General features: G+C 60.2%; 48 protein-coding genes and 1 tRNA gene (1 of these 49 running past the window's edge). 35 read left to right on the top strand and 14 right to left on the bottom strand.

The features are described from left to right. From HX811_RS09225 to HX811_RS09160, 13 genes are all read left to right on the top strand, one after another. A protein-coding gene (locus HX811_RS09225) for a YdgA family protein (protein WP_177045663.1) crosses the window boundary here: on the top strand, nucleotides 1–355 show its 3' portion. Its footprint begins 1142 nt before the window's first position; 355 of the gene's 1497 nt are visible here — the last part of the coding sequence; its start codon lies off the left edge, out of view; its stop codon occupies nucleotides 353–355. A gap of 181 nt (nucleotides 356–536) precedes the next feature. Then, on the top strand, nucleotides 537–2990 hold the full coding sequence (gene pgaA / locus HX811_RS09220) for a poly-beta-1,6 N-acetyl-D-glucosamine export porin PgaA (protein ID WP_177045662.1): 2454 nt from the start codon (nucleotides 537–539) through the stop codon (nucleotides 2988–2990). 12 nt (nucleotides 2991–3002) lie between these two features. After that, the gene (pgaB, locus tag HX811_RS09215) at nucleotides 3003–5000 is read left to right on the top strand and encodes a poly-beta-1,6-N-acetyl-D-glucosamine N-deacetylase PgaB (RefSeq protein WP_177045660.1); all 1998 of its coding nucleotides are present in this window, start codon (nucleotides 3003–3005) and stop codon (nucleotides 4998–5000) included. Nucleotides 5001–5003: 3 nt separating this feature from the next. Then, nucleotides 5004–6350 (top strand): poly-beta-1,6-N-acetyl-D-glucosamine synthase, encoded by a 1347-nt coding sequence (pgaC, locus tag HX811_RS09210; RefSeq protein ID WP_003218180.1) that lies wholly within the window; start codon nucleotides 5004–5006, stop codon nucleotides 6348–6350. Then, nucleotides 6347–6829: a poly-beta-1,6-N-acetyl-D-glucosamine biosynthesis protein PgaD gene (pgaD, locus tag HX811_RS09205; protein WP_008433665.1), complete on the top strand. Its 483-nt coding sequence runs from the start codon at nucleotides 6347–6349 to the stop codon at nucleotides 6827–6829. Before pgaC ends, pgaD begins: the two co-directional genes overlap by 4 nt. A gap of 321 nt (nucleotides 6830–7150) precedes the next feature. Beyond that, on the top strand, nucleotides 7151–8872 hold the full coding sequence (locus tag HX811_RS09200) for a ShlB/FhaC/HecB family hemolysin secretion/activation protein (protein WP_177045659.1): 1722 nt from the start codon (nucleotides 7151–7153) through the stop codon (nucleotides 8870–8872). A gap of 31 nt (nucleotides 8873–8903) precedes the next feature. Then, entirely contained in the window at nucleotides 8904–16877 is a 7974-nt protein-coding gene (locus HX811_RS09195) for a DUF637 domain-containing protein (protein WP_177045658.1), read from the top strand. A gap of 12 nt (nucleotides 16878–16889) precedes the next feature. Next, on the top strand, nucleotides 16890–17264 hold the full coding sequence (locus HX811_RS09190) for a barstar family protein (protein WP_087693608.1): 375 nt from the start codon (nucleotides 16890–16892) through the stop codon (nucleotides 17262–17264). A 374-nt stretch (nucleotides 17265–17638) separates the two neighbouring features. Then, complete coding sequence (locus HX811_RS09180) at nucleotides 17639–18274, top strand: SMI1/KNR4 family protein (RefSeq protein WP_256344403.1); 636 nt, start codon at nucleotides 17639–17641, stop codon at nucleotides 18272–18274. A 389-nt stretch (nucleotides 18275–18663) separates the two neighbouring features. Beyond that, the gene (locus HX811_RS09175; RefSeq protein WP_023659327.1) at nucleotides 18664–19260 is read left to right on the top strand and encodes a hypothetical protein; all 597 of its coding nucleotides are present in this window, start codon (nucleotides 18664–18666) and stop codon (nucleotides 19258–19260) included. Nucleotides 19261–19353: 93 nt separating this feature from the next. Then, complete coding sequence (locus tag HX811_RS09170) at nucleotides 19354–20079, top strand: hypothetical protein (RefSeq protein WP_177045656.1); 726 nt, start codon at nucleotides 19354–19356, stop codon at nucleotides 20077–20079. A gap of 358 nt (nucleotides 20080–20437) precedes the next feature. Next, a complete protein-coding gene (locus HX811_RS09165) occupies nucleotides 20438–20926 on the top strand; it encodes an Imm6 family immunity protein (protein WP_003218174.1) in 489 nt (162 codons plus the stop codon). A gap of 144 nt (nucleotides 20927–21070) precedes the next feature. After that, nucleotides 21071–21460 carry a hypothetical protein gene (locus tag HX811_RS09160; protein ID WP_177045654.1) on the top strand — a complete coding sequence of 130 codons (390 nt, stop codon included), beginning with the start codon at nucleotides 21071–21073 and terminating at the stop codon, nucleotides 21458–21460. Nucleotides 21461–21510: 50 nt separating this feature from the next. Here the strand turns inward: HX811_RS09160 and HX811_RS09155 are convergent, their stop codons facing one another. Beyond that, nucleotides 21511–21768, bottom strand: a complete 258-nt coding sequence (locus HX811_RS09155; RefSeq protein WP_177045652.1) for a hypothetical protein — start codon at nucleotides 21766–21768, stop codon at nucleotides 21511–21513. A gap of 390 nt (nucleotides 21769–22158) precedes the next feature. Here HX811_RS09155 and HX811_RS09150 point away from each other — a divergent pair, with 390 nt between their 5' ends. The 6 genes from HX811_RS09150 to HX811_RS09125 all read left to right on the top strand — a co-directional run bounded on the left by HX811_RS09150 (nucleotide 22159) and on the right by HX811_RS09125 (nucleotide 29390). Beyond that, nucleotides 22159–22851: a hypothetical protein gene (locus HX811_RS09150; RefSeq protein WP_003218168.1), complete on the top strand. Its 693-nt coding sequence runs from the start codon at nucleotides 22159–22161 to the stop codon at nucleotides 22849–22851. Nucleotides 22852–23200: 349 nt separating this feature from the next. Next, nucleotides 23201–25789, top strand: coding sequence for an autotransporter domain-containing protein (locus HX811_RS09145; protein WP_177045650.1), 2589 nt, complete (start codon nucleotides 23201–23203; stop codon nucleotides 25787–25789). A gap of 88 nt (nucleotides 25790–25877) precedes the next feature. Next, the gene (locus HX811_RS09140) at nucleotides 25878–26471 is read left to right on the top strand and encodes a hypothetical protein (RefSeq protein ID WP_003218164.1); all 594 of its coding nucleotides are present in this window, start codon (nucleotides 25878–25880) and stop codon (nucleotides 26469–26471) included. Nucleotides 26472–26545: 74 nt separating this feature from the next. Beyond that, the gene (locus HX811_RS09135; RefSeq protein WP_177045640.1) at nucleotides 26546–28207 is read left to right on the top strand and encodes a VWA domain-containing protein; all 1662 of its coding nucleotides are present in this window, start codon (nucleotides 26546–26548) and stop codon (nucleotides 28205–28207) included. A gap of 26 nt (nucleotides 28208–28233) precedes the next feature. After that, complete coding sequence (locus tag HX811_RS09130) at nucleotides 28234–28794, top strand: RNA polymerase sigma factor (protein WP_003218160.1); 561 nt, start codon at nucleotides 28234–28236, stop codon at nucleotides 28792–28794. Next, nucleotides 28791–29390 (top strand): hypothetical protein, encoded by a 600-nt coding sequence (locus HX811_RS09125; RefSeq protein ID WP_177045638.1) that lies wholly within the window; start codon nucleotides 28791–28793, stop codon nucleotides 29388–29390. The genes HX811_RS09130 and HX811_RS09125 overlap by 4 nt, the downstream gene beginning before the upstream one ends. A 132-nt stretch (nucleotides 29391–29522) precedes the next feature. Here the strand turns inward: HX811_RS09125 and HX811_RS09120 are convergent, their stop codons facing one another. After that, nucleotides 29523–30530 (bottom strand): Abi family protein, encoded by a 1008-nt coding sequence (locus tag HX811_RS09120; RefSeq protein ID WP_177045623.1) that lies wholly within the window; start codon nucleotides 30528–30530, stop codon nucleotides 29523–29525. Nucleotides 30531–30743: 213 nt separating this feature from the next. Continuing rightward, nucleotides 30744–30820, bottom strand: a tRNA-Arg gene (locus HX811_RS09115). A gap of 395 nt (nucleotides 30821–31215) precedes the next feature. Here HX811_RS09115 and gabD point away from each other — a divergent pair. The 3 genes from gabD (at nucleotide 31216) to HX811_RS09100 (ending at nucleotide 35464) form a co-directional block, all read left to right on the top strand. Beyond that, nucleotides 31216–32658: an NADP-dependent succinate-semialdehyde dehydrogenase gene (gabD, locus tag HX811_RS09110; RefSeq protein ID WP_003218155.1), complete on the top strand. Its 1443-nt coding sequence runs from the start codon at nucleotides 31216–31218 to the stop codon at nucleotides 32656–32658. Between the two features lie 182 nt (nucleotides 32659–32840). After that, nucleotides 32841–34118, top strand: a complete 1278-nt coding sequence (gene gabT, locus HX811_RS09105; protein ID WP_087693631.1) for a 4-aminobutyrate--2-oxoglutarate transaminase — start codon at nucleotides 32841–32843, stop codon at nucleotides 34116–34118. 137 nt (nucleotides 34119–34255) lie between these two features. Then, nucleotides 34256–35464 carry an HDOD domain-containing protein gene (locus HX811_RS09100; protein WP_003218151.1) on the top strand — a complete coding sequence of 403 codons (1209 nt, stop codon included), beginning with the start codon at nucleotides 34256–34258 and terminating at the stop codon, nucleotides 35462–35464. A gap of 120 nt (nucleotides 35465–35584) precedes the next feature. Here the strand turns inward: HX811_RS09100 and HX811_RS09095 are convergent, their stop codons facing one another. Further along, nucleotides 35585–36583 carry a sensor domain-containing diguanylate cyclase gene (locus tag HX811_RS09095; protein ID WP_177045621.1) on the bottom strand — a complete coding sequence of 333 codons (999 nt, stop codon included), beginning with the start codon at nucleotides 36581–36583 and terminating at the stop codon, nucleotides 35585–35587. A gap of 427 nt (nucleotides 36584–37010) precedes the next feature. Further along, nucleotides 37011–38195, bottom strand: a complete 1185-nt coding sequence (desA, locus tag HX811_RS09090) for a delta-9 fatty acid desaturase DesA (RefSeq protein ID WP_003218147.1) — start codon at nucleotides 38193–38195, stop codon at nucleotides 37011–37013. 166 nt (nucleotides 38196–38361) lie between these two features. On the opposite strand from desA, the gene dibA reads away from it, so the two are divergent. The 6 genes from dibA to HX811_RS09060 all read left to right on the top strand — a co-directional run bounded on the left by dibA (nucleotide 38362) and on the right by HX811_RS09060 (nucleotide 44716). After that, on the top strand, nucleotides 38362–40272 hold the full coding sequence (dibA, locus tag HX811_RS09085) for a phosphodiesterase DibA (RefSeq protein WP_177045619.1): 1911 nt from the start codon (nucleotides 38362–38364) through the stop codon (nucleotides 40270–40272). A gap of 322 nt (nucleotides 40273–40594) precedes the next feature. Continuing rightward, nucleotides 40595–40777: a sulfur starvation response protein OscA gene (oscA, locus tag HX811_RS09080; protein ID WP_003170956.1), complete on the top strand. Its 183-nt coding sequence runs from the start codon at nucleotides 40595–40597 to the stop codon at nucleotides 40775–40777. Between the two features lie 76 nt (nucleotides 40778–40853). Beyond that, nucleotides 40854–41864, top strand: coding sequence for a sulfate ABC transporter substrate-binding protein (locus tag HX811_RS09075; protein ID WP_003218143.1), 1011 nt, complete (start codon nucleotides 40854–40856; stop codon nucleotides 41862–41864). Nucleotides 41865–42027: 163 nt separating this feature from the next. Then, on the top strand, nucleotides 42028–42846 hold the full coding sequence (gene cysT / locus HX811_RS09070) for a sulfate ABC transporter permease subunit CysT (protein WP_003218141.1): 819 nt from the start codon (nucleotides 42028–42030) through the stop codon (nucleotides 42844–42846). A gap of 13 nt (nucleotides 42847–42859) precedes the next feature. Then, complete coding sequence (cysW, locus tag HX811_RS09065) at nucleotides 42860–43732, top strand: sulfate ABC transporter permease subunit CysW (RefSeq protein WP_177045617.1); 873 nt, start codon at nucleotides 42860–42862, stop codon at nucleotides 43730–43732. Between the two features lie 3 nt (nucleotides 43733–43735). Continuing rightward, nucleotides 43736–44716, top strand: coding sequence for a sulfate/molybdate ABC transporter ATP-binding protein (locus HX811_RS09060; protein ID WP_003218138.1), 981 nt, complete (start codon nucleotides 43736–43738; stop codon nucleotides 44714–44716). Nucleotides 44717–44838: 122 nt separating this feature from the next. On the opposite strand, the gene HX811_RS09055 is transcribed toward HX811_RS09060, so the two are convergent. After that, entirely contained in the window at nucleotides 44839–45363 is a 525-nt protein-coding gene (locus HX811_RS09055) for a DUF962 domain-containing protein (protein WP_177045615.1), read from the bottom strand. An 83-nt stretch (nucleotides 45364–45446) separates the two neighbouring features. On the opposite strand from HX811_RS09055, the gene HX811_RS09050 reads away from it, so the two are divergent. Beyond that, on the top strand, nucleotides 45447–46133 hold the full coding sequence (locus tag HX811_RS09050; protein WP_177045613.1) for a Crp/Fnr family transcriptional regulator: 687 nt from the start codon (nucleotides 45447–45449) through the stop codon (nucleotides 46131–46133). A 38-nt stretch (nucleotides 46134–46171) separates the two neighbouring features. After that, nucleotides 46172–46537, top strand: a complete 366-nt coding sequence (locus tag HX811_RS09045; protein WP_003218132.1) for a response regulator — start codon at nucleotides 46172–46174, stop codon at nucleotides 46535–46537. A 145-nt stretch (nucleotides 46538–46682) separates the two neighbouring features. Here the strand turns inward: HX811_RS09045 and HX811_RS09040 are convergent, their stop codons facing one another. After that, a complete protein-coding gene (locus HX811_RS09040; protein WP_003218131.1) occupies nucleotides 46683–47687 on the bottom strand; it encodes an AraC family transcriptional regulator in 1005 nt (334 codons plus the stop codon). A 101-nt stretch (nucleotides 47688–47788) separates the two neighbouring features. On the opposite strand from HX811_RS09040, the gene HX811_RS09035 reads away from it, so the two are divergent. Then, nucleotides 47789–48868 carry a fatty acid desaturase gene (locus HX811_RS09035; RefSeq protein WP_177045610.1) on the top strand — a complete coding sequence of 360 codons (1080 nt, stop codon included), beginning with the start codon at nucleotides 47789–47791 and terminating at the stop codon, nucleotides 48866–48868. A gap of 38 nt (nucleotides 48869–48906) precedes the next feature. On the opposite strand, the gene HX811_RS09030 is transcribed toward HX811_RS09035, so the two are convergent. The 7 genes from HX811_RS09030 to HX811_RS09000 all read right to left on the bottom strand — a co-directional run bounded on the left by HX811_RS09030 (nucleotide 48907) and on the right by HX811_RS09000 (nucleotide 54361). After that, entirely contained in the window at nucleotides 48907–49218 is a 312-nt protein-coding gene (locus tag HX811_RS09030) for a putative quinol monooxygenase (RefSeq protein WP_003218128.1), read from the bottom strand. Nucleotides 49219–49309: 91 nt separating this feature from the next. After that, the gene (locus HX811_RS09025) at nucleotides 49310–49495 is read right to left on the bottom strand and encodes a hypothetical protein (protein WP_177045516.1); all 186 of its coding nucleotides are present in this window, start codon (nucleotides 49493–49495) and stop codon (nucleotides 49310–49312) included. A 14-nt stretch (nucleotides 49496–49509) separates the two neighbouring features. Then, the gene (locus tag HX811_RS09020; RefSeq protein ID WP_177045609.1) at nucleotides 49510–50391 is read right to left on the bottom strand and encodes a LysR family transcriptional regulator; all 882 of its coding nucleotides are present in this window, start codon (nucleotides 50389–50391) and stop codon (nucleotides 49510–49512) included. A 12-nt stretch (nucleotides 50392–50403) separates the two neighbouring features. After that, on the bottom strand, nucleotides 50404–51576 hold the full coding sequence (locus tag HX811_RS09015) for an L-dopachrome tautomerase-related protein (protein ID WP_003218125.1): 1173 nt from the start codon (nucleotides 51574–51576) through the stop codon (nucleotides 50404–50406). Nucleotides 51577–51706: 130 nt separating this feature from the next. Then, entirely contained in the window at nucleotides 51707–52639 is a 933-nt protein-coding gene (locus HX811_RS09010) for a LysR family transcriptional regulator (protein WP_003218124.1), read from the bottom strand. A 74-nt stretch (nucleotides 52640–52713) separates the two neighbouring features. Continuing rightward, the gene (locus HX811_RS09005) at nucleotides 52714–53913 is read right to left on the bottom strand and encodes a CynX/NimT family MFS transporter (protein WP_177045607.1); all 1200 of its coding nucleotides are present in this window, start codon (nucleotides 53911–53913) and stop codon (nucleotides 52714–52716) included. Continuing rightward, entirely contained in the window at nucleotides 53900–54361 is a 462-nt protein-coding gene (locus tag HX811_RS09000) for a nucleoside deaminase (RefSeq protein WP_102606281.1), read from the bottom strand. The genes HX811_RS09005 and HX811_RS09000 overlap by 14 nt, the downstream gene beginning before the upstream one ends. A gap of 105 nt (nucleotides 54362–54466) precedes the next feature. On the opposite strand from HX811_RS09000, the gene HX811_RS08995 reads away from it, so the two are divergent. The 4 genes from HX811_RS08995 to HX811_RS08980 all read left to right on the top strand — a co-directional run bounded on the left by HX811_RS08995 (nucleotide 54467) and on the right by HX811_RS08980 (nucleotide 57550). After that, nucleotides 54467–55318 (top strand): LysR family transcriptional regulator, encoded by an 852-nt coding sequence (locus HX811_RS08995; RefSeq protein ID WP_177045605.1) that lies wholly within the window; start codon nucleotides 54467–54469, stop codon nucleotides 55316–55318. 240 nt (nucleotides 55319–55558) lie between these two features. Next, entirely contained in the window at nucleotides 55559–56371 is an 813-nt protein-coding gene (locus HX811_RS08990) for an energy transducer TonB (protein ID WP_003218120.1), read from the top strand. Nucleotides 56372–56421: 50 nt separating this feature from the next. Continuing rightward, nucleotides 56422–57147: a MotA/TolQ/ExbB proton channel family protein gene (locus tag HX811_RS08985; protein ID WP_085984637.1), complete on the top strand. Its 726-nt coding sequence runs from the start codon at nucleotides 56422–56424 to the stop codon at nucleotides 57145–57147. Between the two features lies 1 nt (nucleotide 57148). Further along, nucleotides 57149–57550, top strand: coding sequence for a biopolymer transporter ExbD (locus HX811_RS08980; RefSeq protein WP_003218118.1), 402 nt, complete (start codon nucleotides 57149–57151; stop codon nucleotides 57548–57550). The last annotated feature ends 121 nt before the right edge of the window (nucleotides 57551–57671 follow it).

Here is a 57671-nt window from a genome sequence, read left to right as displayed (position 1 = left end):
CGCCAAGCCGTCGAGCATGGACCTGCCGCCGGTTGAACTGGGCAAGCAAATCGTTGCGCTGCTGGACGCCAACCTGACCCTGTCCAAGCCGATGATCCAGGACGTTGCCGGCCTGCAGGCGCAGATCGGTGGTGTGACCGACCCGAAAGCCATCGAGCAGCAATCCCAGATGGCCAGCGAGATGATCAGCGGCATGGCCGTGGGTACTCAACTGGCGACCCTGGTGGGTACCGATATCGTGTCCAAGCTGCACTACGCCAACAATGAAGTGACCTTCAACGGCCAGAAAATGACCGTCGAGCAATTCATTGGTTTTGTGCTGGGCAAGTTCGGCGCGGTCAGCGGCGCTCAATAAGACTCGGCTCAAAATGATGTAGGCCAATTCTGAACAATTGTTCTGAATTGGCCTTTTTTGTACCCCCCTCAAGGATATTGCGCCCCGGGAAAGCTTGGCCGCGTCATCAGATGCCGGCCGCCTGGAGTGTCGTGCAGGTGAACTTATCGCTACAGCTTTCCCTGGTGAGGAAGCTGACGACATGTCGCGTAATATTCATCCGTTTATCCGCCTGGCCCTGTGCAGCCAACTGCTCTGGCCCGTCGTGGCATCGGCCGATGCGGCCTATGATTCGCTGATCAACCAGGCCCGCAGTGGCAACTATGGTCCGGCCCTCAACCTGTTGCGCCAAATGCCCGCCGAGCGCCAGACGCCGGGGCAGGTCAGCGATCACCTGTTGATTGCCAGCTGGGCGCGCCAGGACGCCGAGGTGCTGACGGTCTACGAGGCCCAGGGCCGCTCACGCACCCTCACCACCCAGGCGCTGGCCACCGTCGCCCGCACCTATCGCAACCAGCAGCGTTGGGAACCGGCGATTGCCGTGTATCGCCAGGCGTTGCTGCGCGAGCCGAATAACCCGGACCTGCAACTCGGCCTGGCCCTGACCCAGGCGGACGCCGGCCAGACCGCTGAAGCGGTGCAGCGCACCCGCGCCCTGGTGGCCGCCAAGCCCGACGACGCCGACCGCCGCATGGCCCTGGGTTACGCACTGACCCGTGCCGGCTCTACCTATGACGCGCTGTTCGAATTCGACCAGGCGTTCATGCGTGCCGGCAACAAACCTGAAGTCGCCCGCGAATACATCGTCGCCCTGCAACGTGCGCGCCTGCCGGAACCGGCCCTGCGCCTCGCTGCCCGGCGCCCTGGCCTATTGGACCCGGTCACCCAACGCCGCCTCGAAGGCGACCTGGCCGCCGAGCGCGTGCGCATGGCCGAGTTCGCGACCCGCAGTGAAAAAGAGCGCTACGTCATCGCCGACCGTGCCCTCAAGGATTACGACCAACTGCTCACCACTTGGACACCGGATGCCAACGCCCATGATGACGTGGTGCGCTGGCGCATCGACCGTCTGGGCGCGCTGAAAGCCCGGGCGCGCACCGCCGAGGTGATCCGCGATTACCAAGTCTTGAAGGGCGAAGGCGTGCAACTGCCGACCTACGCCCTGCGCTGGGTCGCTGCCGCCTACCTCGACCAGCGCCAGCCGGAAAAGGCCGCGCCGCTGTATCGCCAGGCCCTGGCGGCAAGCGATGCGGACGCCGGCGATCACGTCGAAGACAGCACCGCGCTGTTCTACGCCCTGCTCGAAAACGATCAAGTGGTGGAAGCCCGCGAAGTCGCCGACAACCTGGCGAGCACCCAGAAACCCCGGGTCGAGCTCAAGGGCTTGCCCATCGGCAACCCCAACGACGCCTGGATGGACGCCCAACAATTGGCCGCCCAGGCCGGCACCTATGGCGCCGACCTGCCCGCCAGCGAAAAAGGCCTGGAAGCCCTGGTGCAACAGGCCCCCGGCAATATTGGCCTGCGCCTGGCCCAGGCCGATATGTACCGTGCCCGCGACTGGCCACGGCGCGCCGAAAACACCCTCAAGGAAACCGAAGCCCAGGCCCCGCGCGACATCGGCCTGGAGGTTTCCCAAGGCCACACTGCCCTCGATCTGCAGGAGTGGCGCCAGCTCGATGCACTCACCGACGACGTGGTCGACCGCGCCCCGGACAACCGCCAGGTACAGCGCCTCAGCCGCCTGCGGGATGTGCACGACATGGCCGAATTGCGCGTCGAGGCCTACACCGGCAAAAGCAACGGCGGCGGCGATGACGGCGCGGGCGCGGTGTCCGGCAGCCGCGATTTCGGCATCGAAACCTTGCTCTACAGCCCGCCCATCGATGAAGACTGGCGCGTGTTCGGCGGGGCCGGCTACGCCACCGCCGATTTCGAAGAAGGCACCGGCCAACACCGTTGGCAGCGCCTCGGTGTAGAGCGGCGCACCCGCGACATGACCCTCGAAGCCGAGGTCTCCAACCACTCCTACGGCTTTGGCGACAAGCAGGGCGCACGCATCGCGATTGCCCGCGACATCAATGACCAATGGCAGTACGGCGGCAGTCTCGATTACCTCTCCGCGAGCACCCCGCTGCGGGCACTGAATGCCGACATTACTGCCAACGGCGGCAGCGGGTTTATCCGCTGGCGCGCCAACGAAAGCCGCGAATGGAAACTGGCCCTGAGCCCGTCCCACTTCAGCGACGGCAACAACCGCCTTGAAGCGCTGCTCACCGGTCGCCAGGGCGTGTACAGCTCGCCGGGGGTGCAAGTCGACCTGGGCCTGGAAGTCGGCACCAGCCGCAACACCAAGGAAGACACGCCGTACTTCAACCCGCGCTCGGACTTCAGCGTGCTGCCCACGGCCACCGTCAACCACGTGCTCTACCACCGCTACGAAACCCAGTGGAGCCAGCAGTTCCAGGTGGGGGCGGGCACCTACAGCCAGCGCGACTACGGTACCGGCGGCGTTGCACTGGTGGGCTACGGCCAGCGGTTTCGCTGGAACGACGTGCTCGAAACCGGCGCCAACCTCAGCTGGATCAGCCGACCTTATGACGGTGAGCGCGAAAGCGACCTGCGCCTGATCGTCGACCTCACCTACCGCTTCTAGAAGAGTCCGATCATGCCCGTCTTGTCCCGTTGCCTGTTGGCCCTGGGGTTAATGCTGAGCAGCGCTTGCGCCCAGCAACCCGCACCTTTCACTCCACCCGCCGAGCGGCTCAAGCCTGCCAGCGAAGCGGCGTGGCCGAAGAACCATTTCCTCGGTATCGCCTACCACGACATCGAGGACCGCGACCCCGATCAGGCCGTCGTGGCCGTGCGCACCGAACGTTTGATCGAGCAGTTGGCGTGGCTGCGGGAAAACGGCTACCAGCCCGTCACCGTCGACCAGATCTTGGCGGCCCGCAACGGCGGCCCGGAGTTGCCGGCGAAGGCGATCATGCTCAGCTTCGATGACGGCTACGCGAGCTTCTACACCCGTGTGATGCCGATCCTGCGCAGCTACAACTGGCACGCGCTGCTGGCGCCGGTGGGCTCGTGGGTGGATACGCCGCTGAACCAGCCGGTGGACTTCGCCGGTACACCACGGCCGCGTTCGGACTTCCTGACCTGGCAGCAGGTGCGCGAAATCGCCCAGTCCGGCCTGGTGGAAATCGCCGCGCACACCGACGCCAATCACAAGGGCGTGCTGGCCAACCCACAGGGCAACCTGCAACCGGCCGCCACCACCCGACGCTTTGACCCGGCGACCCATCGCTACGAAACCGAAGCCCAGTTCCAGGCGCGGATGCGCACCGACGTGACGGCGATCTCCAACAAGATCCGCGCCGTCACCGGCAAGGCGCCGCGCGTGTGGGTGTGGCCTTACGGCGCTGCCGATGGCACCTCGCTGGCGGTGGTGGGCGAGCAGGGTTACCAGATGGCCCTGACCCTGGAAGACGGTCTCGACAGCCTCGGCAACCTGATGAGCAGCCCGCGCTTCCTGGTGGCCTCCGACCCGGACGGCGAACACTACGCCAACGCCATCGTCGCGACCCAGACTGAAGCCCCGCTGCGGGTGCTGCATGTGGACCTGGACAACGTCTACGACCCGGACCCGGAACAGCAGGTGCGCAACCTCGACAAACTGATCCAGCGCGTGGTCGACATGGGCGCCAGCACCGTGTTCCTGCAGGCTTTCGCCGACCCCAAGGGCGATGGCCTGGTGCGTTCGCTGTACTTCCCCAACCGCCATTTGCCGGTGCGCGCCGACCTGTTCAACCGCGTCACCTGGCAACTGCGCACCCGGGCCCACGTGAGCGTATTTGCCTGGATGCCGGTGCTCAGTTTCGCCCTCGATTCGAAGCTGCCCCGCGTTACCCGTTGGGACCCGCAAACCGGCAAGGTCGCCATCGACCCGGACCAGTACCAGCGCCTGTCGCCGTTCGATCCGAAAGTGCGGCAGGTCATCGGTGAGATCTACGAAGACCTGGCGCGCACCAGTGCCATCGACGGCTTGCTGTTCCACGACGACGCGGTGCTGTCGGACTTCGAAGACGCCAGCCCGCTGGCGCTCAAGGCCTACGCCGCCAATGGCCTGCCGGACACCATCGAAGCCCTGCGCGCCGACCCTGCGGTGATGCAGCGCTGGACGCGTTTCAAGAGCCGCTACCTGATCGACTTCACACATGAGCTGACGGCCAAGGTCCGCACGCTGCGCGGCCCGCAGGTGCAGACCGCACGCAACATCTTCGCCGAACCGATGCTCAACCCGGGCAGCGAAGCCTGGTTCGCGCAGAACCTCGACGACTTCCTCACCAGCTACGACTGGACTGCGCCGATGGCCATGCCGCTGATGGAAGGCCAGGACCTCAAGGGCTCCAACGCCTGGCTGGAAAAGCTCGTGGCCACCGTCAAGGCCCGCCCCGGCGCTCTGCAACGCACGGTCTTCGAGTTGCAAGCCAAGGACTGGCGCACCTCGGCCGCTCCCGATCTGGACGGTGCACAAATGGCCGAGTGGATGGGCGTGCTCAAGCGTCAGGGCGTGACCAGTTTTGGCTACTACCCCGACAACTTCCTGGAGAATTCGCCGGATCTGAAAACCGTGCGTCCGGCCCTTTCCAACCAGTGGAATCCTTGACTCATGTTCGACAGAATCCTCGCGCTTATCGTCTTGTCATTGGTATTGGGTGTGCCCCTTGGGCTGATCTTTTTGGTCACCGGGCAGTTCCTGATGGACTTCGTCTTCTTCTATCCGCTGTTCATGTCCGGCTTGTGGATCGCTGGCGGCCTGTACTTCTGGCTGCACTGGGAGCGCCATTGGCCGTGGGCGGATGACACGCCGGCGCCGGTGCTGGCCGGTGAGCCGCTGATCTCGATCCTGATCCCTTGCTACAACGAAGGCGACAACGCCGCCGAGACCATCGGTGCCGCGTTGGCCCAGCAATACCGCAACATCGAAGTGATCGCGATCAACGACGGCTCCAGCGACAACACCGCCGCCGTGCTCGATGCGCTGGCGCTGAAAGAGCCGCGCCTGCGGGTGCTGCACCTGGCGCAAAACCAGGGCAAGGCTGTGGCCTTGCGCATGGGCGCGGTAGCAGCGCGCAGCGAATACCTGGTGTGCATCGACGGCGATGCGTTGCTCTCGCCGAACACCGCGGCGTACCTGGTGGCGCCGATGCTTGACAACCCGCGCCTGGGGGCCGTCACCGGCAACCCGCGGATTCGCACGCGCTCCACCTTGATCGGCCGGGTGCAGGTGGGCGAGTTCTCTTCGATCATCGGCTTGATCAAGCGCACCCAGCGGGTCTTCGGGCGGATCTTCACCGTCTCCGGCGTGGTGGTGGCGTTTCGGCGGGCGGCCCTGGACCGGGTCGACTACTGGAGCACCGACATGATCACCGAAGACATCGACGTGAGCTGGAAGCTGCAACTGGACCACTGGAGCATCTTCTACGAGCCCCGCGCGCTGTGCTGGATCCTGATGCCGGAAACCCTCGGCGGCCTGTGGAAGCAACGCCTGCGCTGGGCCCAGGGCGGCGCTGAAGTGCTGTTCAAAAATATTCGTGGCATCTGGCAATGGCGCCATCGCTACCTGTGGCCGTTGCTGTTCGAGTACTGCCTGTCCACCGGTTGGGCCTTCACCTTTTTGCTCTCGGTGATTTTCTGGGCCGTGGGCAAAGTGGTGACGCTGCCCGCCGCCATCGCCGTCGACTCGCTGATGCCGCCGGCCTTCACCGGCCTGCTGCTGGCGGTGGTGTGCCTGGTGCAGTTCGCGGTGAGCATCATGATCGACCGGCGCTATGAAAAGGGCCTGTGGAAAACCCTGTTCTGGACCGTCTGGTACCCGCTGGTGTTCTGGTTGGTGAGCCTGTTCACCACCCTGGTCAGCTTCCCCAAAGTGCTGTTCCGCCAACACCAGAAACGCGCGCGCTGGGTCAGCCCGGATCGCGGAATCAAAGCCCCCACTACGGATGTGCAACCATGAATCTGATCCGAACCCAACAGCGCCCGGTGATGTGGGCCATCGACGTATTCCTGACCCTGCTGGCCTGGGCCGGGCTGATTATCCTGCTGGTGCGCGGGCTGGTGCCGATGCTCGACAGCCACGGCGGCCCGCGGATCGATGCGCCGATTTTCGCGGCGCTGGATACCTTGCAGATCTACCTGTGGATTGCCGTGTTCAACGCGATGGTGCTGATCAGTTGGGCACGCTACCAGCAGCGACGTGGCAAGCACTTTGCCCAGCGGCGCTCGGCGGCCAAGGCCTTGAGCGACCAGCATTTGAGCGACAGCTTCAGCCTGGGGGAAGGTGACCTGGAGCAACTGCGCCGCCCGGGTGTGCTGGTGATTCATAACGACCACGAAGGGGGTGTGCAGGAAGTGACAGCCCATGTGTCCCGGCATGTGGAGCGGCCAGGGTTGAAGTTGGTAGCGGGGCAGGAGCGGACCAAGGAGGTTGGTTAACCGGGATATCGAAAAATGGGATCCAATTCACAAAATAACCGCGAACTTTTCTCATCTTTTGGCTACTAACCAGTCTTGATACCGCATTGATGGCCAAGTAATGGCAATTGTAAGCGCCACCATTGGAGGTGTATCAAAACTGTTACCGTTTGTCGGAATAAAAATTCCAATTGCAAGCAATTAAACGTTGCATGATTTATTTATTGTTAATAATCAGCAACTTATATGCCTGTTAAACATAACTTCCCACTAAGCCAGAATCTTGGCCCACCGGAAGTTCGATGTTAGTTTGCCGGCCCCCGCTTTTTCGACGGATCGAACATGTCTTTATTATTGCCACGGACTCGGCTGCTGCTGGGCGTTTGCCTGCTGACTTGCTTCGCACTCAATAGTGCGGTGGCGGCGCCTACGCCTGGCGACCAGGACCTGATCCGCGACCGGCAAAACCGTCTGCTGGAAGAACAGCGCCGGCGCCTTGAAGACCTCAAGGAACTGCCCGGCAAAGAAGCCAAGCCCCAAGCGCCTGCCATCCCGGCCGACACCCGTTGCTTCCCGATCAAAGACATCGAACTCAAGGGTGCCGACAGCCTGCCTGCACCGGACCGCGAGCGCCTGCTCAAGCCTTATATCGGCCAGTGCCTGGGTGTCTCCCAGCTCAATCAAGTGCTCAAGGCGATCACCGACTACTACATCGACAAAGGCATGGTTACCAGCCGTGCTTACTTGCCGCAGCAGGACCTTTCCACCGGCCACCTCCAGGTGTTGGTGGTGGAAGGCAAGCTCGAAGGCTTGAAGGGCGCCGACGGCAGCAACCTGTCCCCGCGCGAGCTGGCCATGGCCTTCCCCGGCAAGGTCGGCGAGCAGCTCAACCTGCGGGAAATCGAGCAGTTGGTGGACCAGTTGAATCGCTTGCCGTCCAAGCAGGCGCAAATGGAACTGACCCCCGGCAGCCAGGTGGGCGGCAGTGAAGTGCAGGTCAAGAACGTCCCGCAAAAGCCCTGGCGCGCCAGCCTGTCGCGCAACAACGACGGGCAGAAAAGCACCGGCGAACAGCAGTGGGGCGCCGGCCTTGAGTGGGACAGCCCGCTGGGCCTGGCCGACCAGCTTGTGTTGCGCGGCGGCCACGATGCCGTCAGCGACCACCAGAAGACCTCGAAAAACACCATGCTCTACTACAACGTGCCATGGGGCTGGTGGAACTTCAGCTACACCTACAGCGAGAGTGATTACCGCACCTTTGGCGTGACCAACGACTTTAAATTCAAGCAGAACGGCGACAACGAAAACCACCAACTGCGCGCCGAGCGGGTGATCCATCGTGACGACGTGAGCAAGACCTCGGTGAACGTCGGCCTGTCGCACCTGCGCACCAACAACTACATCCTCGACGTGCGCACCGAGCCCAGCAGCAACCGCCTCAGTGAACTGCAACTGGGCATCAACCACGGCCGCCGCATCGGCAATGCCTTCGTCAACCTCGACCTGGGCATGCAGAACGGTATCGGCGCCTTCGATGCCCAAGCTGAAAACGAGCGCGATCAATACGGCAATCGCCTGCCCAACGCGCGCTACCGCAAATACACCGCCACCGTCAGCTATTTACAGCCGTTCACGCTATGGGGTGAGTCGTTCAGTTTCTCCAGCCTGGCCACCGGCCAATGCAGTGAAGACATTCTGTTCAGCCCCCAGCGCATGAGCCTCGGCGGCTCGGCCTCGGTGCGCGGTTTCAAAGACCAGCAGCTCACCGGCGACAGCGGCGGCTACTGGCGCAACGACGTGCGCTGGGCGCGCCCGGTGACCTGGGACTGGATGCGCCCGGCCTTTGCCGAATACGGCGCCAGCGTCGGCTACGACCAGGGTGTGATCAGCAACGACCGCTATAACGGTGAAGTGCATGGCCGGGTCTCGAGCAACTCGTTGGAGTTGTTCGCCCGTGGCAAATACGTCAGCACCAGCGTGACCTTTGCCCATTCCCTGGAACGCCCGGCAGTGATGAGCGAGCGCGAAGCGCCGATCTACTTCCGCATGGATTTCTTCCTGTAATTCAACGCCCCGTTACATCGAGAATATGACAATGGATGTTCGCCACTTTGCCTTCCTGGCCCGCCAACCTTCTGCTGCGCTGAAACCGCGAGACTCGTTCTTCGGCCTGCCCAAGCGCGGGTTGGTGCTGATCCTGGCCAACGCGCTGTTCTGGCAGCCGCTGCTGGCCCAGGCCGGAGGCATTGTGGTCAGTGCGCCGGGCACCACCGTCGGCCAGGCCGGCAATGGCGTACCGGTGGTGAACATCGCCACCCCCAATGGCAGTGGCTTGTCCCATAACCAATTCAAGGACTACAACGTCGGCCCCAACGGCGTGATCCTCAACAACGCCAACGGCCCCATGACGAACACCCAGCTGGGTGGCTACATCGTCGGCAACCCCAACCTCAAGGGCGGCGCGGCTAGCGTCATCCTCAACGAAGTCAACGGCGGCAGCCCCAGCCAACTGCGCGGCTACACCGAAGTGGCGGGCCAGTCGGCCAAGGTCATCGTCGCCAACCCGTACGGCGTTACATGCAGCGGCTGCGGCTTCATCAACACCCCCAACGTGACCCTCACCACCGGCAAACCGGTGCTCGACGCCAGCGGCCAGTTGCAGCGCTACCAGGTTGACGGCGGCGCCGTGACCATCGACGGCGAAGGCTTGAATGCCAGCAACGTCGACCGCTTCGAAATCATCACCCGCTCGGCCAAGATCAATGCGCAGATCAACGCACGAGAATTGACCGTCATTGCCGGGCGTAACGACGTCGATGCCAACAGCCTGAAAGCCACCGCGCGCGCCGATGACGGCAGTGCCAAGCCCGAGCTGGCCATCGACTCCTCGGCGCTGGGCGGTATGTACGCCGGTGCGATCAAACTGGTGGGCACCGAAGCCGGCGTGGGTGTGAAGCTCGACGGTACGCTGGCCGCCAGTGGCGGCGATATCCAGCTGGATGCCAACGGGCGCCTGAGCATGGCGCAGACGGCGACCACCGGTAACCTCAAGGTCACCGCGCAGAACGTGAACCTGACCGACAAGGTCTACGCCGCCGGCAATGTGCAGGTGAGCGGTGCTGAAGAACTGGTCAACCAGAAGAGCCTGGCCGCTGGCCAACGCATCGAACTCAACGCCACCACCGTCACCAACCCGGGCATCATCGAAGCAGGCGTGCAGGCCGATAACAGCCGCAATGCCACCGGCGATGTGGTGGTGAATACGCAAACCCTGAACACCAGCGGCAACGTCCTGGCCAGCCGCTCGCTGAGCGCCACGGCCACCCGGGAACTGAACAACCAGGGCGCAGTGATCCAGGGTAAAACCGTCACGCTGAACAGTGCCAGACTGACCAACCAGGGCGCCACCGCGCGGGTGTATGGCGAGCAAGCGCTGGCGATCAACGCGCCGGCCATCGTCAACCTCGGCGGGTTGATTCGCTTCGGTGCCGATCAGGCGGCAACGCTGCAAACCGATTCGCTGGATAACCGCCAGGGCCATATCCAGGTCGCGGGCGGCAGCTTGACGCTCAACAGCGGCACGCTGAACAACACCGGCGGGCAGATTGTCGCGGGCAACCTCGGTGTAACAGCGGACACGATCAACAACCAGAACGGTTTCCTGGTTGCCGACGCCGTGACGGTCAACGCCGCCCGCCTCGACAACAGTGCCAAGGGCTTGATCAGTGCCGAGAAAGGCGCGCTCAACCTCACCGTCACCAACACCTTCAACAACAGCCAGGGTCATGCCCAGGCTGGCACTGACTTGAACCTGCGCGCCGGTGACGTCGCCAACCAGGACGGCAAGCTGGTGGGTGGGCAACTCACCGCTACCCTCGGCAGCCTCAGCAACAACGACGCAGGTGTACTCAGCGCGGATGCCGGCAAGTTGACCTTGACCGTCGCCCAACAGCTGAACAACGCCAAAGGTCACTTGCAGGCCGCCCAGGGCGACATCGAACTGCACGCCGCGAGCCTGGATAACCAGGGCGGCGCCATCATCGGCAAGCAGTTGCTGCTGGATGCGCGAAGCGGGCAGATCGACAACCGCGCCGGGCGTATCGTCGGTGACCAACTGGACGTCCGCGCCGGCAGCCTCGACAACCGCAGTGCCGGGTTGCTGGCCGGTGGTGTGCCGGGTGTGAGCGTGGTGCTGAACGACCAATTGCTCAACACCCAGGGCCGTATTCAAAGTGAGGGTGACCTGCTGCTGACCGGCAAGCGCCTGGGCAACAGCGCCGGGATCCTGCTGGGCAAGGCCCTCACTGTCACCGCGCAAGACCTCGACAACAGCAGCAAGGGCGCGCTGGTCAGCAATGACGGCGACATCACCCTCAACATCAGCAACCTGCTGACCAACACCAACGGTGTGATCGACGCCGCCGAACGCAGTGTGCTGGTCAAGGCCTTGACCACCCTCGACAACCAGGGCGGCACCTTGCGGGGCAAGCGCCTGGATATCGCGGCGCAAACCCTCGACAACGACCAGGGCCAACTCCTGGCCGGCAATCAGGGCGTGAGCTACCGCGGCCAGGACCTGAGCAATCGCCAGGGCATGATCCTCAGCGGTGGTGCGGCGGTCGACCTGACGCTGGGCACCTTGAACAACCAGGGCGGCACCGTGCAAGGCGACAGCTTGACGGTGACAGCCGACAGCGTCGACAACAGCCAAGACGGTACCAAGGCCGGCGCGTTGACCGCCTTGAAGAGCGACCTGCAACTGACGGTCGAGGCCTTGACCAACCGGGGCGGCAAACTGTTCGGCAAGGAGCACGTCACCGTCTCCGGCGCCACCCTGGACAACAGCGCCAACGGCCAGATCAGCGGCAATCAGCTCAGCCTGACCTCGCGTACCCAACTGACCAACCAAGGCGGCCTGATTGAGTCCAACCAGGGCCTGACCTTCAATGGCGGCAACCTCGACAACAGCGCGGGCGGCCAACTGCGGGCGATGGAAGGCGCCAGCAGCACGCTGACGGTCACCGACCAACTGAATAACCAGAACGGCATTCTTGAATTCGGCAGCCAGGCCTTCAGCCTCAGCGCCGGGCATCTGAATAACCAGGCCGGGCAACTGCAGCACGCTGGCACCGGCGTGTTCAGCCTCAATACCAGCAGCCTCAGCGGCAGCCAGGGCAGCATCAATGGCCTGGGCACTGCCGACTGGTCGTTTGGCCGGGTCGATGGCCTCGGCCGTGTGCAACTCAATGAAGCCTTGCACTACACCAGCACCCAGGGCCTTAGCCTCAAGGCCGGCGACCGCCTGGCCAGCGCCAAGGGGCTGACCCTGGATGTCGCCAGCCTGGATAACGCGGGCGAGTTGCTCAGCGACGGTGACCTGAGTGTCAACCTGACCGGCGACATGACCAACAGTGGCCGCCTTTCGGCCCAGCAAAAACTGAGCGTGGTCGCCAACAACCTCAGCCAGAACGGCGGGCGTTTGGCCGGCGGCACCACCACCCGCATCACCCTGGGCGGTACGCTGGATAACCTCGGCTACCTCACCGCACGCCAGCAACTCGACATTGCCGCCGCACAGATCAACAACCGCGGCACCCTCGGTTCACAAGGCAACGTCAACCTCAGCGCCAGCAATGGCATCAGCAATAGCGCGGACACGCTGCTGTTCAGCGGCGGTGATCTGACCCTGCGCGGGAACAGCTTCAGCAACCTGTACGGCGACGTCTACAGCAAGGGCAACCTGAGTTTCGCGGCGCTCGATGGCGGCATGGCGGCGGGCTTCAGCAACCTTTCCGGTACGGTTGAAAGCGAAGGCAATATCGGCATCAGTGCGCGGAATGTGGAAAACGCCAAGGCTGAATTCGAGTTGGGCCAGACCGTCACCACCGGCAGCCTCAATTGGCAGTGCGGCCAGCACTGCGGCGGGCACGACTCGTTCAAGCGCGGTCAAATCACCATCAACCAGACCTACCTTGAATCCGCGATCAAGGACTCGGCCTCTGCACGCCTGGTGGCGGGCAAAGATTTGCTGATCCAGGGCGACAACGTCCAGAACCGCTATAGCCTGCTGGCGGCGAATGGCAACCTGAGCATCACCGCCAACGACCTGCTCAACCAGGGCGCCGCGACTCGCACCGGGCAGAACACCATCGTCATCGGCACCCCGCAGCGCATCGACACCGATGAGTGGGACCGGATGGAATACATCGACGTACCCGCCTTCAACGCAGCGGTGGCAGCGGGTAATTTCGATGAAGCACGCTTTGAGGTGCTCAAGGCCCGGTCGAGCGACTGGCGTTTCTCCGAACAAAGCAACGTCACCACCTGGACCGACAACGGCGGCCCGGGCTACACCGCGACGATACAGGCCGGTGGCGCGGTCAACCTCAACGTTGCGCGCACCCTGCAAAATGGCACGTTGCACACCAACACCCTGGAGCAACTGACCGGCACCCTCGGTGACGACCAGACCGGCATCCCCGTCGGCGGCATCAACATCAACCTGAGCAAGCACGTCAACGACGCCACCGCCCAGGCGCCAAGCAGCGTATTGCCGGTGACCAGCATCGCGCCCGACGGCCGCTACGTACCCGTGGACTACACCGGCGAGTCCTTCACCCCGGTCGACCCCACCACCGCGCCCGGCTTCCAGTTGCCCAAGGGCGACTACGGCCTGTTCATCAAAAACGCCGACCCCACCAGCCACTACCTGATCGAGACCAACCCGAACCTCACCACTGTGGCGGGCTTCTTCAGCTCCGACTACATGCTCGGCAAGCTCGGCTACAGCCCCGACAACGCCTGGCGTCGCCTGGGTGACGGGCAATACGAGTCACGGCTGATCCGCGATGCCGTGCTGGCGCAAACCGGGCAACGCTTCCTCGCCGGTGGCCTGACCAGCGACTACGACCAGTTCCGCTACCTGATGGACAACGCCCTGGCCAGCAAGGACGCCTTGCGCCTGAGCGTCGGCGTGTCCCTCACTGACCAGCAAGTCGGCGCCCTGACCCACGACATCGTGTGGATGGAAAACCGCGTGGTCGACGGCCAGACCGTGCTCGTGCCGGTGCTCTACCTGGCCCAGGCCGACTCCCGCAACGTGCGCGGCAACAGCCTGATCCAGGGCCGCGACCTCAACCTGATGACCGGCGGCGACCTGATCAACGTCGGCACCCTGCGCGCCAGCAACAACCTCTCAGTGGCCAGCAGGGGCAGCCTCTACACCGGCGGCCTGATCGAGGCCGGCAACAACCTCAGCCTGCTGGCCCAGGACAGCATCCGCAATTCCATGGCTGGCGAGATACGCGGCACCCAGGTCAGCCTCACCACCCTGAAGGGCGACATCACCAACGACAACACCGCCATCCAGGTGCGCCAGGGCGCCGGCATGCGCACCCTCACCGACAGCAGCGCCGGCACCATCACCGCCCGCGAAAACCTGGCCATCGACGCTGGCCGCGACCTCACCAACCACGGCGCACTCACCGCCGGCGGCGATGCCGACCTGAAAGCCGGGCGCGACCTCAACCTGATCGCCGTCAGCGACACCAGCGAGATCCACGCCTTCAGCGACGGCGGGCACAAATCCACCATCACCACCGACGTGAAAAACCAAGCGGCCACGGTCACGGCCGGCGGCAACCTGAGCATGGTGGCGGGGCAAGACGTCAACGTCATCGGCAGCAACGCCACCGCGGGTAAGGACCTGAACATTCAGGCCGGGCGCGATTTCAACGTGGCGTCTGTCAGCGATGTGCACAACGTCGAAGGCAAGGAAAAAGACGGCAAGAAACGCATCAAGACAGCGGATGAGCAGGCTACGCAGTTGGCCAGTGTGCTGACGGCGGGCAGGGACTTTACGAGCCAGGCCGGGCGCGACACCACGCTGGTGGCGAGCAAGATCAGTGCGGGGAATGAGGCTTATCTGTATAGCGGGGATAAGTTGAATTTGCTGGCGGCGCAGAACAGTACTCATACGTTGTATGACATGAAGGAGAAGGGAAGCTGGGGCGCGAAAAAAGCGCAGACAGATGAAGTCACCCGCACGACTCAGATGGGCACCGAGATCAAGACGGGTGGCAATCTGACGCTTAAAAGTGAAGGCGACCAGCTGTACCAAGTTGCCAAGCTCAATAGCGGTAAGGACATCGTCCTCGATAGCGGTGGTGCGGTTGTCTTTGAAGGGGTCAAAGACCTGCACGATGAGAGCCACACCAAAAGCAAAAGTGACCTCTCATGGTTCAGTGCCAAAGGTAAAGGCAATACGGATGAAACCTTGCGCCAAAGTGAACTGGTTGCTCAAGGCCAGCTCGTCATCAAGGCCGCCGAGGGAATTCGCATCGATGTCAAACAGGTCGATCAGCAGACCGTAAGTCAGACCGTTGATGCTATGGTCAAGGCTGATCCCAATCTGGCGTGGCTTAAGCAGGCCGAAGCACGTGGCGACATTGATTGGCGCCAGGTCAAAGAGATTCACGAGAGCTTCAAGTACGACAACTCTGGCTTGGGCGCCGGCGCCAAGATCGCGATTGCGATCATGATGGCCGCGATCATGGGGCCGGCAGGTTTTGGTCTTGGGGGCTGGGAGTTGGCAGTTGCCACGAGCTTCTCGACCACTGGTGTTACCAGCACGATTAACAATAAAGGCAACCTCGGCAGAGCCTTAAAGGAAACCGCTAGTAGCAACAGTATTAAAAGTGCGGCAGTCGCCGGTTTTACGGCTGGCGCGCTTTCTTATGCTGACACCAATTGGTTCAGCGGCACTGAGAGCACAAGTACAACAGCAGTCCAAGGCGTGAGCCCCAGCGCGGGGTCAACTTTGGCCGTCACCAACTCTTCCAGCGATATTTTTACCTGGACCTCCGCAGGTGATATTGCCTTGCGCGCTGGTGGTCGAGCGGTCATCTCCAGCGGAATCTCGACGGCTATCCAGGGAGGAAGCTTCGGCGACAACTTCAACGCGGCATTACTGGGAGAGGCTGGCAACGTAGCAATGGCGACCGGTTTTAACTGGGTGGGTGACTACGTCACCTTCCCGAACGGTAGCCCTCAAAAAATTCTTGCCCACGCCTTAATGGGCGGCCTGCTGGCAGAAGCGACTGGCAGCGACTTCAAAACCGGTGCTGCTGCTGCGGGGTTGAATGAGGCGCTTATTAATCAACTGGTGTGGGCGGCTCAAGGTAACAACGATATAACGCTGATGCTTTCACAGCTGACTGGACTGATAGGCGCGGCGGCGGTCGATGGCGATTTGGAGAAAGGCTCACAGATTGCTCAGAAGGCTACGACGTTCAACTACCTCTACCATGAGGAAGTTGAGCAGATGCTGCGGGAGGTCGACAGCAAAAGTACGGAAAAAGAGAAGCGTGAGGTCAGGCAGCGCTATGAGGAACTTGATCAACAGAGAAATGACGAGTTGGATACGCTTTGCGCGCGCGATCCGCAAAGATGCAGAGGTATCGCTACCTCCTTGGCGAACGATGATCAGAAACTCGTCGATCTGGTAGGGAGACTTAGAGCGCAAGGGCAAGGTGGGGCAGCTTCGGTAGTCGGTTATATCCTAGGAAACAACCTAGACGCCTCCAATAGAATCGCCGCAGATCTTGGCTCTGCAGGCGGTGGGGTATTGGTTAAACTCAGCGCAGAGGCTATCAAGGCGGGCGTTGGGGTAACATTACCCTCGCGTGCTGGGGCAGGGAAAGGTAAAGGTGGTCAGGGTGACGCAGCGACTCCTGACTTACCGCTAGGTGCAAAAGACACTACTCGATTCATCGATGGCATCAAGGTTGTTGATCAAAAAACTGGTCAGGTCCTCCAAGGCACAGTTGATCTTGGCCCAACCTTGGATCGGATAAAGTCAGGTGGATCTTTCCCTCATCGAAACGACGGCTCTATATTCCAGAATCGCGCATCGGATCTGCCGCAGAAACCAGCCGGTTACTACACTGAATACGTCCATCCTACGCCCGGTATTGCAGGGCCAGGACCTCAGCGAATCGTCGTAGGAAAAGGCGGCGAAATGTATTACACAGCCGACCACTACAAAACCTTCATCCCGATAAAAAATTGAGGCCTGTCGAAAATGTTGCCATTCAAGTTTGTGGACATCCCGCCTTCATATGACGCGGCCGAGGTTTTTTATGTGCGGATTGACCCGTCCATTGGGATTGCAGAGGAATTGATAAGATCGCTGTATTACCTGCTTTGGTTGCCGGGGTATTTTGGATTTAACTGGGATGCCTTATATGATTGCTTAAGAGATCTTAGCTGGATTCCATGCCACAAAATCGTCCTTGTACATGTGACTCTTCCAGAATTGCCAAGAGAGGATCTACAGGTATACCTTGAGATTCTACGTGATGCGGTCTTTGATTGGATTGGTGACGAAGGGCACGAGATAGAAGTAGTCTTCAGAGAAATTGATAGGCTTACGGTCGAGGATCTGCTAGACAAATAGCTTAAGCCGCTGGAGCAAAAGCAACTGGGGCCGCTGGCGGTGACGCTGAAAAGATTGTCACAGTCAGCAAAAGCCGCTTTCCTGAATCAGCGCAACACATCGAAGATGCTATTGACGCGGGTAAGCCTGGTACTCTGACCATAGATCGCGCGAATGCAGCATCACGCAGGCGTGACTCTTTGCGCGGTACTGAAACCAAGCCAGGCCTTGATCGTGATGAATATCCACCTGCAATGTTTCAAGAGGGTGGTCAAGGTTCCTCCGTAAGACATATCAACCCTAGCGACAATCGCGGGGCTGGTGCCTGTGTTGGTGCTCAATATAGAGAGTTACCAAACGGAACGAAGATTCGAATAGATGTGGTGGATTAGAATATGTCCAGCTTGGAAAAATTGTTATCGAATGCAAGCTCATCTTTGAGTGATCATGCGCCGGAAATTTCTGGGCCGTCACATAGATTGGCCGGTGCTTTATCTGATCAACTTTTAAGGATGCTGGTTCAACGCAATGGCTTCTACGCCCTAGAAAGCGCTTTACATGTGTTTCCCACACATTCTAGTCAGGACGAAATTGGTCTTCGTGATTGGAATGAAGATGCTCTTTGGCGCGGTGCTTATAAGGGTATTGCCGATGGTTGCTTATTTTTTGCTGAAGACATTTTCGGTGGGCAGTTCTGTATTAAAGATAACAAGATTTATATTTTTGACCCGGAAACCGGGGCACTAGAGTATTTGGCCGACGATATTGAAAGCTGGGCAAAAATAATACTTAGTGATTATGAGGCGCTCACGGGCTACCCGTTAGCGCATCAATGGCAAAAGAAAAATGGTCAGCTTCCCACAGGAAAACGTTTGTTGCCGAAGGTGCCATTCGTGCTGGGAGGAGAGTTTGTGCTGGATAATATGTATATGGCAGATGCTGTGGAGGGGATGAGGTTTAGGGCTGATATTGCCCGCCAAATTAAAGACTTGCCAGACGGAGCTGAGATTAAACTAAAAACTGATAGTTAAGTGGTTAGAGTTATATGAAGAAGTCTGTGTAGACCATCATTATTGCGAATGCGGGTATTGGTGGTCTAGCCCCTATTTACAATAAGCGTAAAGGGTGCGAACTTATTTAAATATTTAAGGTAAAGGTAAAGGGGGCGGATTTATTTAAATGTTTAAAGCTCCAGATGAGTTGATTAAATAAATCCGTCCCCTTTGAACTGGAATTCTGCTGGTGCATGTGCAGAGGTATCAGCAGTAGATAAGCTTGTCAGGTCAGGAGGGAATCCAGAAAATATCAAATTCACACAGGCTTTACGTCCTAAAACCATCAGGGATGAAGGTGGATACACCCCTAAAGCAGTTATAGAAACATGCCCGAATTGTAAGGTGACTTGGCCGGGGAATAAATGATGGTTATTGATGAACAATGGGTTCCAGGATTTGGAGAAATTGTTACTTGGTTTGCGATGGACAAAGCCGGTGCTATTGCCGTCATGGTGAATAACTGTTTTGGATCGTTACCAAAGGTTTTGTTGGAAGTTACAGCTGTGGAGCAGAAGCTTGATAGCTTAAGTGAGTACTTGTGGGAAGAGTCTGGTGATTACGAAGAATATCCGAAAGCTAAAAACGGTAAAACAATTCTTGATTTATACTCTGCCTGTGCATATCGTCACCTAGACTCTAGGGCTGAAGTGGAACGATGGATAGCGGATCGATCTTCACTCCAAGCCAGGCTGACAGAATATAACCTTCCAGCAATTAAAGGTGTCTATATATACCATGCTATAGAAGGTAGTGTGTCTGGGGAGGACTTCCCTTCCGGTTATGATGGAGAGTCTAAAATGGGGGACTATTTTCGCTACTTAATCCCTAGCGTTAAGGCTGGTATAGAAGATATTCCTTTTGAGCTTAGGGGGATAGTTGTTGTTTCTGATAGTCTGGAATTTTCAGATGTGAGTTTTTGGTCTGGAAGTTCTATTGATGAGCATTTCTCTCGTATGTATTGACGTAAAAGGGGCAGATTTATTTAAATATTAAATTTAAAAAACTCCAGATGGGTCGATTAAATAAATCCGTCCCCTTTGACCGTGGCTAATCATATGGCTGAAATTGAAATTGTCTTTAGCGAGAGGCTACATGATGGCGCTTCAGTTGTATGGGGGCGGCTAATACAACAGCTCAAAAACTTTAATGAGGATACCGTCATTGATGGCTTTACCGGCAAGAAAATAGGGTTGGCGGACGTTTCGAATTACTTGAAGAAAAACAAGTGTCAGAGTTTTTTTATTGAGCTGGCAAACGGTTCTGTCGAGTTTTCGTATGTGGCAGATAAAGCGTTTTATCGGCTTGATATGAAACACCTGGCGAATTCGATTGAAGTTGCACAGACCTTGATTGAAGCTTTAATCGATGAGCCCGGCTTTGTTCAGGCTCGAATTTACGACGCCGAGTATGATCGATGGCAAAATGCCGAGAGTCTTACGCTCTTTGAAGTTGAGCGCGTCGAACACGCTCATCTGCCCAAGAAAAGTAATGGGCTGCCTTTTCCGCTGACCCAAGAGGTCGTAGATATATCAAAAAATCCTGGGCGTTGGGTTTTAAGAAACGGCTACATTGAGGCGGTTGGCGCTTTCATGTGGGTAAGCAAATCCTTGCTTCAGTTAGTGGGTGTCGACGAAAAGAAGTTAATGGATATCGACTGCTTTGCATTAGAAGATTTGGGCGGCGTTTTGAAGATTGCTGCCTATAACCAGTGCTTCACTGCAGCCGTAGGGGCTCAGGCAGAGAGGCAGGACTTGCTGAGAGAAGTTTTGTTTAACGCGTGAATTAGAGCGAGAATCGGGCGCGGGAAATAGGGTTCAGGCCACGGTTTTCTAATTAAAGTATTAATAGTGGTCTGACCCCCTATTTCTCGGTCGATGATATAACAGCGTAAAGGGGGCGGATTTATTTAAATATTAAAAATTTCTTATGAGTTAATTAAATAAATCCGTCCCCTTTAACCAAATGCAAGTGGTATCTGTAATAAGTGTAGTGCAGGTTTGACGGGTAATAGTGACCTGAATGGGGTGGTTAAACAATTCAGTCAGCGCTATCCTACTCTTCTGCTAAGAGTTACCGCTGAGGGAGGGGCAGCAATGCCAAATCGTCTAACAGTCCTAGTTAAAGATGGGAGAATAGTTAATGGACAATGAAGAAGCGCTTAAAGTCATTGACAGTATGATGTGGGTAAAGAAAGCCTCAATTTTCCTTCTGTTGCTTGATTATGCTCTACGTAACCTTGACTCGGCGAGTGATACGCAAAAAAAATGTCAGGAGGCAGTTGATAAGTGTTGGCGATGGTTGTCTGATCGAGGGCTCAGTGCTGATGAATTAGCATATTATCTAGACTCCGATGATATGCAGAGCGGACCGCTGGCAGAAGGAAATTTTGCATCTGAAAGCGTAGAACAAAATAGTTTAATTTTAATATTGTTGGTGATCGGTTTTTTTGCCAATAAGGCCTATAAGATTGTAGGGCTACAAGAGCAAATGTCTGAGCCGGTATGTGAGGCGGACGAGAGCTCTGCTGTATATATTGTTGATTATATTGAACGGATAGGCTTGTCTGATAAGTTGAGTGTTTATCTATCTGCACACGTTTTGGAAAATAGGGGGCAATCCACGTTTTAATGCTGGCAGAGTTGCTCTTTAACGTAAAGGGGAAGGATTTACTTAGGACGTAAAAGTGACGGATTTGTTTAAATATTAGATTTAAAAACTCCAGCTGGGTCGATTAAATAAATCCGTCCCCTTTGCCCAGAGTGAGTATAAAAAATGGAAAACTTGGAACTTTCCGAGTTAAAATTTCCGAGTATGAGAGAGGAGCTGGTTTCCTATCTGGCAGGTTTGTCGGACTCAGATTACCAGTACCGTGCCTGGGTAGAACGTTCATCGCCGAATTTAGCTTATGATGAACTTGATTACACAATACATTTTTTATATGACGATACAGGGCTCGCTGAAAATGCATACACTTGGATAGGGCTGGTTTTGAAAAATGATCAGGAAGCTAGAGCCATCGAGGACGTGGTTCAAGCTATTGACGCGCTTTTTGATAAGTATGGTCCTGATCTTTCTGATAAAGAGTATTTGGAAAAAGAAGAGTGGGCACGCATAGTGTGCGTTTCTAAAGATGCTTTAAAAGTTTTGCTTCCTGGTAAATGAGGTTGTTTAACCTAGTTAAAGGGGCGGCACCCAGGCCGCCCGGCTTTTACTCAGGATGGATCGGTATTGAGTCTGCGACTGATGACATCCAGCAAATCACACCCATCTCGCAGCGGAATCGCCAGCAATTGGGCGAAGTCTTGAAGCACCACAGCATCGCTGCTGAGCTGTTCACGGAAGGCCAGGTTTTCCAGCAGTTGGGTGACGGCGCGAATCCGGTACACGGCGGCGTCGTGGAGGGCATCGAGGGGCGCATGGGTGTCGATAAGCAGGGCGGGGACGGTGCAGTCGTGGCCCGTGAGGGGCATGTATCGATTCATTGTCAGTACTCTGTTGGTGGATTAAGCCACCACTCACTCGTCGCCAAACGAATGGGTGGCAGCTGTACGCAGGTTGGCGAACCGGCAACAGAGTAAACCGGCAGACCCGGAGGTCTCCCGCGCACAGCCGCCATATCATGCACAGCTTTGCGGGTGCAAAAACACCTGCATAGAAGCGGGATGCTTTTGCGCTCTGTTGTCAGGTCGCCAAACCTGAATCGCCATATGGGCGACGGCCCGGACTATAAGCCCGCACCCAAACCCACGCAAGGCAGCAAAGTACTGGCCCACTCCCAATGCCTCATGTCTTCACCCCCATTGCCGACACCCTGGCGATGATTAAACGCATCCACCCACCACCAACATTAAAGGACTGATGTGAAAAACCTTCTCCTGGTTCTCCTCTCCACCCTCATCCTCGGCGGCTGCGTCAGCCAGCCCCTCACGCCCGAGCATCGTGCGCAGGTCAAGACGGTCAAAGTGCTGCCCGTAAAGTGGGAAAAGAACATGGTCTACATGGGCCGTGAACAAGCCTGGGGTGCGGCCTTGGGTGCCGGGCTTGGCGCGGGCGTCGGCATGGCCAGCGGCGCGTCCAAGCTGGGCACGGCAGCCTTGAGCGGCGCGGGGTTTGCCGCCGGCATGAAGGCGGGGCAACTGGCCGAGATGTCGACGCCGGCGGCGATCCTCACGGTGATGGACGCCGAAAATATCGACTTGGGCGTGTTGCTCAAGCAGGCCTTTATCGATGCCTTGGGTAAGACGTCATCGCTCAAGGTGGTGGGTGACGACGAGCCCGCCGATGCACAGATTCAACTGACGGTAGGCGAGTGGGGCTTTCGCCTGACCCAGGGTTTCAGCAGCGTGGTCTACCCAACGCTTACCGTGGTGGCGCGTATGGACCGTGGCGACGAGATGCTCTGGCGCACGGTGGAGTCGATCACGCCGTTCAATGGCCAGAATGTCTACGGCTACACGCCGCTCACTTATCGCACTGATCCTGAGGCGTTGCGCCGCGCGTTGACGGGTATCACGCAGATCTCCGGGAGTTATCTGGTGAAGGAGCTCAAGTAGACCAGCGAGAGGTCGCCGCGTGGCTTGCGGTGGCTGATCCTGACGCGAGCAGTTTGATAGAACCCGCCGAGCACCTTGAACATTTTGTATATCCCAGTGTCTTTACCCCGCCCACCCGCAACCGGTCGGGCTGCATGGACTGCAGCGTTTTCAGATGACATTAAGGATTAATGTGAACCTCGCCCCCCAAGCCTCTTTTCTGTCACCGCCCGCTGTGGTGCACAGGCGCGCGCCTGCGTTTCAGGAAGGCACCCTGGGGGAATGCATTCGGATCAATTGATCCCTCGCTTAGTACACCTACTGCCGCCGGGCCTATTGGCGGCTTTTAATGTAGTTCATGGAGTTTGAAATGAAGCGTAAGCAGTTCCAGAAAAGCCTGTTGGCACTCATGGTCGGCGCAATCAGTACGCAAGCGCTGGCGGTGGAATTCGACCTGGGGCAGGGCAAGAACATTTGGGTCGGCGAGACCTTTAATGAGTCATTGATTATCAACGGGACGTTCTCCGAAGTAGTGGTGCCGACCACCACCAACCCTGCCGGACTGGGTGTGGCCAACACCACTATCCAGGGTTCGTTGATCAACCGTGCCGACATCACTCTGGATTCCCAGGGCGCCGCCATCCGTGCGATTGCCCTGGACCCGCTGTTCTGGTCGGGCCCGCAGAACCTGAGCCCGGGAACTGTCACCGGGGACGTGGTCCAGGCGGGCAACATTCTTATGAAAAATGGGGGTTACGAGGGGCTTGAGATCGGCGCGACGACCATCGGTGGAAGTGTCATCAACTCCGGCACCATCCGTTCCACGCTGCCCCTGACGCCGCCGGCTTCACCTTCCTACGTGGATGGCGGCGAAGGCATTTACCTGCATGGCACCACCATCGCCGGCGACGTCTCGAACACCGGTGTGATCGACATGAACGGTGATTACGCCATCGGCCTGATCCTCGACCGCCAGAACAATCTGGGGACCACCGTCGGCGGCAAAATCCTCAACGCCGGCACGCTCAAGGCGACGGGCGAGGGCGCCTGGGGCATCGAGGTGGAAACCGACACCAACCCTCTGCGCATCGAAAACAGCGGCCTGCTTTCTGCCAACGGCAATGACGCCAAGACGGTGATGTTTCTAAACGGTAAGGTCGACTACATCCTCAACACCGGCACCGTCGAGGCCACGGGCACCAACGCCAATGCCTTCGAGTTTGCCGGGGCAACCTTTGCCCAGAACAGCGCGACCGGCGCGCGCGGCATCGTTAACCGCGGCACGATCAGCGCCGATGGTACAGCCATTCATGTAGATGCCGCGGACCAGACCTCGGCGTTCGAGATCAACCAGCAAGCCGGCGAGATCCGCAGTAACGCCGGCATCGCCATCGACGCCGCCAACCTTGCCACGCTGAATTGGACCGGCGGCAAAATCACCGGCGACCTGCTCAACTTGAGCGCGGTGAATGTCGCAGGCCAGGCTGATTTCACCGGCAGCCGCATCATTGCGCCGGTGTCAATCAACTCGGGCTCGCTGAACCTGTCGGCGCCCGGTACTGCGATCACTGGCAACCTCAACGTTGCTAGCGGCGCAGGTATTGATATGCACCTGGCCGACAGCGTAGTGCCGACCACGCCGTACCTGACCGTCAACGGTGCAGCGAATTTCTCTCAGGCTTCGAAGCTGACCGTGAGCGCCAAGCCGGGCGACTTCGCCAGCACCAACAACGGCACTCAGTACACCCTGTTGCAAGCCACCAGCGTGCAAGACAATGGCCTGTCTGTGGCCAGCTCGTCCTCTCTGCTGAACGTGCTGAGCTACTCGGCCGACGCGCAAACGGTCAAGGCCGTGGTGGCGGTTAAAGACAACCAGCAAGTGCAGCAGGAGCTCGCCGCGGTGGGCGCCGGCGCTGCGTCAGCGACGGCGGTGAACACCTTTAAAAACGACGTACTGAGCGGACTCAATCAGAACGACCCAGTGTTCCAAACCCTGGCTGACGCCGGCACAGCACAGCAGCTTGCTCAGGTCAGCGAACAACTCAAGCCGGACGTCAACCGCGGCGCCCTGGACGTGGCGTTGTCGGGCCAGACCGTGGTCAACGGCGCGATCTTCAACCGCCTCACCGACCAGCGCGAAAGCCATCAAACCGGCGGCGTGTGGGTGCAGGGCCTGAGCAGCAACATGGACCAGGACGGGCGTGGCGGCAACAACGGCTACTCGGCCAACAGCAGCGGCATGGCCGTGGGTGTGGACGGGCGCTTGAACGACACCACCACGTTGGGCGTGGCTTACAGCTACCTTAACTCCAACATCCATTCCGACCTCGGCAACAAGACCGACGTGGAGGGCCATGCGCTGTCGCTGTACGGCAACTGGTCGCTGCAAAACTGGTTTGTCGACGGCAGCCTCAGCTATGGCCATAACGACAACGACAGCAAACGCCATATCGCCGGCACCACAGCCAAGGGCAGTTACGACAGCAATGTGCTGTCTGCCAGTGTGATCGGCGGCTACAGCTTCAAGCCGTCGCAGGCCGTGGTGATCGAGCCGCGTGTGGCAGCGCGTTACGCCAACGTGCGCATGGACGGTTTCAACGAGAAGGGCTCCTCGGCCGCGCTGAGCACCCAGTCGCAACGCTATGAAGTGGGCGAGCTGGGCGCTGGTGTGCGCTTGGCGGGCAACTTGCCCATGGGTGCCGGTAGCTTGCAGCCGGAAGCAACCTTGATGGCGTATCACGACCTGATGGGTGATCGCGTCGCACAAACCTCCAGCTATGTGCTCGGCGGTTCTGCGTTCACCGTCACCGGCGCTTCGGTGGCGCGTGACAGCTATGAAGCCAGTGTCGGCGTGAACTACCAGGTGTCGGACTTTACCGTGGGTGCCAGCTACACCCGCCAGGCCCGCAGTGGTTTTGATGCCGATGGGGTCATGCTCAAGGCGCGGTACGCGTTTTAAGTATTACGGCCGATAGAAAACGGCGTCGGGCTGCGGTTCTCCCACGTAGCCCGAGCCAGACTTTTAAATGTGCTCAAGGAAGTAACCCATGAAAAAGACCTCACTCTTAATCCTCGCCCTGGCCTTGGCCGGCTGCCACTCCACTGCCAGGAACTCCTCGCCAAGCCTGCTGACGGACGGCGTCCAGTTGCAGCAGAAAAAGGTCGAGGTGGACGCCGAACACGCCAAGGTCATCATGAAGGCAACCGGTTTTACCTATCCGGTGCAGTTCTCCGTACGCCGTAGTTCCGATGCAGACCAGCGACCGGAAATCCTCGGGACGGTGGTGGATTCCGGCCGTGGCAAGGTATTCGGCTGGATCGCCAAGATGAACGAAGTGGGCAACAGCGCCGTCGCCAAACGCTTCCCGCAGTTGGAAGTGCAGGCTGACCCGGGGCAGCCCTTTGAAGTGATCGGCGAGTCACGGGTCTACAACGCCAACTATGTCGGCCTCGTCAAAACCTATGTGTATGAGTGCGGCCCCATGAGTTCGACCTTCAAGCCTGAGAAGCAAAAGGTTTACCTGGTGGAATTCGTGATTATCGGGAAGGGCTGTGAGCAGCATGTGTATGACGTAACTGCGCCTAACGAGCGTGTCCCGGTGGCGACTGTGGCGGCGACAGGAAATATTCCGTCGCTCTAAGTTGCTTTAACCCGAATCGCCAGCCCCTTGCGTCTGACCTTGTGAACGGATCATTCATTCACGAGGTTCAGCCCATGTCCCGTCCTCTTCTGCTGTTGCGTCCTGCCGCCCAAGGCTTCACCGTGACCCTGCTGGTGGCGCTTGCCGGGTGTGGGCTTTCTTCATCCCGTGACGTGGCCAAGCCCGCTGAGTCGGCGCCTGTCGTGGAGGTGCAAAGTGAGCCCGCCAGCGTCCAGGGGGCCATGGTCAAGCGGAGGGTTGCGCCTGCACCGATGGCGTCGCGATTGGTCATGAACGACTCGATCGCCATGCAATACCAGACCGAGCCTCGGGAGCAATATCAGAACCTCCCGGACAACCCGATCCGCAGCGTTGCCGAAACACCGGTCTCCACCTTCAGCGTCGATGTCGACACCGGCAGCTATGCCAACGTACGACGTTTCCTTAATCAAGGCAGCCTGCCGCCCGAAGGTGCTGTGCGACTGGAGGAAATGGTCAATTATTTTCCCTACGACTACGCCCTGCCTACTGACGGCTCGCCCTTTGGCGTGACTACGGAAGTTGCACCGTCGCCATGGAACCCTCACACCCGACTATTGCGCATCGGCATCAAGGCCTCGGACCGCGCCGTGGCGGACCTGGCTCCGGCTAACCTGGTGTTCCTTGTGGATGTGTCAGGCTCGATGAATCGCCGCGAAGGCCTGCCTCTGGTCAAGAGCACCCTGAAATTGCTGGTGGACCAACTGCGCGACCAGGACCGCGTCTCGCTGGTGGTCTACGCCGGCGAATCGCGGGTGGTGCTCAAGCCCACCTCGGGCCGCGACAAAACCACGATCCGCAATGCCATCGACCAACTTACCGCCGGCGGCTCCACCGCAGGCGCGTCGGGGATCGAAATGGCCTACCAAATGGCCCGCGAAGGGTTTATCGACAAAGGCATCAACCGCATCCTGCTGGCCACCGATGGCGACTTCAACGTGGGCGTCAGTGACTTCGACAGCCTCAAGCAAATGGCCGTCGACCAGCGCAAAAGCGGCGTGTCCCTGACCACCCTCGGCTTCGGTGTGGATAACTACAACGAACACCTGATGGAACAACTGGCCGACGCTGGTGATGGCAACTACGCCTATATCGACAACCTGCGCGAAGCCCGCAAAGTGTTGGTAGATCAGCTCAGCTCGACCCTCGCCGTGGTGGCCCGGGATGTGAAGTTGCAAGTGGAATTCAATCCGGCGCAGGTCAGTGAATACCGATTGCTCGGCTATGAAAACCGCGCCCTGAAACGTGAGGACTTCAACAACGACAAGGTCGACGCCGGCGAAATCGGTGCAGGGCATACAGTGACCGCGTTGTATGAAATTGTCCCGAAGGGTGAACAGGGTTGGCTGGAGCCACTGCGCTACGCATCGGCGGCCAAGGCTGACGGTAAAACTGATGAGTTGGCGATGTTGCGGGTACGCTACAAACCAGCGGAAGGCGGCAACAGCCGACTGATCGAACACCCGATCAGCAACCCGCAGAGCGGCAAACCCAGCGACGACCTGCGCTTCTCTGCCGCCGTGGCCGCCTTCGCCCAGCAACTCAAGGGTGATGGCCGCTACACTGGCAGCATGAGTTTCAAGGACACGGCCGCACTGGCCCGTTCCGCACGGGGCGACGACCCTTTTGGTTTGCGCGGCGAATTTGTGCAACTGGTCGAATTGGCCCAGAGCCTCCAGGCCCCGGCCAGACACTGATCCACCTCAAAGGAGTGCGCCACCTGATGGATTCACCCAGCGACGAAGCCCTGCTGTCCCGCTACCGCAGCGGCGACGGTGCAGCGTTCGAAGCCCTGTACGCGCGGCATCGACAGGGCCTGTACCGTTTTCTGGTGTCCTTGAGCAACAAGGCCGAACTGGCCGAGGAAGTATTCCAGGACACCTGGCTCAGCCTGATCCGCAGCACCAGCGAGCCACAGGGGCGGGCGAGTTTTCGCACCTGGCTGTTCCAGATTGCCCGCAACCGCCTGATCGACCACTGGCGCAAGCACGGCATCCACAACCCGCTGCACGACAGCTACGATGAGCAGCTTCACGGCCAGCCCGACGACAGCGCCGGGCCTGAGCAACTGCTGAGCCTGAGCCGCGACCAGGCGCGCCTGGACAGCGCACTGCAAGACTTGCCCGAAGACCAGCGCGAAGTGTTCCTGCTGCGCCTGCATGGCGAACTGGAAGTGCCACAAATCGCCGCGCTCACCGGCGCCCCACTGGAAACGGTAAAAAGCCGCTTGCGTTACGCCCAGCAGAAACTGCGCCGACTGCTGGCCGAGGAGGTACCCGCATGACTGACCCCCGACATACCCAGGACTCGAACGACGAGCTGCTGATCGAGCATTTCCGTCAACACACCAGCGGCGAGCCGCCGGCTTCCCTGGACGCCTTCATCCTGGCCACCGCCCACCGTGAAGCACCTGTGCGGCAACCCGGCCTGTGGCAACGCTGGTTGCAGGCCTGCCAACGGCCGCGCTGGCAGATGGCGTTTGCCACCGTTGCGGGTGTGGCCCTGATGATTGGATTGGTCACGCGCTCGCCGGCGCCGCAGCCGGAGTTATCTACAGGCACTTACGCGGCGGCTCCGCAAGAACTGGCCCGTCCGGCCCCGGCAGCCGCGCCGATGGCTCGATTCTCCGTGGCTCCGCAGGCTGACAGTGCGCCTCAGGTGCAGGCAGAAGTCGCGGGCTCGCTGGCGGATGAGCCGGTGGCGAAGATGAGCAAGCGCGCGGCTGTTGTGCTGCCGTCATTGGAGCAAGGGCTGCAGGAAATCCTGCGGTTGCGGCAGGTGGGAGAGGCCAAGGCGGCGGATGAGAAGCTGCTGGAGTTGCACAAGCGCTTTCCCAAGGAGGATCTGCCGGCGCGGTTGGAGGCGTTGAAAAATCCTTGAGGTGGAGGTCGCCAGCCGGTGGTTGACGAGAGACTTCCGGCCTTTATAATCATCCGCAACACGGCCCCTGTCGGTTGATGCGCTTCGGTGCAGCAATTGCTCAGGGGTTTTTTATTGCCTTGATTTTTTCGATTACCAATCGCGCTTCTGCCAGTGGTGATCCACTCCCATGCCCTCCAAATTCAGATCAAGGTGGGACAAGTCTGGAAAGTCATTCTCCAATAGTGCTTTCAGCCGTCGTCCCCAGCTTGATGACGGATTGATGACCTTCATCAAGTGGTGGGTGATACACAAGAGCATAAAAGGCCGCGCGCGTCGGTGTGCATCATCATGGAATGCGGCCAGTGCAGGAGCTTGTTCCTCAGGTGGCAGTTTTGGCTGATCAACGATATTCCGATTCCACAGGCGACTGTGATGGGCGCATACGTTTCGCAGGTAGTTCAGGCTGCGCAGCCAACTGGCGAAGACCCTTCCATTGCTGATCCCGTACTCTTGAGATATGGCATCTTGATCCGCCTCAGTCATGCCAGCATAAAGGGTCGACAAAGTGCCGAAGTCCCAAACCTCGCAAGCCACCCAGACCGCCAGCGGAAGGCCGTATTTTTCCTTGTTATGCCGGATAAAGTCTTCGTTCGAGCGGCTGATCAATGCGGCGTGTTTGCCTACCCAGGCATGATGTTTGGTGAGCCCGGTTTTGCCATCGAGCTGGGCGGAGAAACTTTCATGGAAAAGCTCAGGTTTTAGATACGCAAACTTTTCGTGCTTGCCCAGCCCATGGGATATGTCCACCCTCAATGCGATTTCGATACGTTCCAGGGCATCCATGGCCAGCAGACGAAGTTTTTTATCAAACACATAAAGATCGACTGCGTTTTGGAATGTGGTGCCGGGTTTGAAAATGTCTAGTGGGATCCGCCCCGGTTTGGTTTTGGTCGGTTTCTGGTTTTTGTGCTGAATAAGCGGGCAGCACAGCTCGGTACGCTCACGAAAGGCGAACCAGTAGCCGCTGAGGCGGTAATAGCCAATGCGCTCCAGATACTCCAAGGCTTTAGATCGGTCTGTAACGATCATTCCGCGGGCTATCAATATCTCAAGTTGGTCCTGGTAGCTCTGCCAAGGCTTAGGGTAACCCTGGATCATTGGTGCATCACTTTAGGCATGTGCGAGTCCCTCCAGCTTGAAATCGATGCAAGCGCCCGCCCTTCTATGTGTGGCGTCACTCGGGCTTTCACTTTGCTGTTCGAGGAACTTATGGTCAGCCAGAAAACTGTTACTTTATTTGCATCTTCCTCCTTATCTTGCGCCCACAAAAAAGCCCCAGGCCTTTCGACCTGGGGCTTTTTCATCTGTATCTGGTGCACCCGGCGGGATTCGAACCCACGACCCCTGCCTTCGGAGGGCAGTACTCTATCCAGCTGAGCTACGGATGCTTGTGCGGGCGACATCATACCCATGTCGACCTTGGGCGTCCATGCCGCTTTTCGCCCGCCCACCGGTAGGAATACGCGCCGCTGACGCCCTGTGCCGGGCGTCTCGGCGCAATAGGGCGGAACTCGCCCGAAACACGCTGATCAGAAAAATCGAGCAAATGCGCCGTTTTCGTTCTTTTTTTCGAACAGACTATTGCCCTGCACCCCCATTGATCCTAGGATTCGTTTGAGATTTCAAACGCTCCTGCCTGGGTGCTGAACCGCACATTTGTCCTTTCGTGCGCCATTTACGTGCTTGCGCCCAGTGAATGATTTCCCTGACGGCAGCCCTCAAGGCGCCTTTCAACAACTCTAATTCGCTCCGCGCGTGCGCGGTGCTGTTAAGGAAAGCCGACATGCAGCTCAAAGACACCCAGTTGTTCCGCCAGCAAGCCTTCATTGATGGCGCTTGGGTCGATGCGGACAACGGTCAAACGATCAAGGTCAACAACCCCGCTACCGGCGAAATCCTCGGTACCGTGCCAAAAATGGGCGCCGCCGAAACCCGTCGCGCCATTGAAGCAGCTGACAAGGCCCTGCCGGCCTGGCGTGCACTCACCGCCAAGGACCGCGCCAACAAGCTGCGCCGCTGGTTCGAGCTGATCATCGAGAACCAGGATGACCTGGCTCGCCTGATGACCCTGGAACAAGGCAAGCCGCTGGCCGAAGCCAAGGGCGAAATCGTTTACGCCGCTTCGTTCATCGAGTGGTTCGCCGAAGAAGCCAAGCGCGTCTACGGTGATGTGATTCCCGGCCACCAGCCGGACAAGCGTCTGATCGTGATCAAGCAACCGATCGGCGTTACCGCTGCCATCACGCCGTGGAACTTCCCGGCCGCGATGATCACCCGTAAAGCCGGCCCGGCCCTGGCTGCCGGTTGCACCATGGTGCTCAAGCCTGCGTCGCAAACCCCATTCTCCGCGTTCGCCCTGGCTGAACTGGCCCAGCGTGCCGGCATTCCGAAAGGCGTGTTCAGCGTGGTCTCCGGCAGCGCCGGCGATATCGGCAGCGAGCTGACCAGCAACCCGATCGTGCGTAAGTTGTCCTTCACCGGCTCCACCGAAATCGGTCGCCAGCTGATGGCCGAATGCGCCAAGGACATCAAGAAGGTTTCCCTGGAACTGGGCGGCAACGCGCCGTTTATCGTGTTCGACGATGCAGACCTGGATAAGGCCGTCGAAGGCGCGATCATTTCCAAGTACCGCAACAACGGCCAGACCTGCGTCTGCGCCAACCGCCTGTACATCCAGGATTCGGTGTACGACGCGTTCGCCGAGAAACTGAAAGTGGCAGTGGCCAAGCTGAAGATCGGCAACGGTCTGGAAGAAGGTACCACCACCGGCCCGCTGATCGACGAGAAGGCCGTGGCCAAGGTTCAGGAGCACATCGCTGATGCCCTGAGCAAAGGCGCGACCCTGTTGGCTGGCGGCAAGGTGATGGAAGGCAACTTCTTCGAGCCGACCATCCTGGTCAACGTGCCGAAAGATGCTGCCGTGGCCAAGGAAGAAACCTTCGGTCCACTGGCGCCGCTGTTCCGCTTCAAAGACGAAGCCGAAGTGATCGCGATGTCCAACGACACCGAGTTCGGCCTGGCTTCCTACTTCTATGCCCGCGACCTGGGCCGTGTGTTCCGTGTGGCCGAAGCCCTGGAATACGGCATGGTTGGCGTCAATACCGGGTTGATCTCCAACGAAGTTGCGCCGTTCGGCGGCATCAAGGCTTCGGGCCTGGGCCGTGAAGGCTCCAAGTACGGGATCGAGGATTACCTGGAAATCAAATACCTCTGCCTGGGCATCTAAGCCCGGCGCGAGATTGCAGCAAACGCAAAGGGCACGAGAGCGCTGTCCCTTTGCGTGTTTCACCCCGTTATTCGTAGTGGCCGGGAAAGCTGTGGCAGTCGATCATCGCATGCTGCCGTAGTTGCCTCCCCGCCACGTATTCCTTGGACCACGCCACCCGATGAGTGGCGAATGAGGACTTTATGAGCAAGACCAACGCATCCCTGATGAAACGCCGCGAAGCCGCTGTACCACGCGGTGTTGGCCAGATTCACCCGATCTTCGCCGAGTCGGCGAAGAACGCCACCGTGACCGACGTTGAAGGTCGCGAGTTCATCGACTTCGCCGGCGGTATCGCCGTGCTGAACACCGGCCACGTGCACCCGAAAATCATCGCCGCCGTGACCGAACAGCTGAACAAGCTGACTCACACCTGCTTCCAGGTACTGGCCTACGAGCCATACGTTGAGCTGTGCGAAAAAGTTAACGCCAAGGTGCCGGGTGATTTCGCCAAGAAAACCCTGCTGGTCACCACCGGTTCCGAAGCGGTAGAGAACGCCGTGAAGATCGCCCGTGCCGCCACTGGCCGTGCCGGCGTGATCGCGTTCACCGGCGCCTACCACGGTCGCACCATGATGACCCTGGGCCTCACCGGCAAAGTCGTGCCGTACTCGGCCGGCATGGGCCTGATGCCAGGCGGCGTGTTCCGCGCGCTGTTCCCGAACGAACTGCACGGTGTGAGCGATGACGACTCCATCGCCAGCATCGAACGCATCTTCAAGAACGATGCCGAGCCGCGTGATATCGCTGCCATCATCATCGAGCCGGTGCAGGGCGAAGGCGGTTTCTACGTCGCGCCTAAATCCTTCATGAAGCGCCTGCGCGAACTGTGCGACAAGCACGGCATCCTGCTGATCGCCGACGAAGTGCAAACCGGTGCCGGCCGTACCGGTACTTTCTTCGCCATGGAACAGATGGGCGTTGCCGCCGACCTGACCACCTTCGCCAAATCCATCGCAGGCGGCTTCCCGCTGGCCGGTGTATGCGGCAAGGCTGAATACATGGACGCCATTGCGCCAGGTGGCCTGGGCGGCACCTACGCTGGCAGCCCGATCGCTTGCGCCGCGGCCCTGGCCGTGATGGAAGTGTTCGAAGAAGAGCACCTGCTGGACCGCTGCAAGGCTGTGGGCGAGCGCCTGGTGACCGGTCTGAAAGCTATCCAGGCCAAGTACCCGGTGATCGGCGAAGTGCGTGCCCTGGGCGCGATGATTGCGGTCGAGCTGTTCGAAAATGGCGACAGCCACAAGCCGAACGCCGCTGCTGTCGCTTCCGTGGTGGCCAAGGCGCGTGACAAGGGCTTGATCCTGCTGTCCTGCGGCACCTACGGCAACGTGTTGCGCGTGCTGGTTCCGCTGACTTCGCCGGACGAGCAGTTGGACAAAGGCCTGGCGATCATCGAAGAGTGCTTCTCCGAGCTGTGATCAAAAGTTGACCTGATCGACAAAAAACCCGCTTAGGCGGGTTTTTTTGTGCCCGATGAACGGTATTCAGCCGTTGTTCATTGTACGCAGGCGGCTCCTTTGTCTAAGGTGCTGGTATTGCCGATGGAGCGTGCTGGATGACTGCTGTTGATTTACCGGCTGTACCCCGTGTGTTGATTGCCGAGGCCGACCCTTGGTCCCGAGATCTGCTCAAGCAGGTGTTGCTGAATGTGCGCTGTGACGCACGGCTGGATGTGTGTGCCGATGGCCAGCGGGCCACCGAGTTGCTGCGTGACAAACCCTATGACCTGATCATTGCCGATTGGGAGCTGCCCGGCGTCGATGGCCTGAGCCTGCTGCGCAGTGTGCGCCTGCAACGGCGTACGCCGCTGTTGCCGTTTATCCTGCTGAGTACCCGCAACGACAGCGCCAGTGTGCGTGAAGCCTTGCCCCTGGCACCGACCGCGTACCTGACCAAACCCCTGAACATGGAAAGCCTGACCCAGCGCCTGCAGGACTTGCTGCTGAACGAAGGTGAGACGGTTTATTGCGAAGTCCCGGCCCTGGCGCCGGGCATGACCTTGCCGGTGTTTCTGGAGCGCCGCCGGGAAGCCTCAGACGGCGCGCCGCTGCGGGTCGACGTGCAGGCTGCGGTGCAACATAGCCTGGAGCCGGAGGGCCTGGACCTCAAGCGCCTGGAAGAGCAGGTGCGCATGGACCCGCAGATTACTGCCGTGTTGATCGCCGCCGCCAACAGCGCCGGCCATCACGGTTCGCCGGTACAGACCCTGGGCATGGCCCTGCACAAGCTGGCGGCCGGGCAGAGCATGAACCTGATCCTGGGACTGGCCCTCAAGCACAACGTGGTACTGAGCGACCCGAGCCTTGTGGATTACGCCGAGCGTCATTGGCAGCTGTCCCAGCGTACCGCCGACTACGCCCGCAGCCTGGCGCGCATGCTCGACCTGGATCACGAGCGCTGCTACAGCGCCGGGATTCTCCATCGCCTTGGCGACCTGGCCTTGCTGCGGTGCCTGCAAGACTGGCTGCTGGGCGGTGGCGAACTGGATGACGAAGCGATTGGCGAGTCCCTCTACACCTTCGGTGCGGCCTATGGCTCGGCATTGCGCACACGCTGGCGCCTGCCGCTGGAGTTGCGCCAGTTGATCGCGGCGATTTATTCGCTGGAGGGCGGGGTGTATTCCCGCGAAGCGCTGGTGATGAACCTGGCGGCGCAACTGGCGCGGCTGACCGAGCATGAAGGCGTCGAGGCATTGGCGAAAGGCAAGACGGCACGCTTGCTCAAGGTGGGTTTGCCGGAGTTGACGCGTATGCGCAAAACCTAGCAGGCGATGCGGGCCAGTGTGGGAGCTGGCTTGCCTGCAATAGCATCATCCCGGTACAACTGACACACCGAGGTGCCTGCATCGCGGGCAAGCCCGGCTCCCACAGGTCATCGTGTAGCATCAGCCGGGGAGCACGCGGTTTTTGCCCAGGCGCTTGGCCTCGTACATGGCCGCGTCAGCGCGGGCAAACAGGCTGTCCACGTTGGCGTCCTCGGCGGTCAGGCTGGCCAGGCCCTGGCTGACGGTGACCGCAAAGCTCTCACCGTCGTGGCTGAAGCTCAGCTGCGCAATCTCGTGCCCCAGGCGTTCGGCCACCTGCATTGCCATCTCCGGGGCACAACCGGGCAGTATGGCGGCGAATTCTTCGCCGCCAATGCGCCCGAACAGGTCGCCACGGCGCAGAACTCCCCGACCGCTCTCGGCGATACGCTGCAACACCTGATCGCCTTCCAGGTGGCCGTAGGTGTCGTTCACCACCTTGAAGTCATCGATGTCCAGCAACAGGAACGCCAGGGGCGTGCCTTGCAGGCAGGCGCGTTCAAACTCGTGATGGGCGCACTCGAAGAAATGCCGGCGGTTGCTGCTGCGGGTCAGTACATCGGTGGTGGCCAGGCGGTGCAGCTCGAGCTCCAGCTGCTTCTTTTCGGTGATGTCTTCGGCTATGCCTACCACGATCACCGGCTGGCCGGACTCGGCCTGCTGGTTGATGTAACACTTGTCGCTGAGCCAGCGGATCTGCCCGTCGGCGGTGATGATGCGGTACTCGCGGTCTTCCACGGCGCCGCTGTGCAGCACCTGGGCCAGGCTGTGCTCGGCGTAGTCGAGGTCTTCGGGGTGGATGCTGTTGCGCCATTCCCGATAGTCGGTCAACAACATGCCCGCCGTACGTCCGAAAACCCGCTCATAGGCCGGGCTGACGTACAGCACGCGGCGAGTGTCCCACTCGATTGCCCAGAGCACGGCATTCACACTGACCAACAGCGAACTCAGCAGTTGCTCGCGTTCACTCAGCCGTTCCACTTCGCCCTGGGCATGCATCAGGGCCAGCAACGTAGCGGCGGCTGCCGGTCGTGGCTGTTCGAGGACGGGGGTGTCGGTGAAGGTCTTTTCGTGGACCATCGGCACAACTCTCTCTGGGCAGGCCGCGGGGTTGGGCAGCGGTCACAACAAGGGCCGCCGGGATGGCGAAGTGTTGATTGAGAGGGGGAATTTGCTGCGAAGTTCCGTTATCAGCGCCGATTAGAGGCGACCAAGAAATGGCGCCAGAAACATGTAGGAGTGAGTTTGTTGGGGTGAGGGGCTTGCTGTGGGGAAGGAGTTGCGGTGGGGAGGGAGCTGCTATGGGGAGGGAGCTTGTTGTGGCGAGGGAGCTTGCTCCCGCTGGGCTGCGTAGCGGCCCCAAAATCTTGGGAGCGCTGCGCACTCCAGCGGGAGCAAGCTCCCTCGCCACAGAAGCCCCCTTGCTACAGCGAGCTTCCTTGCCGCAGCGAGCCCACTCCCCACAGCAAGCTCCCCTGCCACAAAAAATCGGCTCGCTACAGCCGTATCAGACCGCGGCAGGCCGCAGCGAATAGGTCTTCAGCTGATGGGCAAAGTCCCGCAGGGATTGAATCCCGCTCGCCTCGGCCTCGTGCACCCATTCCTTGATCGCCGCCAGCATGTCGTGGCCGTTGGTGCTGGTTTTCAGCCAGATCTGTTGCAGCGCCAGGCGCTTCTCGTAGATCACTTTCAGGGCCTGGCTGTGTTCCAGCATGCTCTGGATGCGCACGTGGTGGCGGTCATCCAGCAGGCTGGTCTCCCGTGACAACAGGCGCTTGGCGCGATGGAATTGGTGGCGCACCGAGTGATCGACCTTTTCCAGTTCCTGCTTGACCAGCGGGCCAATCACCAACTTGCGGTACTGGGCCATGATCTGGAAGCGGTTGTTGAGGATCGCCATCGCGGTGTCCATGTCCAGGCTGCCCTTGCCTTCGACCCGGTGGGCGATCGGCGCGACCCGTTGCACCTTGGCCAGGCGCAGGAAGCTGAACACTTTGATCCAGGCCCAGCCCAGGTCGAACTCCCACTTCTTCACCGACAGCTTGGCGGAGTTGGGGTAGGTGTGGTGGTTGTTATGCAGTTCTTCGCCACCCACGATGATGCCCCAGGGAATCAGGTTGGTCGCCGCGTCGCGGCATTCGAAGTTGCGGTAGCCGATGGCATGACCCAGGCCGTTGATTACGCCGGCAGCCCAGAACGGGATCCACATCATCTGGATGGCCCAGATGGTGATGCCGATGGTGCCGAACAGCAGCAGGTCGATCACGCCCATGATCGCCACGCCCAGCAGCGGGTACGGGGTGTAGAGCTTGCGCTCGATCCAGTCTTCCGGGCAGTTCTTGCCGTAGATGCGCAGGGTCTCGGGGTTCTCGGCTTCGGCGCGATACAGCTCGGCGCCTTTGCGCAGCACGGTGGACAGGCCCTTGATCACCGGGCTGTGGGGATCGTCGACGGTTTCGCACTTGGCGTGGTGTTTGCGGTGGATAGCGGTCCACTCGCGGGTGTTCTGCGCCGTGGTGAGCCACAGCCAGAAGCGGAAGAAGTGTTTCAGGCCAGCATTGAGCTCCAGGGAGCGGTGGGCTGAATAGCGGTGCAGATAGACCGTGACCCCGACAATGGTCACGTGGGTCATCAACAGAGTGACTGCCACCAGTTGCCAGGCCGACAAGTCAAGAAAACCGTTGTACCACATAGGCTGTATGGCCCTCAGATAAAGAAAAAACCAGCTTGCGCATTATCACTAAGCCTACAGATAAAACCAGCCGCCCTTTCAGATAGGAGTGACTGGATGTTTCTTATTCTATAATCCGTAACCTTTGTAGGGCGAATCTGGTTTTTTAGTAAGGATTACTGAACATATGCTGTTTTCATACCGAGGTGCCCTGCGTGCCGGGCTGATGTACCTGCTGGTTTCGATTGTGTGGATTCAGCTCAGCCATCAGGTATTGATCAACTTTATCGATGAACCCGTGGAGCTGGGCCGCTGGCTTCAGATACGCGGTTACCTGTGGGTCAGCCTCAGTGCCCTGGCGATCTACCTGCTCTGCGCGCACTTTGCCCGGGCGAACCTGATTCAGCAGCCACTGAAGGAAAACCGCGAGCGCCTGCGCCAGGCCGCCGCCGTGTTCGATTGCACCCGCGAAGGGGTGCTGGTCACCGATGCCCAGGGGCTGATTGTTCACGTCAACCGGGCCTTTATCGAAATCACCGGCTACCAGTGCGAAGACGTGCTGGGGCGCCAGCCGAGCCTGTTCAAGTCCGGGCGCCACTCGGCCAGTTTCTACCAGGCGATGTTCGAGACGCTGGAACGTGACGGTGAATGGAGCGGTGAAATCTGGAACCGCCGTAAAAGCGGCGAAATCTATCCACAGTGGCAGACCATCCGGGTGATCCGTGATGAGCAGGGCCATATCAGCCACTACGTCGCGGTGTTCTCCGATATCAGCGCCATCAAGCACTCCGAGAGCGAGTTGGCGCACCTGGCCCATCACGACCCGCTGACCGACCTGCCCAACCGCCTGCTGTTCACCGATCGTGCCGAACAGGCCCTGGCCTCCGCGCAGATCCATAAACGTGGCTGCGCCTTGCTGCTGCTCGACCTCGACCATTTCAAGATCATCAACGACAGCCTCGGCCATAACGTCGGCGACCAGTTGCTCAAGGCCGTCGGCGAGCGCCTGCAAGGCCTGTTCGGCCCCGGCGTGACCCTGGCGCGCCTGGGCGGTGACGAGTTCGCGGTGCTGGCGGAAAGTTGTCCACAGGTGGGCCAGGCCGCCGCCCTGGCGCAACGTATTCTCGACGCGATGAAAGAACCGGTCATCTTCGACGGCCATCAACTGTTTATCAGCGTGAGCATCGGGATCAGCCTGTTCCCCAGCGACGCGCTGAGCGCCGAGCAATTGCTGCGCAACGCCGACTCCGCGTTGTTCAAGGCCAAGAGCGCCGGCCGCGAAGGCTACGCCTTGTACACCGAAGAGCTTACCGCCCACGCCCAGCACCGCGTGGAAATGGCCGGTGAACTGCGCCGCGCCCTGGATCAGCAGGAGCTGCGGGTTTACTACCAGCCAGTGCACGACCTGCAAGACAGCCGAATGATCGGCGTCGAAGCCCTGGTGCGCTGGCAGCACCCGGAGCGCGGGCTGGTGCCGCCGGGGGAATTCATCCCGATTGCCGAGCGCACCGGGCTGATTGCCGACATCGACGCCTGGGTCATGGACCAGGCCTGCCGCCAGATGTGCCAATGGCTGGCAGACGGCGCACCGCTGACGTTTCTCGCGGTGAATGTGTCCAGCCGCCTGTTTGCCCGGCGTGAGCTGTATGAGCAAGTGGCCAAGGTGCTGCACGACACGGGGCTGGATCCGGCGCTTTTAGAGCTGGAAGTCACCGAAAGCGCGGTGATGGAAGACCCGGAAGTCGCCCTTGAGCAAATGCATCGCCTGCGTGAGCTCGGCTTGCGCCTGGCCATCGACGACTTTGGCACCGGTTATTCATCGCTGCTGCGGCTCAAGCGCTTGCCGGTGCAGAAGCTCAAGATCGACCAGGGTTTTGTCGCCGGGTTGCCATGGGATGAGGACGATGCGGCGATCGTGCGGGTAGTGATCGCGTTGGCGCAGAGCATGGGCATGCAGGTGCATGCCGAAGGTATCGAGCAGGTTGAGCAGGCGCGGTTTCTATTGGAACAGCGCTGTGACCTTGGCCAGGGGTACTGGTTTGGTCGGCCGATGCCGGCCAGTGAGCTGGATTGGGCGAGGGCGCCGACCATTCGTTAACCACCGCCTGTCCTGATTTGAAACAGAGCCAAAATGTGGGAGCGGGCTTGCTCGCGAAGGCGGTGTGTCAGTCAGCAAATCTGTCACTGACCTACCGCCTTCGCGAGCAAGCCCGCTCCCACATTTGGATCTCCACACGGCTTTATTTCACGGGTCGTCCCGCAAAACCCCTCGCAACCCCTCGTCCCACCAGAAAATTCTTTCTGGTTATATAAACATTCTTAAATAGTATTTTTAAGAATATCCGCGCTTATCTACTATCGCCCTCACGCCGCAAGCAGTGCCGCCACTGCGAGGCACTTCTCATTTCAGGAGCACGACCATGAGCGCATCTCTACGTAGCGTTGACGGCCAGGACGAAGCAGCCATTTTGCGCGAGATCCAGAGCGCCCTGCGCGATCTGCGGTTTGGCGCGGTGGAAATCACTGTGCACAACGCCCAGGTAGTACAAATCGAACGCAAAGAGAAATTCCGTTTGCAGAACCCGGGCAACAAACCGAGCTGAGCAACACCGGCGATTCGATTGCAAGACCCGCAACTATAAGAAAAAAGCCAACACCCAAGAATTTCAGGAGCCTTCTATGTCGTCGATTCGCCGTTATGCCCTGGCAGCACTGGCCAGTGCCGTGTTTGCCGGTTCCGCTGTTGCCAAGGATTACGAACTGCTCAACGTGTCTTACGACCCCACCCGCGAGCTCTACCAGGACTACAACGCTGAATTCACCAGCTTCTGGAAGCAGTCGCACCCGGGTGACAACGTCAAGATCCAGCAATCCCACGGTGGTTCGGGCAAGCAGGGCCGCGCGGTAATCGACGGCCTGCGCGCCGACGTCGTGACCCTGGCCCTGGCCGGCGACATCGACGAAATCGCAAAACTGGGCAAGACCCTGCCGGAAAACTGGCAAACCCGCCTGCCGGACGCCAGCACCCCGTACACCTCGACCATCGTGTTCCTGGTGCGCAAGGGCAACCCTAAAGGCATCAAGGATTGGGGCGACCTGATCAAGAAAGACGTGTCGGTGATCACCCCGAACCCGAAAACCTCCGGCGGCGCCCGCTGGAACTTCCTAGCCGCCTGGGCCTACGGCCTGAAAGCCGGTGGCAGCGAAGCCAAGGCCCAGGAATACGTGAAAGAGCTGTTCAAGCACGTGCCGATCCTCGACACCGGCGCGCGCGGTTCGACCATCACCTTCGTCAACAACGGTCAGGGTGACGTGTTGCTGGCTTGGGAAAACGAAGCCTTCCTGGCCCTGAAGGAAGACGGCGGCGCCGACAAGTTCGACATCGTTGTACCTTCGCTGTCGATCCTCGCCGAGCCGCCAGTGGCCGTGGTCGACAAGAACGCTGAGAAAAAGGGCAATACCGAGATCGCCACCGAGTACCTCAAGCACCTGTACAGCCCGGCTGGCCAGGAGATTGCGGCGAAGAACTTCTACCGCCCACGCGATGAGAAAGTCGCCGCCAAATACGCCCAGCAGTTCCCGAAACTGGACCTGGTGACTATCGACAAAGACTTCGGCGGCTGGAAAACTGCCCAACCGAAATTCTTCAATGACGGTGGCGTGTTCGACCAGATCTACTCGGCGCAGTAAGCAAAATCAAACTGTAGGAGCCAGCTTTCTGTGGGAGCCGGGCTTGCCCGCGATAGCATCACCTCGGTGTAACTGATACACCGATGTGCCGGCATCGCAGGCAAGCCAGCTCCCACAGAAGCTCGCTCCTACAGTGGTATCTACCCGCTAACCAAGGACTCTTATGTCGCGTCGTATCTCCCCCGTCATACCCGGCTTCGGGCTGACGCTGGGCTACACCGTGGTGTACCTCAGCCTGATCGTACTCATCCCCCTTGCGGCGATGTTTGTACATGCCGCTCAACTCACCTGGGATCAGTTCTGGAACATCATCTCCGCACCGCGTGTGCTGGCGGCGTTGAAACTGAGCTTCGGCACTGCGTTGTATGCCGCGATCATCAACGGCGTGATCGGTACCCTGCTGGCATGGGTACTGGTGCGCTACACCTTCCCCGGGCGCAAGATCATCGATGCGATGATCGACTTGCCGTTCGCCCTGCCCACCGCCGTCGCCGGTATTGCACTCACCGCGCTGTACACGCCCACCGGGCTGGTAGGCCAGTTCGCCGCCGACCTGGGCTTCAAGATCGCCTACACCCCCTTGGGTATCACCCTGGCGCTGACCTTCGTCACGCTGCCATTCGTGGTGCGTACCGTGCAGCCGGTGTTGGCCGATATCCCCCGGGAAATCGAAGAAGCCGCCGCCTGTCTCGGCGCCAAGCCCCTGCAAGTGTTCCGCTACATCCTGGTACCGGCGCTGCTGCCGGCCTGGTTGACCGGCTTCGCCTTGGCGTTTGCACGAGGTGTCGGTGAGTACGGTTCGGTGATCTTCATCGCCGGCAACATGCCGATGAAAACCGAGATCCTGCCGTTGCTGATCATGGTCAAGCTCGACCAATACGACTACCACGGCGCCACGTCCATCGGTGTGCTGATGCTGGTGGTTTCCTTTGTCCTGCTGCTGCTGATCAACTTGCTGCAGCGGCGCATCGAACACCCATAAGGAGGCGCGGAACATGTCCCAATCGTCTATTTCCGCCGCGTCCTCGGCCAACGCTGCCCGTCGTGGCAGTGCGGTGTCCCGACGCATCCTGATCAGCCTTGGCTGGCTGGTGTTCTTCCTGTTTTTGTTGCTGCCGCTGTTTATCGTGGTGTCCCAGGGCCTGAAGAATGGCCTGGGTGCGTTCTTCACCGCGATCCTTGAGCCGGACGCGCTGTCGGCATTGAAACTCACGGTGATCGCCGTGGTGATTTCGGTACCGCTCAACGTGGTGTTCGGCGTCAGCGCCGCCTGGTGCGTGAGCAAGTACTCGTTCCGTGGCAAAAGTATCCTGGTGACCATGATCGACCTGCCGTTCTCGGTATCGCCGGTGATCGCCGGCCTGGTCTACGTGTTGATGTTCGGCGCCCAGGGCTTCTTTGGCCCGTGGCTGCAGGACCATGACATCCAGATCGTGTTCGCCTTGCCGGGCATCGTGCTGGCGACCATCTTCGTCACCGTGCCGTTCGTGGCCCGTGAGCTGATCCCGCTGATGCAGGAGCAGGGCACCCAGGAAGAAGAGGCCGCGCGCCTGCTGGGCGCCAACGGCTGGCAGATGTTCTGGCATGTCACCGTGCCGAACATCAAGTGGGGCCTGATCTACGGCGTGGTGCTGTGTACCGCGCGGGCCATGGGTGAGTTCGGTGCGGTGTCGGTGGTGTCCGGCCACATTCGCGGCGTGACCAACACCTTGCCGCTGCACGTCGAGATCCTCTACAACGAATACAACCACGTCGCCGCGTTTGCCGTCGCGAGCCTGTTGCTGATCCTGGCGCTCTTCATCCTGCTGCTCAAGCAGTGGAGCGAGAACCGTATCAACCGCCTGCGCAAAAGTGCTGGTGAGGAATAAGTCATGTCGATCGAAGTCCGTAATGTCAGCAAGAATTTCAACGCCTTCAAGGCCCTGAACAGCATCAATCTGGACATCCAGAGTGGCGAGCTGGTGGCGTTGCTGGGCCCGTCCGGCTGCGGCAAGACCACCCTGCTGCGGATCATCGCCGGTCTCGAAACCCCGGATGCCGGCAACATCGTGTTCCATGGTGAAGACGTCTCCGGCCACGACGTGCGTGATCGCAACGTCGGCTTTGTGTTCCAGCACTACGCGCTGTTCCGCCACATGACCGTGTTCGACAACGTCGCGTTCGGCCTGCGCATGAAACCGAAAAACCAGCGCCCCACCGAAAGCCAGATCGCCGTGAAAGTCCACGAGCTGCTGAACATGGTGCAGCTCGACTGGTTGTCGGATCGCTACCCGGAACAACTCTCCGGCGGCCAGCGCCAGCGTATCGCCCTGGCGCGCGCCCTGGCGGTAGAGCCGAAAGTGCTGCTGCTGGATGAACCGTTCGGCGCCCTGGATGCCAAGGTCCGTAAAGAACTGCGCCGCTGGCTGGCGCGCCTGCACGAAGACATCAACCTGACCTCGGTGTTCGTGACCCACGACCAGGAAGAAGCCATGGAAGTGGCGGACCGCATTGTGGTGATGAACAAGGGCGTGATCGAGCAGATTGGCTCACCGGGCGAAGTCTACGAAAACCCGGCCAGTGATTTTGTTTATCACTTCCTCGGCGACTCCAACCGCCTGCATTTGGGTGAAGACAAGCACGTGCTGTTCCGCCCGCATGAAGTGTCGTTGTCGCGCCATGAACTGGAAGACCACCACGCGGCTGAAGTGCGTGATATTCGCCCGCTTGGCGCGACCACCCGGGTGACCCTGAAGGTCGAAGGCCAGAGCGAACTGATCGAAGCCGAAGTGGTAAAAGACCACGACAGCCTGACCGGCCTGGCGCGGGGCGAGACGTTGTTCTTCAAGCCCAAGGTCTGGCAAAAAGCCTAAGAACACTGCAAAACCCCTGTGGGAGCTGGCTTGCCTGCGATAGCATCACCTCGGTATGCCTGAGACACCGAGGTGCCAGCATCGCAGGCAAGCCAGCTCCCACATTTAGCTTGTGTTGCTTGTCAGGCCGTGGCGTTCTTGTGCCGCACGGCCAGGGGCCCTGAGCGCTCTTCAATCTGCCGCTTCAGCTCATGCCGCAGCCCCACCAGGAACGCCAACTCCGCCACCACGAACAACGGCCCCACGATCAACCCGGACACGTCATCGACAAACGCCGGCTTGCGCCCCTCGTAGTAATGCCCCACAAACTGGATCACCCAGCCCACCACGAACATGCCGATGCCGCTGCTCAGCCACACCAGCGTGCTTTGCGCCGCCAGCACATGCCCGGCCCACACCGACAGGCCCATCAACACCGTCATCAGTACGCCGAGCGCCAGTTCCAGGCGCAGGTAGAACCATGCCGAAAGCAGCGCCACTACCACCGCGGGCGACAGCCACAGCCCGGCCACCGTCCATTCGGGGCGTGACAGCAGCACGGCCACGGCCACCACAATCAGCGGGATGCCGATAAAGTGGCTGGCGATATTGCGCGGGTCGCGGTGGTAGGCGGCGTATTGACTGAGATGGTCGACGAGGCTTTTCATTGTTGTTCCTCCTGTAGGATGTTTGATCATGCCCTGTAGGCCCACGACACACTGTCAACTGGCCGACAATCTTCGGAGTTCTCATGGATGCAGAGAAATGGCACCCACGCCTGGCCACCGGTCACTGGTACAGCCATCTGCCTGCTGATCTACAGAATAGCTTGCTGGCCAGCGCCCGGTTGCGGCAGCTGACGGCGGGGCAATACCTGTTCAAACGCGGCGATCCGCCGTGTGGGTTGTATGCGGTGCTGGAAGGTTCCCTGCGTATCAGCGCGGTGAACGAGCAGGGCAAGGAGGCAGTGTTGAGCCTGGCGGAATTACCGTACTGGTTCGGCGAGATCTCCCTGTTCGACGGGTTGCCCCGCACTCACGACGCTTGCGCGGTCGGGCCTTGTACGTTGTTGCAGGTGCCGCAGCCGGCGTTGCTGCACATTCTTGAACAGACTCCGCGTTACTGGCGCGACATGGCCCTGTTGATGAGCCAGAAGCTGCGCCTGACCTTTATCAATATCGAGCAATTGAGCCTGATGCCGGCGTCGGTGCGGGTGGCGCACCGCCTGCTGATGATCGCCGAGGGCTATGGCGACATCGAGCAGGCCCGGCAGGTGCTGCAACTGCCCCAGGAAGACTTGGCCGCGATGCTGAGCCTGTCGCGCCAGACCACCAATGCGTTGCTCAAGGACCTGCAAGGCCAGGGCATCGTGCGCCTGGGCTATGGCGAGATCGAAATCCTCGACCCGCAACGTTTGCGCGAGGCGGCGCATGCCTGAGGGTGGTAGCCTGCGTTCACGATTATTCGAGGTGTGTTATGCGCGTCCTGCTAGTGGAACACGAGTCAGAGGCGGCCGAGGCGATGGGCCGCAGTCTTGAAGAGGCCAGCTACACGGTGGAGGTGGCGGCCAATGGCATGGCGGCCCTGCGCTTTGTGGAAAGCACCGAATACGACCTGGTGATCCTGGATGTGATGCTGCCGGGGCTGAATGCCTGGAAGCTGCAGCAGGCGATTCGGTTGAAGGGTGAGACGCCGATGTTGTTTTTGACCACGCCTGACGGGATTGAAGATCGGCTGCGTGGGCTGGAATTGCATGAGGATGATTATTTGCTCAAGCCGTTTGAGGCCCGGGCCTTGGTGGCGCGGGTGAAGAAGGTGTTGCGGCGGGATCGGGGGCGCTGACTGCCACTGGCTTTTGGGGTGTTTGATTGACCGCTTTCGCGAGCAAGCCCGCTCCCACATTTGACCGCATTCCAAAGGATGTACTCGGTCAAATGTGGGAGCGGGCTTGCTCGCGAAGAGGCCCTCACAGCCACCGCAACTCCAGCTACCTCAACCCATCCCGAAACTGCCCCGGCGTCATCCCTGTCCAGCGCTTGAACGCCCGGTTGAAGCTGCTGGTATCGGCAAACCCCAGCAAATGACTGATCTCCGCCAGCGAACACTCGGGATCCCGCAGATGCAGCAGCGCGAGGTTCTCCCGGCATTCGTTCAGCAGCGCATCAAACCGGCAGCCCTCATCCGCCAGATGCCGCTGCAAGCTGCGCAAGCTCAAATGCAACGCCTGAGCGATGCGCTCGGCACTCGGCTCACCGTCAGGCAACTGCGCCTCAATGGCCGAACGCACCTTGCGTTCCCAGGTCAGCGGCCGCAGTTGCGCCAGGGTGCGCTTGAGCACGGTTTCATTGTGCTCGGCCAACTCGGGGTTGGCATCGTCCAGGTGGCTGTCAAAGTCCCGGGCCGCAAATTCCAGACGGTCTTCCTCGGCGGCAAAAAACACCGGCGCGCGAAATACCGTGTGCCACGGCTTGGGATCAGCCGGCTCGGGCCGCCGCAGGTACACCGCCAGCGGCGCGTACTCCCGGCCCAGGCGATTGCGGCAGGTGCGCACGTAAATCGCGGCGAACGCATCAATCGCCTCAAACGCGGGTGCGGGTGTACCGGCGGGCTGTTGCAGGCGAAAGCGGTAACGTTCGCCCTCCCGGCTAAGCTCCAGGCTCAGGGCGTCGCTGACCACCTGGTGATAGCGCACGATCCGCTCGAACACTTCCCGCAGGCTGCCGCTGGCCACCAGCGCATAACCCAGCGCGTGAAAGGTGGTGGGGCTGACAAACCGCGACACCCGCAAGCCAATCGCGGGGTCGCCGCTGGCCTGTACCGCCAGTTCCCACAGGCGCGTGGTGGCCGATAGCGGGTAGCGCGCGTTCGGATCTTCCATCAACTGCGGGTCGAGCCCGGCCTGGGCGCACAGCGCGGCGCTGTCGAGGCCCAGGGCGTCGAGCTGCTTGCGCAGGGCGCGGGTCCAGCTGGCGAGAGAGGTCGGTTCGGTCATGTTGATTGGCGCTTGCGGTCAACAGGTTGGCGTGTGGGGCTAGCGTCCCGCCAGATCGCATAGGGCAGGATGTACGCATCAATAAGACAGAGGATGGAAGCATGGACGGTACTTCTGCAAGCCCCCGGCAGATGAACGCACAACAGCGTTCAGCGCATATCCGTGAAGTGGTGCTGGCCGAGGGGCTGTTATTGCGCCAGCGCCACCCCTGGCTGCTGCATCAGGATGCGTTGGGCGCGGGCATCCTGGCCTTTGCCCTGGTGGGCATGCTGGGTTCGGCGGCGCTGTATATCACCGGGCACATGGCGTGGTGGGTGTGCCTGCTGCTCAACGCATTCCTCGCGTCATTGACCCACGAACTGGAACACGACCTGATCCACAGCATGTACTTTCGCAAGCAGCGCCTGCCCCACAACCTGATGATGGGCCTGGTGTGGCTGGCGCGGCCCAGCACCATCAACCCTTGGGTACGGCGCCATATCCACCTCAATCACCACAAGGTTTCCGGCAGCGAAACCGACATCGAAGAGCGCGCGATCACCAACGGTGAACCGTGGGGCCTGGCACGCTTGCTGATGGTCGGCGACAACATCATGTCGGCACTGATCCGGGTGCTGCGGGCACCAACCTGGAAGCACAAGCTGGGCATTCTCAAGCGCACGGCGCTGGTCTACGCACCGCTGGCGCTGCTGCATTGGGGCGCGTGGTATGTGTTCCTCGGCTTTCATGCCGCCAATGGCATCGCCAGCCTGCTGGGCGCGCCGATCGACTGGTCGGCCAACACGCTGGCGGTGATGCACATCATCGACATCGCCGCCGTGGTGATCATCGGCCCCAACGTGCTGCGTACCTTCTGCCTGCACTTTGTCAGCTCCAACATGCACTACTACGGCGACATCGAGCCGGGCAACGTGATCCAGCAAACCCAGGTGCTCAACCCGTGGTGGCTGTGGCCGTTGCAAGCGTTCTGCTTCAACTTCGGCAGCACCCACGGGATCCATCATTTCGTGGTCAAGGAGCCGTTCTACATCCGCCAGATGACGGTGAAAACGGCGCACAAGGTGATGGCGGAGATGGGCGTGCGCTTCAACGATTTCGGCACGTTTGCCCGGGCCAATCGGTTTGAGCGCCAGGAGGGACGGCTGAGCGAACTCAACCCGGTGGAAAGGACAGCGAGCTGAGCAAGCGTCCCGGTCACCCTGGGGTGACCGGGTGCGATTTACTGAATGGCCTGGTAGAAGTTCACCTGTGCTTCATCCAGGTACGCGAGGATTTTCGCCGGCAGGCGCTCGGTGGGTTTCGCCGGGCCGAAGGCTTTGTAGAGCGTTTCGAAATGCGCGTGCAGGTCCGCGACGCTTTCCCACTGTTCGTTGAGAAAGAACCGGTTGGGGTTCTCTTCATCCTTATGCCATTGATAGACCACGGCCTTGTCGTGCTGGTGGGTGAGCTTTTGTGAAACGGCCGCTACATCACGATAGAACTCGGCCTGTTTGCCTTCTTTAATGGTGCCGCTGAAAACCAGGTAGAGCATGTTGGAATCCTCGGTTTGGGGAGATTGCAGAACATCTGCATCGCCAAACTAGCCTCAGTGGGCAGGCCCTTGTAGCCAGCACGCCGCGAATTCAGAATTCGTAAAAGGCCTCGGAATCGAACGGCCGTCTTTGCCCGGTCAGGCCCATGCGTTGCAACACCAGCGCTACCACCGCAGCGGTAACCCGATGGAACGACAAGTCTGTCACCCCTAGTCGAACGACGCGTGGACCGCTCGCGAGATTTGTTTTGCCTGCAGCTTGGTGAGTCAGCGTCATGATTTTTTCCGATGCTAAAAATCGCCCTGGAACTCGGCGATCATGAACTCGACGAAAGCCCGAGCCTTGGATGAGATCAACCGCGCGCTGGGGTAGATCGCCCAGATATCCCGGGTTTGCTCCAGGACACAGGACGGCATGATTTCCACCAATGCGCCGCTTTCCAGTGAGGGCCTGGCGTTCCACTGTGAAACAGAGACGATGCCGAGCCCACCCTCCGCGGCAAGCCGTGCGCTTTCGCCGCAATTGACTCTGAGCGAACCACTGATTGTCGTGACTTTGTGTGACCGGGCACCCACGAAACGCCAATGGTCCTCGTCGCCCAGCAGGATGCAGGAATGATTGACCAGCTCCGCAGGTGAAGTCGGTTCGCCATGCGCCTGGAGGTAGGCGGGTGCCGCACACAGGATGCGTCGGTCGCAGCCGAGCTTGCGCGCCACCAGGGATGAGTCCTTCAGGGCGGCGATGCGGATTGCCACATCAATCCCGATCTCGGTCAGGTCCTGCATTTGATCGGACAGTATCAGGTCGATCTTCAGCTTCGGGTTGGCGTGCAGGAACCGGGTGATGGCCGGCATCAGGCACATCCGCGCGAAGGACCCGGGGGCGGATACTCTTAACACCCGCTTGGCCACGTCCTTGCCTTTCACCGCGACCAGATAGGCCTCGTCCACGGCTGCCAGCACCCGGATTGCATGGGGCAGAAACAGCGCACCGTCTTCGGTCAGGCTGACCTGGCGAGTGGTGCGATGCAGCAGGCGCATGCCCAGGTATTCTTCAAGCTTCGCCAGTTTGTGGCTGGCCACCGAGGGCGCGAGTCCCAGCTCCCTGCCGGCTGCGGTGATATTGCCCAGCTCTGTTGATCGCATGAACAGGTTCAACGCATCAATATTCATGCTTCGGCGCCGCTAGTGTGTGGGCGCCGGCGCGGCATCGATCTTCACGCGCAGCAGGCTGTAGGGTTTCTGGCGCAAGTCTTTGCCTGCGTGAAAGATGCTTTGGCGGTGCAGCTGATTGGCGATGAAGTACAGGTAGCCATCAGGACCGATTGACAGTGTGTCGGGCCAAAGCACACGCGGATCATGGACGATGGTCTGCCATTGCCCGTTCGCCAGCCGTTTGCGCACGCTGTTGTTTTCGTAGTCGCCGGCATACACGGCCCCCGAGGCGTCGGCTTCAAGCCCGTCCGAGGCGCCTTTTTCCCCGAGGTCTTTGACCGCCATTTCGAGCCGTGCTTCGCTGACTGTCTCGTCACGCAGCAGTGCCGTGGGGATGGCGTACAGGTGCCGACTCGACAGCGGGCAGAAATACAAGGTCTGCCCATCAGCCGACAGGGCGATGCCGTCCGAAGCCACGGCAAAAGGCTGGGTGCCGCCTTTGGCATCCCGCACTTTCAGGACCTGGCCTTCGACCGTGGGTACGAAGTTCGGGTCGACCGAGGTCGAGGGTGCACCACTGAGCCGGCGTATGGCCGTGCCACTGGCGATGTCCATGACGATGATCGCGCCCGGGCCGGTAAGTGAAGAGTCGGTGATATAGATCACGCCTTGGTCACCCACGCGAAAATCAAAGCGCATGTCGTTGACGTAGGTGCCGGGCAGCATGACGTTTTTCGGGAATACGAGGGTCTTGACCACCTTGTTGGTGGCGAGCTCAACTGCGACGAGCTTGGCACCACCTGGCTGTGGAGGCGAGAAGCCAGGCGCCGCGGTGTCCAGTATCCAGAGGCGTCCGCGCCCGTCGGCCACCACGCTTTGTACGCTGATAAACCCTTTGGCCGGGTCTTTGGGGTTGGCCTGATTTATCGCCTGGTCAGGGTAGGGTACGACTTTGCCGTCGCGCAGTTCTGCGACGGTAAACGGCACCTCGTCGCCCCAGCGAGGAAAGTTGACAAAGATGCGTCCGGTCTCGGTAACGCTCACGCCGGTGGGCATGGCATCGTGGAAGGCGTGCACCTGCTCGATGGCGCCAACGCTCTGATCGGCGGGCAGGTTCGCCGGCATGGAAGCCTGGGCGGCGGTGCCGGTGAGGGCCGCTGCCAAGGCAAGGGCAGTCCAACTGATTGGGTATTTCAAGTACATGGCAGGGCTCCAGGTTTTTCTGTTCTGGAGCCAATGGTGTCGGTTCCCGGCAGGCGAAAAAACCCGCTGATTGCCGATAACAGTTTCATTGAAATCAAGAGAATGGGCTGTCGCGCGCAAGCCTGGTTTTTTAATTGCGGGCGAGCAAGCTTGCTTCAGCAGAGGGGGTATCCACGGTGATCAGGGTTTCGATCATCGCCTTCGCCGCCGGCGACAAGCGAAACCCGGTACGGCTGATGATCCCGCAGCGGTTGTTCAAACTGTCGAGGCTGTGAGGCACGTTGCGCCAGTGCAACACCGTCAGTGCGCCACGGGCAAAGTCTTCGGCAAACGCATCCTCGGCACCCAGGCCAATCGCGTTGGACTGGTGCACGATGGCTGCCAGCGCCGCAAACTGCTCCAGTTCGATAGCGGGAGAAAAGTCGACACGCCCGCTCAGGTTGGCCAGTAGCTTGCGTACCCCGGGAGCGATCAGCGGTGTGGCCAGCGGGTAGTCAAACAAGTCGTTGGTCGAGAGGCTGTCCTTGGCCAGTAACGGGTGCCCGGCGCGGCAGAAAAATACATTGCGCCGGGGTGTCAGGGCCTGGGTCTGGAAATTCGGATCGGCCTCGAAGTGGCGCACATCGGCGATGAAGAATTCGATCTCTTCGCGACTCAAACTGCGTCCGAGTTTTTCCCAGTTATCCACATGCAAACCGCTGCGTACTCGTGGATGAGCGCCGACAAACCGTGCGATCGCCCCAGGCACCAGGTTCACCGCCGCCACGGCATCGCAGCCAAAGCGCAATTCGCCGGCGTCGAGCTTGGTCATGCGGGTGACTTCGTGGCTCAGCCGCGCCGCCCCCTGAACGAGCGACAAGGCATGTTGCAACACCACCTGGCCCTCGGGAGTGGGGCGCAGGTCTTTGTGGGCGCGGTCCACCAGCACACAGCCAAACTCCTGTTCCAGGCTTTGGATGCTGCGGCTGAACGCCGGCTGGGTAATGCCCATGGCGTCGGCGGCGCGCACAAAACTGCGGTACTCGTTCAGAGCAATGAAGTAGCGCAGTTGGCGAAGGTCCATGGAGTTTTCCGGCGTCCTGAAGGAAACCGCGATTCTAATCGCCTCGCTTATTCCGCAAAAGAATGTTCATTGTTTTATCTAGATTCAAATTGCATATCCATAGAGCCTGTGCGGTAGGTGGCCGGGCTGAACACCCGGGTGAGTATCAGCATCGCCACCACCGTCAGCGTCAGCACCATCCAGGCGCTTACGAAACTGCCAGTCAATTCCCGCAGCCAGCCGGTCAGCCACGGTGATACGGCGTTGATCAAAAAGCCCACGCCCTGGACGAACGCCGCCAGTTGGCCGGCCTCCCGAGGGTCGCGGCGGTGATCCAGGGTCAACAACAGGCTCAGGGCGAAACACGCTCCCAGGCCGAAACCGATCAACGCCACCCACACGTGGGGGAATTCCAGCGGCGCCGTCAGCAGGCCGATATAGCCCACGGTCTGGGCCAGCAGGCTGATGCTCAGTAACGGTCGACGATCAATGCCACGTTGCGCCAGTGCCGGCATCAACAGCGCGGCGATTACCTGGAAGATCGTCATGAACGCCAGCAGCGAACCACTGGGCAGTACGCCCCAACCCAACTGCTGATAGTAGGCCGGCAGCCACGCGACCATGCTCATGTAGCCGCAATTCACCAGGCCGAAATACAGCGCCAGCAACCACGCCCGACGGTTGCGCAGGCCCTGGAACGGCGCCGTCACCTGCGGGTTTTTCGCCGCACCCAATGGCAGCCACGCCCACAACAATAGTGCGCCCAGGGCCGGTAGCAGCCAGATCCCGAGCCCCGCCTGCCACTGCTGGAAATGCCCCGCCACCAACGGGCTGAGCAGGGCGGCCAAGCCACCGCCGCCCATCAGCGAAGCCGAGTAAACCCCCATCGCCAACGGCACGCGCTGGTGAAACTGGCGCTTGATCATCGCCGGCACCAGCGCCTGGATCAGCGCCACACCCGCACCGCCGAACAATGCCGTGGCCAGCAGCGCCGGCGCCTGGCCAAACAGCCAGCGCGCGAGGCACGCCAGCAGAATCATCATCAAGCCCAGCGCGATTCCGCGACGCTCCCCCAGCTTCGCCTCCAGGCGCACACCTACCAGCGCCACCAGGCCCATGCAGATCACCGGCAGGCTGGTGAGCAGGGCGCTGCTCTGGAAACTCAGGCCGGTGGCCAGACGGATTTCCCCCAGCAACGGGCTGATGGAACTGAGGATGGGCCGCAGGTTCAGGCCGAGCACCACCAGCAAACCCCAACCGGCGAGCTTGCCGGCCAACGAATTATTCAGCGTCATGCAGGGCCTGCCACTCGCGGTAAAGGGCTTGCATCGCTGCCTGCGGCAGGTGCTGCACGGGCAATTTTTGCTCCGCCAGCGGCAGCGCCAGTTGCTGGTAGATCGCTGCTGTGGACAAACCAAAGGGCGCCGCCACGTCGTTGCTGGCAGCGAACACCACACGGGATATGCCGCACAGGTGCATCGCACTCAGGCACATCGGGCAGGGCTGGCCGCTGGCGTAGATCACACAACCGTCGAGGCGCGGGCCGAGTTGTTGGCTGGCGGCACGGATGGCGAGCATCTCGGCGTGGGCGGTGGGGTCCTGGCTCAAGTGGATTTCGTTGACCGCTTCCACCAGCACCTTGCCGTCGCGCACCAGGACCGCACCAAACGGGCGGCCACCGGCGGCTACGTTGGCCTTGGCCAGTTGCACGGCGTGATGCAGATGCTGTTGATCGTCAGTCATGGAAAACCCCTCGTGCGCAATGAGGCGTGAAGTATGGGCAGCCGCAGGGGTATTCTGAAATTAAATATAACCATGCCAATCAGTGGCAAATGGAATGGTGAGCCCATGTTCGATCCTGTGTTGTTGCGCAGCTTTGTTGCCGTCGTCGATTGCGGCAATTTCACCCGCGCGGCCGAGCGGCTGCACTTGACCCAGTCCACGGTCAGCCAACAGATCCGCCGCCTGGAAGATGCACTGGGCAGCCAGGTGCTCGACCGCGACCAGCGCCGCGTGGTAGCCACGGTGGAAGGTGAACGCTTGCTGGCGTATGCGCGGCGCATCCTGGCGCTGCACGAAGAGGCGGCCGACGTGCTGATCAATCAGCAGAGCGATGGCGTGTTGCGCCTGGCGGTGCCCGAGGACTTTGCGGCCGAGCGCCTGATGCCGTTGCTGTCGGCGTTTGTGCAGGCTTATCCCCGGGTGCGCCTGGAGGTCACCAGCGGCTTGGGGCCGGAGTTGTTGCGGGATTATCGCGGCGGTGAATTCGACGTGCTGCTGGTCAAGCAAATGGGTGACAGCGATGACTGCCTGGTGTCCTGGCCGGAGCCGTTGTGTTGGGTCGACAGCCGCAGTTCGCCGTCCCTGGGACGTGATCCGCTGCCGTTGGTGGCGTTTCCCGCTGGCGGCCTGTACCGCAATGAAATGCTGCATCACCTGGAGGTAGGCGGCTGGCGCTGGCGCATCGGTTATTCCAGCGCCAGCTTGGCCAGCGTGTGTTCGGCGGTGGCGGCGGGGCTGGGGATCAGCCTGTTGCCGGTGCGGGTGGTGCAGCCCGGGCACGTGGTGTTGGGCGCGAACAGCGGTTTGCCTGCGGTGCAGGGCGTGCGGCTGGCGCTGTATGGCCGTAACGGCCTTGGTGCGGCCGGGCAGGCGTTGCTACGCCAATTGCAGGATTTGTGTGCCGGTAATCTACGCTGAGCCATGCCTTCAGTGAATATTTTGTATGCCTCAAAAGCATTGAGATTTTCCCCCTCGGCGCCAGGCCGCGCAGGACGTGGCTTCGGCGTATCCGGATGTTTCGGTTATTCAATTTAGATCTATCTATAACTTTAAAGATTACTTTAAGAGATAAGCGTCTGCCCCCGATGATTCAGCCCTCGACGGCCGCCAAGGCAGGCCCGTCGGTTTTTTTGCTTAAGACCGCAGGGGAGTTAATCAATGGGCAATGTCCAGACCGCCGCCAGTGCACAAGAGGCGCAGTGGCGCCACGCACCGGGTGGTGAGTTGGTCGACCTTGGCCGGCCGCATCGCGCGCCGTTGGGGCAGTTGCGTACGCAGAAAACCCCGAAGGGTGTGTTGAGTCGGCGTGAAGCGATCCTGTTGGGGATTCTCGCGCTGGCCTTGCATGGCGCGGTGATCTATTGGGTCAGCCAGAAGCCAACCCCGGTGCTGCCGATTGTGCCGCCGGAAATCCCGCCGATGACGATCGAATTTTCCCAGCCGGCTCCGCCGGTTGTGGAGCCGCCGCCGCCTGTACCGCCACCGCCGCCGCCACCGGTTGTCGAGCCACCGCCGCCGGTGGTTGATGAATTGGCCGCCAAGCCGGCGCCGAAAAAGATTCCGAAACCCAAGCCGGTGCCAAAGCCTGTGCCCAAGCCCGCACCGAAACCGGTAGCCGAGCAGCCGCCCGCGCCGCCTGTACCCGCGCCACCGGCTCCAGCACCGCCGGCACCGCCTGCGCCCGCGCCGGTCACACCGGCCTCGGCCAACGCCGCGTACCTGAAGAACCCGGCGCCGGAATACCCGTCACTGGCCCAGCGCCGGGGTTGGGAAGGCACGGTGCTGTTGCGGGTGCATGTATTGGCCACCGGCAAGCCGGGTGAGATCCAGATTCAGAAAAGCAGTGGTCGCCAGCAACTCGACGAAGCCGCACTGGCTGCCGTGAAGCGCTGGAGTTTTGTACCGGCCAAGCAGGGTGATGTGGCCCAGGACGGCTGGGTCAGCGTACCGATCGATTTCAAGATTCATTAATTATTGGATGCGGTGTGTTGGACACATCGCGACCTGCACAGAGGGAAAACATCATGGCATTAGCATCTCCAACTGAATCCATCGAAAGCGCGGTGATCTGGCTGCTGGTGGTCTTTTCGGTCGCTACCTGGGGCCTGGCCCTGCTCAAGGGCGTCCAGTTCGGCCGCCTCAAGTCCCAGGATCGCAAGTTCCACAAACAGTTCTGGGCGGCATCCAGCCTGGACTCGGCCGCTGAACTCGCTGAAACCAAACCCGGCGCCGCCGCTCGTGTGGCCCAGGCCGGTTACGCCGCGATCCAGGTCGGTGAAGCGCCACACGCTGCTGACCTGAGCCAGGCGATCAACCATCAGGACCGTCTTGAACGCGCTTTGCGCCAACAGATCGTGCGTGAGCGTCGCTCCCTGGAAACCGGCCTGGCCGTGGTTGCGAGTATCGGCAGCACCTCGCCGTTTATCGGCCTGTTCGGCACTGTGTGGGGGATCATGGAAGCCCTGAAAGGCATCAGCGCCGCCGGTTCCGCCAGCCTCGAAACCGTGGCCGGGCCGATCGGTGCGGCACTGGTTGCCACGGGTGTGGGTATTGCCGTCGCGGTGCCGGCGGTGCTGGTCTACAACTACTTCCTGCGTCGCCTGAAGCTCACGGCTGCGGACCTGGACGACTTCGCCCACGACTTCTACAGCCTGGCGCAGAAGAACTCGTTCCGTGTGTTGCTGCACCCGACGCTGAGCAAGGCCGGTGCCCAGGGTGGCGCGCAAAAAGTGAAGGAGGCGTCCTGAGATGGCCTTCTCCACGCAAGACAGTGATGAGGTGCTGAGCGAGATCAACGTTACGCCGCTGGTGGACGTGATGCTGGTGCTGCTGGTGGTGTTTATCGTCACGGCGCCGTTGTTGACCAATGCGATTCCGATCAACTTGCCCAAGACCGAGGCCGTGGCCCCGGTGGAGCAGAAGGACCCGCTGGTGGTGAGCATTGATGCGGCCGGCAAACTGTTTATCAACAAGGATGAAATCCAGCCGGATTTGCTGGAGTTCAACTTGCAGTCGGCCAAGGCCAAGGACCCGGATGTGCGGGTGCAACTGCAGGCTGATGATGGAGTGAACTACGGCGAAGTGGCGCGAGCCATGGCGTCGATCGAGCGGGCGGGGATTACCAAGCTGTCGGTGATTACTGCACGTTAGTTTCAAATGCCTCGACAATTTTTTTGGCCGTCTCCTTGGCAGGGTGCGGCCTTTTTTTTGCTTTGGGGGGAGTACATATCCGTTATTTAGGTAACGGCTACTTATGGTTCCGCTCTTACAG

The organism is Pseudomonas sp. F8002, from assembly GCF_013385495.1.
GTDB lineage: Bacteria > Pseudomonadota > Gammaproteobacteria > Pseudomonadales > Pseudomonadaceae > Aquipseudomonas.
The sequence above is the reverse complement of the archived record's forward strand: the minus strand, read 5'-3'. Positions and strand labels throughout refer to the sequence as shown.

Excerpts from the sequence above, each read along its gene's own strand:
- HX811_RS08980 (WP_003218118.1), top strand. The coding sequence starts at position 57,149 with ATGGCCTTCTCCACGCAAGACAGTGATGAGGTGCTGAGCGAGATCAAC.
- HX811_RS09135 (WP_177045640.1), top strand. The coding sequence starts at position 26,546 with ATGTCCCGTCCTCTTCTGCTGTTGCGTCCTGCCGCCCAAGGCTTCACC.
- dibA (WP_177045619.1), top strand. The coding sequence starts at position 38,362 with ATGCTGTTTTCATACCGAGGTGCCCTGCGTGCCGGGCTGATGTACCTG.
- HX811_RS09170 (WP_177045656.1), top strand. The coding sequence starts at position 19,354 with ATGGCTGAAATTGAAATTGTCTTTAGCGAGAGGCTACATGATGGCGCT.
- desA (WP_003218147.1), bottom strand. The coding sequence starts at position 38,195 with ATGTGGTACAACGGTTTTCTTGACTTGTCGGCCTGGCAACTGGTGGCA.
- HX811_RS09190 (WP_087693608.1), top strand. The coding sequence starts at position 16,890 with ATGTTGCCATTCAAGTTTGTGGACATCCCGCCTTCATATGACGCGGCC.
- HX811_RS08990 (WP_003218120.1), top strand. The coding sequence starts at position 55,559 with ATGGGCAATGTCCAGACCGCCGCCAGTGCACAAGAGGCGCAGTGGCGC.
- HX811_RS09095 (WP_177045621.1), bottom strand. The coding sequence starts at position 36,583 with ATGGTCCACGAAAAGACCTTCACCGACACCCCCGTCCTCGAACAGCCA.
- HX811_RS09015 (WP_003218125.1), bottom strand. The coding sequence starts at position 51,576 with ATGTACTTGAAATACCCAATCAGTTGGACTGCCCTTGCCTTGGCAGCG.
- HX811_RS09030 (WP_003218128.1), bottom strand. The coding sequence starts at position 49,218 with ATGCTCTACCTGGTTTTCAGCGGCACCATTAAAGAAGGCAAACAGGCC.
- oscA (WP_003170956.1), top strand. The coding sequence starts at position 40,595 with ATGAGCGCATCTCTACGTAGCGTTGACGGCCAGGACGAAGCAGCCATT.
- HX811_RS09025 (WP_177045516.1), bottom strand. The coding sequence starts at position 49,495 with ATGACGCTGACTCACCAAGCTGCAGGCAAAACAAATCTCGCGAGCGGT.
- HX811_RS09010 (WP_003218124.1), bottom strand. The coding sequence starts at position 52,639 with ATGGACCTTCGCCAACTGCGCTACTTCATTGCTCTGAACGAGTACCGC.
- HX811_RS09155 (WP_177045652.1), bottom strand. The coding sequence starts at position 21,768 with ATGCCCCTCACGGGCCACGACTGCACCGTCCCCGCCCTGCTTATCGAC.
- pgaA (WP_177045662.1), top strand. The coding sequence starts at position 537 with ATGTCGCGTAATATTCATCCGTTTATCCGCCTGGCCCTGTGCAGCCAA.
- HX811_RS09060 (WP_003218138.1), top strand. The coding sequence starts at position 43,736 with ATGTCGATCGAAGTCCGTAATGTCAGCAAGAATTTCAACGCCTTCAAG.
- HX811_RS09045 (WP_003218132.1), top strand. The coding sequence starts at position 46,172 with ATGCGCGTCCTGCTAGTGGAACACGAGTCAGAGGCGGCCGAGGCGATG.
- HX811_RS09145 (WP_177045650.1), top strand. The coding sequence starts at position 23,201 with ATGAAGCGTAAGCAGTTCCAGAAAAGCCTGTTGGCACTCATGGTCGGC.
- pgaD (WP_008433665.1), top strand. The coding sequence starts at position 6,347 with ATGAATCTGATCCGAACCCAACAGCGCCCGGTGATGTGGGCCATCGAC.
- HX811_RS09100 (WP_003218151.1), top strand. The coding sequence starts at position 34,256 with ATGACTGCTGTTGATTTACCGGCTGTACCCCGTGTGTTGATTGCCGAG.
- HX811_RS09165 (WP_003218174.1), top strand. The coding sequence starts at position 20,438 with ATGGACAATGAAGAAGCGCTTAAAGTCATTGACAGTATGATGTGGGTA.
- HX811_RS09140 (WP_003218164.1), top strand. The coding sequence starts at position 25,878 with ATGAAAAAGACCTCACTCTTAATCCTCGCCCTGGCCTTGGCCGGCTGC.
- HX811_RS09200 (WP_177045659.1), top strand. The coding sequence starts at position 7,151 with ATGTCTTTATTATTGCCACGGACTCGGCTGCTGCTGGGCGTTTGCCTG.
- gabT (WP_087693631.1), top strand. The coding sequence starts at position 32,841 with ATGAGCAAGACCAACGCATCCCTGATGAAACGCCGCGAAGCCGCTGTA.
- cysW (WP_177045617.1), top strand. The coding sequence starts at position 42,860 with ATGTCCCAATCGTCTATTTCCGCCGCGTCCTCGGCCAACGCTGCCCGT.
- HX811_RS09160 (WP_177045654.1), top strand. The coding sequence starts at position 21,071 with ATGGAAAACTTGGAACTTTCCGAGTTAAAATTTCCGAGTATGAGAGAG.
- HX811_RS09130 (WP_003218160.1), top strand. The coding sequence starts at position 28,234 with ATGGATTCACCCAGCGACGAAGCCCTGCTGTCCCGCTACCGCAGCGGC.
- HX811_RS09020 (WP_177045609.1), bottom strand. The coding sequence starts at position 50,391 with ATGAATATTGATGCGTTGAACCTGTTCATGCGATCAACAGAGCTGGGC.
- HX811_RS09050 (WP_177045613.1), top strand. The coding sequence starts at position 45,447 with ATGGATGCAGAGAAATGGCACCCACGCCTGGCCACCGGTCACTGGTAC.
- cysT (WP_003218141.1), top strand. The coding sequence starts at position 42,028 with ATGTCGCGTCGTATCTCCCCCGTCATACCCGGCTTCGGGCTGACGCTG.
- HX811_RS09035 (WP_177045610.1), top strand. The coding sequence starts at position 47,789 with ATGGACGGTACTTCTGCAAGCCCCCGGCAGATGAACGCACAACAGCGT.
- HX811_RS09040 (WP_003218131.1), bottom strand. The coding sequence starts at position 47,687 with ATGACCGAACCGACCTCTCTCGCCAGCTGGACCCGCGCCCTGCGCAAG.
- HX811_RS09120 (WP_177045623.1), bottom strand. The coding sequence starts at position 30,530 with ATGATCCAGGGTTACCCTAAGCCTTGGCAGAGCTACCAGGACCAACTT.
- gabD (WP_003218155.1), top strand. The coding sequence starts at position 31,216 with ATGCAGCTCAAAGACACCCAGTTGTTCCGCCAGCAAGCCTTCATTGAT.
- pgaB (WP_177045660.1), top strand. The coding sequence starts at position 3,003 with ATGCCCGTCTTGTCCCGTTGCCTGTTGGCCCTGGGGTTAATGCTGAGC.
- HX811_RS09125 (WP_177045638.1), top strand. The coding sequence starts at position 28,791 with ATGACTGACCCCCGACATACCCAGGACTCGAACGACGAGCTGCTGATC.
- HX811_RS09000 (WP_102606281.1), bottom strand. The coding sequence starts at position 54,361 with ATGACTGACGATCAACAGCATCTGCATCACGCCGTGCAACTGGCCAAG.
- HX811_RS09180 (WP_256344403.1), top strand. The coding sequence starts at position 17,639 with ATGTCCAGCTTGGAAAAATTGTTATCGAATGCAAGCTCATCTTTGAGT.
- HX811_RS09005 (WP_177045607.1), bottom strand. The coding sequence starts at position 53,913 with ATGACGCTGAATAATTCGTTGGCCGGCAAGCTCGCCGGTTGGGGTTTG.
- HX811_RS09175 (WP_023659327.1), top strand. The coding sequence starts at position 18,664 with ATGGTTATTGATGAACAATGGGTTCCAGGATTTGGAGAAATTGTTACT.
- HX811_RS09075 (WP_003218143.1), top strand. The coding sequence starts at position 40,854 with ATGTCGTCGATTCGCCGTTATGCCCTGGCAGCACTGGCCAGTGCCGTG.
- HX811_RS08995 (WP_177045605.1), top strand. The coding sequence starts at position 54,467 with ATGTTCGATCCTGTGTTGTTGCGCAGCTTTGTTGCCGTCGTCGATTGC.
- HX811_RS09055 (WP_177045615.1), bottom strand. The coding sequence starts at position 45,363 with ATGAAAAGCCTCGTCGACCATCTCAGTCAATACGCCGCCTACCACCGC.
- HX811_RS09195 (WP_177045658.1), top strand. The coding sequence starts at position 8,904 with ATGGATGTTCGCCACTTTGCCTTCCTGGCCCGCCAACCTTCTGCTGCG.
- pgaC (WP_003218180.1), top strand. The coding sequence starts at position 5,004 with ATGTTCGACAGAATCCTCGCGCTTATCGTCTTGTCATTGGTATTGGGT.